Origin of the sequence: Adlercreutzia sp. ZJ154 (genome assembly GCF_011039055.1) — a bacterium.
In the GTDB taxonomy this organism is placed as follows: Bacteria; Actinomycetota; Coriobacteriia; order Coriobacteriales; family Eggerthellaceae; genus Adlercreutzia_A.
This window is the reverse complement of sequence record NZ_JAAKEF010000007.1, coordinates 1-57,671: the sequence shown is the minus strand read 5'-3', so window position 1 is coordinate 57,671 and position 57,671 is coordinate 1. Positions and strand designations below refer to the sequence as shown.

At 44.3% G+C, this 57,671-nt stretch carries 56 protein-coding genes, 1 tRNA gene and 1 pseudogene (1 of these 58 running past the window's edge); 54 read left to right on the top strand and 4 right to left on the bottom strand.

The genetic code is table 11. From position 1 onward, the window contains the following. The 26 genes from G7Y37_RS04540 to G7Y37_RS04415 form a co-directional block, all read left to right on the top strand. On the top strand, positions 1-634 hold the 3' portion of the coding sequence (locus G7Y37_RS04540; protein WP_165062286.1) for an FtsW/RodA/SpoVE family cell cycle protein. 614 nt of this gene lie to the left of the window's left edge; only the last 634 of its 1,248 coding nucleotides appear in the window; the start codon falls outside the window, past its left edge; its stop codon occupies positions 632-634. Beyond that, positions 619-1,719: an undecaprenyldiphospho-muramoylpentapeptide beta-N-acetylglucosaminyltransferase gene (murG, locus tag G7Y37_RS04535; protein WP_241156004.1), complete on the top strand. Its 1,101-nt coding sequence runs from the start codon at positions 619-621 to the stop codon at positions 1,717-1,719. Before G7Y37_RS04540 ends, murG begins: the two co-directional genes overlap by 16 nt. An 81-nt stretch (positions 1,720-1,800) precedes the next feature. Beyond that, positions 1,801-3,198: a UDP-N-acetylmuramate--L-alanine ligase gene (gene murC, locus G7Y37_RS04530; protein ID WP_165062284.1), complete on the top strand. Its 1,398-nt coding sequence runs from the start codon at positions 1,801-1,803 to the stop codon at positions 3,196-3,198. Positions 3,199-3,201: 3 nt separating this feature from the next. Then, the gene (murB, locus tag G7Y37_RS04525; protein ID WP_241156003.1) at positions 3,202-4,125 is read left to right on the top strand and encodes a UDP-N-acetylmuramate dehydrogenase; all 924 of its coding nucleotides are present in this window, start codon (positions 3,202-3,204) and stop codon (positions 4,123-4,125) included. Between the two features lie 58 nt (positions 4,126-4,183). Further along, positions 4,184-5,287 carry a cell division protein FtsQ/DivIB gene (locus G7Y37_RS04520; protein WP_241156002.1) on the top strand — a complete coding sequence of 368 codons (1,104 nt, stop codon included), beginning with the start codon at positions 4,184-4,186 and terminating at the stop codon, positions 5,285-5,287. Between the two features lie 100 nt (positions 5,288-5,387). Then, positions 5,388-5,687 carry a helix-turn-helix domain-containing protein gene (locus tag G7Y37_RS04515; protein ID WP_165062283.1) on the top strand — a complete coding sequence of 100 codons (300 nt, stop codon included), beginning with the start codon at positions 5,388-5,390 and terminating at the stop codon, positions 5,685-5,687. A gap of 3 nt (positions 5,688-5,690) precedes the next feature. Further along, positions 5,691-6,935 (top strand): type II toxin-antitoxin system HipA family toxin, encoded by a 1,245-nt coding sequence (locus G7Y37_RS04510; RefSeq protein WP_165062282.1) that lies wholly within the window; start codon positions 5,691-5,693, stop codon positions 6,933-6,935. A 261-nt stretch (positions 6,936-7,196) separates the two neighbouring features. Continuing rightward, complete coding sequence (gene loaP / locus G7Y37_RS04505) at positions 7,197-7,709, top strand: antiterminator LoaP (protein ID WP_165062281.1); 513 nt, start codon at positions 7,197-7,199, stop codon at positions 7,707-7,709. A gap of 10 nt (positions 7,710-7,719) precedes the next feature. Then, positions 7,720-8,430, top strand: a complete 711-nt coding sequence (locus G7Y37_RS04500) for a sugar transferase (RefSeq protein ID WP_165062280.1) — start codon at positions 7,720-7,722, stop codon at positions 8,428-8,430. A gap of 1 nt (position 8,431) precedes the next feature. Continuing rightward, a complete protein-coding gene (locus G7Y37_RS04495; RefSeq protein WP_165062279.1) occupies positions 8,432-9,787 on the top strand; it encodes a sugar phosphate nucleotidyltransferase in 1,356 nt (451 codons plus the stop codon). 10 nt (positions 9,788-9,797) lie between these two features. After that, positions 9,798-10,886 carry a GDP-mannose 4,6-dehydratase gene (gmd, locus tag G7Y37_RS04490; RefSeq protein ID WP_165062278.1) on the top strand — a complete coding sequence of 363 codons (1,089 nt, stop codon included), beginning with the start codon at positions 9,798-9,800 and terminating at the stop codon, positions 10,884-10,886. Then, the gene (locus tag G7Y37_RS04485; RefSeq protein WP_255463931.1) at positions 10,887-11,834 is read left to right on the top strand and encodes a GDP-L-fucose synthase; all 948 of its coding nucleotides are present in this window, start codon (positions 10,887-10,889) and stop codon (positions 11,832-11,834) included. It abuts the gene before it with no gap. Positions 11,835-11,837: 3 nt separating this feature from the next. After that, positions 11,838-13,085 carry a glycosyltransferase family 4 protein gene (locus tag G7Y37_RS04480; RefSeq protein WP_165062277.1) on the top strand — a complete coding sequence of 416 codons (1,248 nt, stop codon included), beginning with the start codon at positions 11,838-11,840 and terminating at the stop codon, positions 13,083-13,085. Next, a complete protein-coding gene (locus G7Y37_RS04475; RefSeq protein ID WP_165062276.1) occupies positions 13,082-14,203 on the top strand; it encodes a glycosyltransferase in 1,122 nt (373 codons plus the stop codon). Before G7Y37_RS04480 ends, G7Y37_RS04475 begins: the two co-directional genes overlap by 4 nt. Beyond that, positions 14,190-15,203: a glycosyltransferase family A protein gene (locus tag G7Y37_RS04470; RefSeq protein ID WP_165062275.1), complete on the top strand. Its 1,014-nt coding sequence runs from the start codon at positions 14,190-14,192 to the stop codon at positions 15,201-15,203. Before G7Y37_RS04475 ends, G7Y37_RS04470 begins: the two co-directional genes overlap by 14 nt. Before the next feature lie 2 nt (positions 15,204-15,205). Beyond that, on the top strand, positions 15,206-16,264 hold the full coding sequence (locus G7Y37_RS04465) for an EpsG family protein (RefSeq protein ID WP_165062274.1): 1,059 nt from the start codon (positions 15,206-15,208) through the stop codon (positions 16,262-16,264). Positions 16,265-16,280: 16 nt separating this feature from the next. Next, positions 16,281-17,060 (top strand): glycosyltransferase family 2 protein, encoded by a 780-nt coding sequence (locus G7Y37_RS04460; RefSeq protein WP_165062273.1) that lies wholly within the window; start codon positions 16,281-16,283, stop codon positions 17,058-17,060. A 71-nt stretch (positions 17,061-17,131) separates the two neighbouring features. Next, the gene (locus G7Y37_RS04455) at positions 17,132-18,184 is read left to right on the top strand and encodes a hypothetical protein (protein WP_165062272.1); all 1,053 of its coding nucleotides are present in this window, start codon (positions 17,132-17,134) and stop codon (positions 18,182-18,184) included. After that, positions 18,166-19,662 carry a lipopolysaccharide biosynthesis protein gene (locus tag G7Y37_RS04450; protein WP_206214096.1) on the top strand — a complete coding sequence of 499 codons (1,497 nt, stop codon included), beginning with the start codon at positions 18,166-18,168 and terminating at the stop codon, positions 19,660-19,662. Before G7Y37_RS04455 ends, G7Y37_RS04450 begins: the two co-directional genes overlap by 19 nt. Continuing rightward, positions 19,655-21,499: a hypothetical protein gene (locus tag G7Y37_RS04445; RefSeq protein WP_165062270.1), complete on the top strand. Its 1,845-nt coding sequence runs from the start codon at positions 19,655-19,657 to the stop codon at positions 21,497-21,499. Before G7Y37_RS04450 ends, G7Y37_RS04445 begins: the two co-directional genes overlap by 8 nt. Beyond that, a complete protein-coding gene (locus G7Y37_RS04440; RefSeq protein WP_165062269.1) occupies positions 21,492-22,229 on the top strand; it encodes a cytidylyltransferase domain-containing protein in 738 nt (245 codons plus the stop codon). Before G7Y37_RS04445 ends, G7Y37_RS04440 begins: the two co-directional genes overlap by 8 nt. A gap of 165 nt (positions 22,230-22,394) precedes the next feature. Next, positions 22,395-22,691 (top strand): hypothetical protein, encoded by a 297-nt coding sequence (locus G7Y37_RS04435; protein ID WP_165062268.1) that lies wholly within the window; start codon positions 22,395-22,397, stop codon positions 22,689-22,691. Further along, positions 22,684-22,953: a type II toxin-antitoxin system RelE/ParE family toxin gene (locus G7Y37_RS04430; RefSeq protein WP_206214095.1), complete on the top strand. Its 270-nt coding sequence runs from the start codon at positions 22,684-22,686 to the stop codon at positions 22,951-22,953. The genes G7Y37_RS04435 and G7Y37_RS04430 overlap by 8 nt, the downstream gene beginning before the upstream one ends. Before the next feature lie 230 nt (positions 22,954-23,183). Further along, positions 23,184-24,209: a class B sortase gene (locus G7Y37_RS04425; protein ID WP_165062266.1), complete on the top strand. Its 1,026-nt coding sequence runs from the start codon at positions 23,184-23,186 to the stop codon at positions 24,207-24,209. Beyond that, positions 24,206-25,684 carry an amidophosphoribosyltransferase gene (gene purF, locus G7Y37_RS04420; protein WP_165062265.1) on the top strand — a complete coding sequence of 493 codons (1,479 nt, stop codon included), beginning with the start codon at positions 24,206-24,208 and terminating at the stop codon, positions 25,682-25,684. Before G7Y37_RS04425 ends, purF begins: the two co-directional genes overlap by 4 nt. A gap of 43 nt (positions 25,685-25,727) precedes the next feature. After that, positions 25,728-25,937: a hypothetical protein gene (locus tag G7Y37_RS04415; protein ID WP_206214094.1), complete on the top strand. Its 210-nt coding sequence runs from the start codon at positions 25,728-25,730 to the stop codon at positions 25,935-25,937. Between the two features lie 397 nt (positions 25,938-26,334). On the opposite strand, the gene G7Y37_RS04410 is transcribed toward G7Y37_RS04415, so the two are convergent. Beyond that, complete coding sequence (locus G7Y37_RS04410) at positions 26,335-26,955, bottom strand: hypothetical protein (protein WP_165062263.1); 621 nt, start codon at positions 26,953-26,955, stop codon at positions 26,335-26,337. A 204-nt stretch (positions 26,956-27,159) separates the two neighbouring features. On the opposite strand from G7Y37_RS04410, the gene purM reads away from it, so the two are divergent. The 10 genes from purM to G7Y37_RS09265 all read left to right on the top strand — a co-directional run bounded on the left by purM (position 27,160) and on the right by G7Y37_RS09265 (position 35,967). Further along, a complete protein-coding gene (gene purM / locus G7Y37_RS04405) occupies positions 27,160-28,215 on the top strand; it encodes a phosphoribosylformylglycinamidine cyclo-ligase (protein WP_165062262.1) in 1,056 nt (351 codons plus the stop codon). Next, positions 28,202-28,816 (top strand): phosphoribosylglycinamide formyltransferase, encoded by a 615-nt coding sequence (gene purN / locus G7Y37_RS04400; protein WP_165062261.1) that lies wholly within the window; start codon positions 28,202-28,204, stop codon positions 28,814-28,816. The genes purM and purN overlap by 14 nt, the downstream gene beginning before the upstream one ends. Then, positions 28,806-29,795 (top strand): XdhC family protein, encoded by a 990-nt coding sequence (locus tag G7Y37_RS04395; protein ID WP_165062260.1) that lies wholly within the window; start codon positions 28,806-28,808, stop codon positions 29,793-29,795. Before purN ends, G7Y37_RS04395 begins: the two co-directional genes overlap by 11 nt. 6 nt (positions 29,796-29,801) lie before the next feature. After that, a complete protein-coding gene (gene purH / locus G7Y37_RS04390) occupies positions 29,802-31,385 on the top strand; it encodes a bifunctional phosphoribosylaminoimidazolecarboxamide formyltransferase/IMP cyclohydrolase (protein ID WP_165062259.1) in 1,584 nt (527 codons plus the stop codon). Positions 31,386-31,454: 69 nt separating this feature from the next. Beyond that, positions 31,455-31,531: transfer RNA gene (locus G7Y37_RS04385), tRNA-Pro, on the top strand. Between the two features lie 118 nt (positions 31,532-31,649). Further along, on the top strand, positions 31,650-32,999 hold the full coding sequence (locus G7Y37_RS04380) for a DHA2 family efflux MFS transporter permease subunit (protein ID WP_165062258.1): 1,350 nt from the start codon (positions 31,650-31,652) through the stop codon (positions 32,997-32,999). 212 nt (positions 33,000-33,211) lie between these two features. Beyond that, complete coding sequence (locus tag G7Y37_RS04375; RefSeq protein WP_165062257.1) at positions 33,212-34,240, top strand: methionine ABC transporter ATP-binding protein; 1,029 nt, start codon at positions 33,212-33,214, stop codon at positions 34,238-34,240. Continuing rightward, positions 34,240-34,899, top strand: a complete 660-nt coding sequence (locus tag G7Y37_RS04370; protein WP_165062255.1) for a methionine ABC transporter permease — start codon at positions 34,240-34,242, stop codon at positions 34,897-34,899. Before G7Y37_RS04375 ends, G7Y37_RS04370 begins: the two co-directional genes overlap by 1 nt. Positions 34,900-34,917: 18 nt before the next feature. Beyond that, on the top strand, positions 34,918-35,778 hold the full coding sequence (locus tag G7Y37_RS04365; RefSeq protein ID WP_165062253.1) for a MetQ/NlpA family ABC transporter substrate-binding protein: 861 nt from the start codon (positions 34,918-34,920) through the stop codon (positions 35,776-35,778). Between the two features lie 54 nt (positions 35,779-35,832). Continuing rightward, positions 35,833-35,967 carry a hypothetical protein gene (locus G7Y37_RS09265; RefSeq protein WP_255463930.1) on the top strand — a complete coding sequence of 45 codons (135 nt, stop codon included), beginning with the start codon at positions 35,833-35,835 and terminating at the stop codon, positions 35,965-35,967. On the opposite strand, the gene G7Y37_RS04360 is transcribed toward G7Y37_RS09265, so the two are convergent. Beyond that, the gene (locus G7Y37_RS04360; RefSeq protein WP_165062310.1) at positions 35,964-37,328 is read right to left on the bottom strand and encodes a PFL family protein; all 1,365 of its coding nucleotides are present in this window, start codon (positions 37,326-37,328) and stop codon (positions 35,964-35,966) included. The genes G7Y37_RS09265 and G7Y37_RS04360 overlap by 4 nt on opposite strands. A gap of 198 nt (positions 37,329-37,526) precedes the next feature. Further along, positions 37,527-37,763 (bottom strand): helix-turn-helix domain-containing protein, encoded by a 237-nt coding sequence (locus G7Y37_RS04355; protein WP_165062250.1) that lies wholly within the window; start codon positions 37,761-37,763, stop codon positions 37,527-37,529. 238 nt (positions 37,764-38,001) lie between these two features. Here G7Y37_RS04355 and loaP (G7Y37_RS04350) point away from each other — a divergent pair, with 238 nt between their 5' ends. The 6 genes from loaP (G7Y37_RS04350) to G7Y37_RS04320 all read left to right on the top strand — a co-directional run bounded on the left by loaP (G7Y37_RS04350) (position 38,002) and on the right by G7Y37_RS04320 (position 43,563). Next, a complete protein-coding gene (loaP, locus tag G7Y37_RS04350; protein WP_241156000.1) occupies positions 38,002-38,547 on the top strand; it encodes an antiterminator LoaP in 546 nt (181 codons plus the stop codon). Positions 38,548-38,580: 33 nt separating this feature from the next. After that, a complete protein-coding gene (locus G7Y37_RS04345) occupies positions 38,581-39,138 on the top strand; it encodes a hypothetical protein (protein WP_165062248.1) in 558 nt (185 codons plus the stop codon). A gap of 1 nt (position 39,139) precedes the next feature. Further along, complete coding sequence (locus tag G7Y37_RS04340; RefSeq protein WP_165062246.1) at positions 39,140-39,859, top strand: sugar transferase; 720 nt, start codon at positions 39,140-39,142, stop codon at positions 39,857-39,859. A gap of 1 nt (position 39,860) precedes the next feature. Further along, the gene (locus G7Y37_RS04335) at positions 39,861-40,625 is read left to right on the top strand and encodes a WecB/TagA/CpsF family glycosyltransferase (protein WP_165062244.1); all 765 of its coding nucleotides are present in this window, start codon (positions 39,861-39,863) and stop codon (positions 40,623-40,625) included. Continuing rightward, the gene (gene wecB, locus G7Y37_RS04330; protein WP_165062242.1) at positions 40,622-41,728 is read left to right on the top strand and encodes a non-hydrolyzing UDP-N-acetylglucosamine 2-epimerase; all 1,107 of its coding nucleotides are present in this window, start codon (positions 40,622-40,624) and stop codon (positions 41,726-41,728) included. The genes G7Y37_RS04335 and wecB overlap by 4 nt, the downstream gene beginning before the upstream one ends. A gap of 548 nt (positions 41,729-42,276) precedes the next feature. Further along, complete coding sequence (locus G7Y37_RS04320) at positions 42,277-43,563, top strand: DUF6020 family protein (protein WP_370514599.1); 1,287 nt, start codon at positions 42,277-42,279, stop codon at positions 43,561-43,563. 347 nt (positions 43,564-43,910) lie between these two features. On the opposite strand, the pseudogene G7Y37_RS04315 reads toward G7Y37_RS04320, so the two are convergent. Continuing rightward, positions 43,911-44,222 (bottom strand): annotated as a pseudogene (locus tag G7Y37_RS04315) (transposase); the annotation flags it as partial. An 82-nt stretch (positions 44,223-44,304) separates the two neighbouring features. Between G7Y37_RS04315 and G7Y37_RS04310 the strand changes: the two are divergent. The 12 genes from G7Y37_RS04310 to G7Y37_RS04255 all read left to right on the top strand — a co-directional run bounded on the left by G7Y37_RS04310 (position 44,305) and on the right by G7Y37_RS04255 (position 57,121). Next, a complete protein-coding gene (locus tag G7Y37_RS04310) occupies positions 44,305-45,351 on the top strand; it encodes a glycosyltransferase family 4 protein (RefSeq protein ID WP_370514598.1) in 1,047 nt (348 codons plus the stop codon). After that, positions 45,348-46,631: an O-antigen ligase family protein gene (locus G7Y37_RS04305; protein WP_165062234.1), complete on the top strand. Its 1,284-nt coding sequence runs from the start codon at positions 45,348-45,350 to the stop codon at positions 46,629-46,631. Before G7Y37_RS04310 ends, G7Y37_RS04305 begins: the two co-directional genes overlap by 4 nt. 80 nt (positions 46,632-46,711) lie before the next feature. Next, complete coding sequence (locus tag G7Y37_RS04300; RefSeq protein ID WP_165062233.1) at positions 46,712-47,785, top strand: polysaccharide pyruvyl transferase family protein; 1,074 nt, start codon at positions 46,712-46,714, stop codon at positions 47,783-47,785. Positions 47,786-47,815: 30 nt separating this feature from the next. Next, a complete protein-coding gene (locus tag G7Y37_RS04295; RefSeq protein WP_165062231.1) occupies positions 47,816-49,333 on the top strand; it encodes a lipopolysaccharide biosynthesis protein in 1,518 nt (505 codons plus the stop codon). Beyond that, entirely contained in the window at positions 49,333-50,355 is a 1,023-nt protein-coding gene (locus G7Y37_RS04290; RefSeq protein ID WP_165062229.1) for a glycosyltransferase family A protein, read from the top strand. The genes G7Y37_RS04295 and G7Y37_RS04290 overlap by 1 nt, the downstream gene beginning before the upstream one ends. Before the next feature lie 6 nt (positions 50,356-50,361). Beyond that, positions 50,362-51,531 carry a Coenzyme F420 hydrogenase/dehydrogenase, beta subunit C-terminal domain gene (locus tag G7Y37_RS04285; RefSeq protein WP_165062227.1) on the top strand — a complete coding sequence of 390 codons (1,170 nt, stop codon included), beginning with the start codon at positions 50,362-50,364 and terminating at the stop codon, positions 51,529-51,531. 41 nt (positions 51,532-51,572) lie between these two features. Then, positions 51,573-53,192 (top strand): glucosyltransferase domain-containing protein, encoded by a 1,620-nt coding sequence (locus tag G7Y37_RS04280; protein ID WP_165062224.1) that lies wholly within the window; start codon positions 51,573-51,575, stop codon positions 53,190-53,192. A 10-nt stretch (positions 53,193-53,202) separates the two neighbouring features. Continuing rightward, positions 53,203-54,090 carry a decaprenyl-phosphate phosphoribosyltransferase gene (locus G7Y37_RS04275; protein ID WP_165062222.1) on the top strand — a complete coding sequence of 296 codons (888 nt, stop codon included), beginning with the start codon at positions 53,203-53,205 and terminating at the stop codon, positions 54,088-54,090. Beyond that, entirely contained in the window at positions 54,087-55,037 is a 951-nt protein-coding gene (locus G7Y37_RS04270; RefSeq protein ID WP_370514601.1) for an acyltransferase, read from the top strand. The genes G7Y37_RS04275 and G7Y37_RS04270 overlap by 4 nt, the downstream gene beginning before the upstream one ends. An 8-nt stretch (positions 55,038-55,045) precedes the next feature. Beyond that, a complete protein-coding gene (locus G7Y37_RS04265) occupies positions 55,046-55,234 on the top strand; it encodes a hypothetical protein (RefSeq protein ID WP_165062218.1) in 189 nt (62 codons plus the stop codon). Positions 55,235-55,577: 343 nt separating this feature from the next. Beyond that, on the top strand, positions 55,578-56,492 hold the full coding sequence (locus G7Y37_RS04260) for an Abi family protein (protein WP_165062216.1): 915 nt from the start codon (positions 55,578-55,580) through the stop codon (positions 56,490-56,492). A gap of 425 nt (positions 56,493-56,917) precedes the next feature. After that, positions 56,918-57,121, top strand: a complete 204-nt coding sequence (locus G7Y37_RS04255; protein ID WP_165062214.1) for a hypothetical protein — start codon at positions 56,918-56,920, stop codon at positions 57,119-57,121. Positions 57,122-57,671: the final 550 nt, after the last annotated feature.

Below are 57,671 nucleotides of genomic sequence, written 5' to 3'. Positions count from 1 at the left end.
GTTTATAGCGGCAGCTTACGCCATTTTTGGCACGGGCTTTCGCAGCGGGCGTTTGGTGTATCTTGACCCTTGGGGTGACGGGCAGAATGGATACGGTACCGGATACAACATTATCAGGTCGTATTACGCGCTTTCCGAAGGCGGTTTGTTTGGTGTAGGTATTGGCAATTCGCACGAAAAGTTCGACTATTTGTTTGCGTCTGAAAGCGACTTTATTTTTGCGGTTATTGGTGAAGAGACAGGGCTTGTAGGTGCGCTAGTTGTTGTAACGCTGTTTTTACTGGTACTGTATGCGGGTTTGAAAATATCCGAGGGTGCACCTGACGAATTGGGCGCTATGATTGCAGGTGGGTTTGCAATTATGCTGGTATTTCAGGCGTTTTTGAATATCGGCTGCACCATTGGTGTTTTTCCGACTACGGGAAAACCGTTGCCGTTCATATCGTCGGGTGGTACATCTATTGTTGCGTCGCTTCTGATGGTGGGGCTGATTCTATCGGTAGAGCGTGCATCGGAAATGCCAGATTCGCATGAGCGGGTGCGTCAAGAATTTAGGGTGCATCGCGGAGGTGCCGGTGGCGGCGCACAATGGCAAGACAGAGGCGGAAGGAGCGATCAGTGGCGAAGAAGATAGTGCTTTCAGGCGGTGGCACAGCCGGTCACATTAATCCTGCTCTGGCGCTTGCTGAAGTCTTAGAAGAGCGCGGATTAGAAGTGTATTTTGCCGGTACTCCAAATGGATTGGAATCTCGTTTAGCTGTAGCGGCGGGTTTGCCATATAAAGCTTTTGATGCTAGTGGCTTTCGCCGTTCGCATCCGGCATCAATTGTTACAGGGGTGCGCCGCATTGTGAAAAGTACAAAGCAGGCTAAGGCATGGTTTTCGCAATTGAAACCCAATGCTGTGGTAGGTTTTGGGGGCTATGCCTGCATTCCGGTGTCTAGGGCGGCAGAGCAGATGAGCGTTCCTGTTGTTTTGCACGAACAGAATTCTGTTATGGGTATGGCTAATAAGTATCTTTCAAAGCGTGCTGCTGCGGTTTGTTTAACATATGAAGACACCATTGGTAATAATGCCGATCCTTCGCGCACATATATTACGGGGAATCCCGTGCGCGCTAGCGTGCTTAGCGCAACTCGCGAAGAGGGGCGTGCAATGTATGGCATTGCCGACGATGCGCTTGTGCTGCTTGTGTTTGGTGGTAGCTTAGGGGCTAGGCATATTAATCATGCCATTGTGGCTATGAAAGATGAACTTCTTCAACGCAGCAATCTTCATATTGTGCACATTACGGGGCAAAAAGAACTAGAACAGGTGCAAGCCGATCTGTCGCTTAGCGAAGGCGAAGCGAAGCGCTGGCATGTGATGGGCTATCAGGACAAGATGGCGCAAACGCTTGCTGCCGCCGATTGTGTGGTTAGCAGAGCTGGCGCTACGTCGTTAGCGGAAATTTCTGCGCGTTGCATTCCGGCGATTTTGGTGCCTTTTCCCTATGCTGCAGAAGATCATCAGACGAAAAATGCTGCAGGATATGTAGCTGCTGGTGCAGCCGAATTAGTGCCAGACGATAAATTGGATACGCCTGAATTTGCCGATACGGTGCTTGAATTGGTGGACAATGCTGGCAAGCGGCAGCGTATGCAGCAGGCGGCGGCTGCGCTTGAAACAGCCGATGCGTCACATAAACTGGCTGATATTGTGATAGATGTGGCAAACTAAATTGTGTGGCTGCAAACATAAGCGCATCACGGTAAAATAAAGGTTCGCAAATGTAGAGCAAACGCAAAAGGAAGTATTAAAATGCCGCACACTATCTCTGACACCCTGCATTTTATCGGTATAGGCGGAGTTGGCATGAGCGGTATAGCTAGTGTAGCTGTGGCTCAGGGCTTTAAGGTTAGCGGGTCCGATATGAAAGCCAGCCGCTATACTAAGCGTTTGCAAGACGAAGGCGTGCAGGTTTTTATTGGGCACGATGCCAAGAACTTACCCGAGGCGGATGCAACAGTTGTAGTTTCTACGGCTATTTTGCCGAATAACCCAGAATTGCAAGAGGCAAAGCGCCGTAACATGCATATTGTTCACAGAGCGCAGATGCTTGCTGCACTTGGGCGTGGGTTGGAAACGCTTGCGGTGGCTGGTACCCACGGGAAAACAACCACATCTTCTATGTTGGCTAGCGTGCTAGATTCCATGGGGAAAGACCCTACGTTTCTTATTGGTGGTACGGTTCGCCAATATGGCACGAATGCCCATAGTGGGCGCGGGGAATTTTACGTGGTAGAGGCTGATGAGTCTGATAAGTCGTTCACATGGCTTGACCCGATGGCGGCTATAGTTACTAATATAGAGCCCGATCATTTAGACCACTATGCAAATGTGGGCGAAATCTATTATCAGTTCAGCCAGTTTATGAACACTGTGCCCGACGGTGCGCCCATAGTTGTATGTGGTGAAGATGCTAAGTTGGTAGATACGGCGCACAAAAGTGCAGGTAAGGTTATAACTTACGGTTTTGGTGATGCGTGCGATGCGCGAATACTTGAATGTATGCCAGAAGGCGTTGGCATGGAGTTTAAGCTGCAACTGCTAAGTGGTGTGGTTGTGCAAAGCCGCATTAAGCAAAACCCCGGAAAGCATAATGTGCTAAACGGTGCGGCTGTGCTTACATTGCTAGATGCTTTGGGAATGGATGTTGCTGCAGCAGCGCTCGCTTTGGCTGATTTTGCAGGTGTGCGCCGTCGGTTCGATTTGGTTGGCAAGACTGGTGACGTTACCGTGGTAGACGATTACGCGCATCATCCCACTGAAATAGCCGCTACGGTGCGTGCGGCTAAAGAGTTGGGATTTGCACGTGTTCATGTGCTATTTCAGCCACATAGGTATTCGCGTGCTCCGTTGTTTACCGAAGTGCTGAAAGATGAATTTGGCGAAGCGTTCGACGATGCCGATACGGTTACATTTATGGATGTGTTTTCAGCGGGCGAGGCACCGGTGCCCGGAATTACAGGTAAAACATTTTTGAATGTTGTGCTTCAACATGAGGGTCATCCGCAGGCTAATTATATTCATAGGCGTATAGATGCAGCTTCTGCTATGGCTAAACTTGCGAACCCGGGCGATTTGATAATAACGATGGGTGCTGGCGATGTTACGGAAATTGGTCCATTAATTCTGGCGGAATTGGCGAAGGAGTAGCTTTTGGCAGCACATGCGACTCCGCTCGAGGCGCTGCTAATGAACCCCGCTTTCGACGGCGAGGTTATGCTGGCTGAACCTATGAGCGCACATACTACGTATCGTATAGGCGGACCAGCCCGTTGGTTTGTGCGTGCCGATTCGCTTTCGGCGCTGACCGGCTTGCTAGATGCTTGCGCGAACCAGCGCATGTCGTGGGCAATGGTTGGGCGCGGGTCTAACTTGCTTGTGGCTGATAGTGGTTTTGATGGTGTTGTGGTTACTCTTGGACGCGATTTTCGAGCTTTTCGTGTACAGGAAGATGGACTTAGCATATCGGCGGGCGCGGGTGTTTTGTTGTCTGCTGTTGTGCAAGAGGCGTTTAAAAGATCGCTTGCCGGGTTGGAGTTCGCTGTTGGAACGCCCGGGAATTTAGGCGGCGCACTTCGCATGAATGCAGGTTCGGCTGATGAATATATTGGCAGTCGGGTTGTTAGTGTTACGGTATATACGCCGGGTGTAGGTATGCGCAAGCTGCAGGCAAGCGATGTGAAATGGGGCTATCGCGCCACGTCTTTTGCCTTAGATGATGTAATCTTAGAGTGCGAACTTGCGCTAGAAGGTGCTGATCCGTTTTTCATTCGTGGGAAAATGGAGGCGAACTTGAAGCGGCGCAAAGCATCGCAGCCGCTAGATCTTCCCAGTTGTGGAAGTGTATTTCGGAATCCGCCGGGAGAATCGGCGGCAAGGTTGATAGATAAGGCAGGTTTGAAAGGTACAAAGTGCGGCGGCGCACAAGTAAGTAACAAGCATGCTAACTTCATAGTGAATACAGGTGGCGCTAGCGCTGCCGATGTTCGCCAATTGATAGATACTGTAAAGGCACGGGTGTTCGAGTCGTATGGCATACAGCTCACGACAGAAGTCCGGTTCCTCGGGTTCCGCTAGGCAGCGGCGCGCGAGTAATACTCGCAATAATGCAACGCGCCGCGTGGATAGCCGCAGCATGTCGGCTAGCAGGTCGGCGCGCGCAAGCAGAAGAGTTCCCGATATTCGCAGCATGCGCACAAGCGATTTACGCACGGCGGGTGGTGTCCGCGCAGCGAGCGGTGCACGCGCAGCGGGTGGTGCCCGCACGACGGGTGGTGCACGCACGACGGGCGGTGCGCGTGCAACGGGCGGTGCGCGCGCTAACAGAAACGCCGCAGCCGAAAGTAGGCTTGGGAATTATAGCGTGCAAGGTGGGCGCACTGTATCTGAGATTAATAGAATGGCGCGAAATCAGGAAAGGCGCCAGCGCCGAGCAGAATCTATGCAACGCGCAGCACGGGCAACGCGGCGTCCGCTGATAATTATTGGGGTTATTGTTGCGCTAATCATTGCATTTATGCTGGCTGTTTTTATTGCTTCGCGTACCGATTTATTCCTAGTTGAGGAAGTTAAATTCGAAGGCGTAGAGCATCTAACCTCCACCGAGGCTAATGCGCTTGTTAATGTCCCGGAAGGCACAACGCTACTAAATGTGGATATAGACAGCATAAAGGCTAGCCTCATGCGCGATTCGTGGGTGGAAAGCGTAGAGGTTAAACGCGAATTCCCCTCTACGCTGACAATTGTGGTGAACGAGCGCGATATTGCTGCAATAGTGGAAATTCCTATGGGGCAGGCGCAGACCATTCAAAATTGGGCAATTAGCCCTGAAGGCATATGGATAATGGCAATTCCGAATCAAGATTCTGAGATAGGTCAGCAGATAAGTCCGAAAATTTATGAAGATGCAGATTCAGCCATACATATAACCGGTGTGCAGGTTGGCGTTATACCGGAGATGGGTAAAGAATGCACCGACCCTAATGTAAACAATGCGCTTGAAATAATTACTGGGCTTACGACCGATCTTGCTAATCAGGTGAAGTCGGTTAGCGCGTCGGACGTGGAATCTACAACGCTTACTCTGAAAAGCAACGTGGAAATAGCTTTTGGCACCGCCGACAACATTCGCGACAAAGAGCGCGTGTGTCTAGAGATTATGGAAAAGAATCCGAAGGTTGTTTACATAAATGTGCGTGTAGCAGATCGTCCAACTTGGCGCTCTCCCGACGGGAATTAATGACAGCGAGGAAATTTGTATTGCTATTATGTCGAAAATAATTAGCATAAAGCGCTATAATGCTAATAATAATTGACATAAATAACCGTAGGATGCAAATTTGAAGCGTTTACTAAACACACGAACACGCCTTGCGGCACAACACATAGGGGAAAATTTGCGCACATGGCGTAAGCTGCGTGGGCTAACTATTCAGCAGATGGCTGACAAAGTTGGTGTATCTAGGGCTACTATAGCGGCAGTAGAAAAGGGTGATCCGACGGTTTCATTTCAGACGATTATCGGAATATGCAATGTGATAAGCGTAACCGATCGGCTTATTGAGGCCCTAGACCCGTACGAGACGGATTTTGGTCGCGCCCGTGCCGATCAAGAACTTCCAAAACGCATAAGGGGATAACATATGCTTTCCCAGTTAGATGTATATGTCGACATAGATAGCATTCCAGTGTATGCGGGGCGAGCTTATTTCAGCATGCGTGGGAATACGCTGACTACAACTTTTGCTTATGCAAGCGATTATCTTTCTGATTCCCGTGCATATGAGATAGATCCTGCGTTTCCTTTAATTGGTTCAACTTATCACTGCAATGGGCTGCCGGGAGCGTTTAGCGATTCGGCGCCTGATCGCTGGGGTCGGAATCTTATTGATAAAGAACATCGCAGAAAATTGTTAGACGCTGGATATGTTGCACATAAATTGCGCGACGTAGATTATCTGGTTGGTGTTTTTGACGAAACTCGCGAGGGGAATTTGCGGTTTCGCGAACATGGAGGTGATTTTCTTTCGGAATCAAAGGCTATTCCGAAAATCATTCAGCTTCCCGAATTACTTGCTGCAAGTAGAGATTTGGCAAAAAATGCTGAATCTGATGCCGCAATAAAAACATTGTTGAGCGCTGGTTCGGGGTCTTTGGGTGGTGCACGTCCTAAAGCTTCCGTAGTACAAGATGGAAAATTATTGCTTGCAAAATTCCCGCATCCCTCCGATTCGTGGAATGTAATGGCTTGGGAGAAAACTGCTTTAGATATTGCTCAGCGGGCACACGCTGAAGTTCCGGCGAATAAACTTATTACGATAGGGTCAAGTTCGGTGTTGCTGCTTGAGAGATTTGATAGATACAATTCCTTGTTGAATGGAGCGCGCATTGCTTACATAAGCGCTATGACTTTGTTGGGTGCCCATGATGGTGAAATTTGCGATTATGGTGAATTGGCCGAAGCTATATCTTTGTGGGCTGGAGATCCAGCAACTGCTTCCGAAGAATTACTGCGCAGGATATTACTTTCAATTGCTCTTAATAATACGGATGATCACATGAGAAATCATGGCTTTATTAGGGTGGGAAATAAGTGGCAGTTTTCTCCATTGTTTGATGTAAATCCAAATTTAGACGGAAACAGCAGATGTGCTACGTCAATTCTTGGAGAATGCGGCGACCTAAGAGCTAAGGCCGCTATAGAACTCGCAAAATATATGGGTATTAAGAACGAGAAAACTACGGCAATTTTGTCGGAAGTGCTGTCGGCTGCATCTGAATGGAAGTCTATTGCGCGTAAGAATGGATGTTCTGATTCCGAGATTAAAAGCTTCGTTCCGATCATGCAAGAGCATCTGGCTGATTTAAGGGGCATCTCTTTGTTGTAGACTTGTCTGCCTTTAATGGTGCACGTTCGCGCGGGGCAGCGCAACGCTTGCATAAATGGTTTTTCACGAGTGTTTTGTGTGATATAGTGAGACGTGCTAACAGCAGGTGTGTTTTGTGTTGAAACGTATTTGTTAGCAGTTCGCTTTGCGGGTGCAGTTGCGCTACGCGAAGCAAATTACACTCTTTGCGCCTTGAACGATGCTGCGTTCAGCATCCGTTGGCTTAAAGGGACTGAATGCATTGTCGTTTAGGAGTTGCTGATGTGGTACGTCGTTCAAGTGGCGACCGGTCAGGAGCAGTCTGCTGTCGATATGATATGCGAAGCGGCGGCTGGCTCTGCTGCACTTAAAGAATGCTTTTGCCCGCACTATAAAACGGGCGAAAAGTGTGATGGCGTATGGGAAACGGTAGAGAAAGTGTTGTTTCCGGGCTACATTATTGTGGTGACAAATCAGGTAGAGCGCGTGGAGCAAGGGCTTCGCGGTGTTAAGGCGTTCACGCGGCTTCTAGGTAACGACAAAGCATTTATTCCTTTAAGTAAAGGGGAAGTTGCGTGGATAGACGCATTCACGCAAAAAGACAATCGCACTGTGCAGATGAGCGAAGGATATGTTGATGGCGGCAAGTTGGTAATAACGGCTGGTCCGCTGCTTCATCACGAGGGTTTAATTCGTAAGGTGAACCATAGGAAGAAGCGCGCATATCTGCAGGTTAAGATGTTTGGTCGCATGATAAATGCCGAAGTTGGGCTAGCTATTAGGCGGAAGAGTTAGATTCCAAGCATTGGGCGAGAATCTCAAACGCAAACAAACGGAAGTTACGACAACAGCAGAATACACATCCGAATCTAGCAATACGCTTGCAAGAGCGCGCCAACCCCTACCATACCGCTTCATAAAGCGCACATTCGATATTGTGTTTAGTAGTGCAGTAATAGTAGTTGGGTTTGTACCAGCGCTAATACTTTCAATCTTTATAGCAAAAGATACAAAAGCAAGCCCAATATACTCACAAATTCGTATGGGTAAATATAAAAAGCCTTTCAAGATATATAAGTTTAGAAGCATGGTATGCGACTCTGATAACGTAGAGAAATACCTAAATGAAGAACAACTTATAGAGTGGATGCGAGAGAGAAAAGTAGAAGATGACCCTCGCATTACAAAGCTAGGTAGCTTTATTAGGAAAACATCAATAGATGAGATTCCTCAGTTTATAAATGTATTAGTAGGACAGATGAGCGTGGTAGGTCCGCGCCCTATCACAGAAGATGAACTAATACATTTCAAACACGATGCAGACAAACTACTAAGCATGCGCCCAGGTATTACTGGCTGGTGGCAAACACAAAGCAGAAATGATTCAAGCTTTGACACCGGAGAGCGCCAAACACTTGAGCTTTACTACATTGATAACGTCTCTGTCAGGCTAGATATGCGAATAGCTGTGAACACCTTTAGTTCTATGTTTGGAACTGGAAAGAAAGGTAGATAGCTTGATCCATCTAATCTTGCTCTCTGGTGGTTCTGGTACTCGTCTTTGGCCGCTGTCTAACGAGACTCGCTCTAAGCAGTTCTTAAAAGTATTGCGAGATGAAAACGATAACCATATCTCTATGGTTCAACGTGTATTTTCACAAATTAAAAAAGTGAATGCAGACCTAGATATAACAATAGCCACAGCTGTCTCTCAAGCACTTTCAATTGAACAACAAATCAAAGGAGACTATTCACTAGTCCTAGAACCAGAAAGGCGAGATACGGCTCCTGCAATTATGCTTAGCTGTGCTCATCTTCTATACAAACAAAATGTATGTAGAGAAGATACTGTAATAGTAATGCCAATAGATACATTTGCAGATCAGACCTACTACAACAAAATCCCTACACTGGATAGTTTTGTACAAGACAAAACATATCAGCTAGTGCTCCTAGGCGTTAAACCAACTTATCCATCGGCTAAATATGGATACATTATTCCAAAAGATACAAAAGAAGACATATATCCTGTTTCTTGCTTTGTAGAAAAACCAAATGAAGATAAAGCTGAAAGCCTTATATCAAAAGGTGCTCTTTGGAACTGTGGAGTGTTTGCGTCTAGATTAGGCTACATCACAGATATCCTATCTAAATACATAGATGCTCAAAGCTATGAAGATGTATATAACAACTACAACCAACTTCCAAAGATTAGCTTTGACTATGAAGTAGTAGAAAAGGCTAAATCTGTTGCTGTTATTCCTTATAAAGGTACATGGAAAGACCTAGGTACATGGAATACGCTAACTGAAGAGATGCAAGAGAGTATATCAGGGCGTGTAGTTATAGATGATAAAACCTGTACAAATACCCATGTAGTAAATGAAACAGGTATGCCTCTTGTAGTATCTGGCATACAAGACTCTGTTGTAGTAGCCACACACGATGGCATTCTCGTATGCAACAAAGAGCAAAGCAGCAATCTAAAAGACCTTATTTCAAAAGCAGCTGAAACGCGTCCAATGTATGAAAAGAGACGCTGGGGAGAATATAGGGTAATTGACTACAGTGTATACCTAGATGGCAGAAAGTCTTTAACTAAAGAGTTAATCATAGAGCCAGACTGTCAACTCTCTTATCAAAAGCATACCCATAGATCTGAGGTTTGGACAATAGTGTCAGGTGAGGGTCTTTTTGTCCTAGATGGCAAAGTAGAAAAAGTAGAACCCGGATATGTTGCCAACATCTCTAAAGAATCTCTTCATGCACTGAAAGCTACAACCAAGCTTCACCTAATAGAAGTGCAGCTTGGAGACAAGCTAGAAGAGCGTGATATAGAGCGTTTTGGGAATTATTGGGAAAACAATCAATAGGAATCAATATATGAAAAAAGCTTTAATAACAGGTGTAACAGGACAAGATGGCAGTTATCTTGCAGAGTTTCTGCTTGAAAAAGGCTATGACGTATATGGCATGATACGTCGCTCATCCGTAGATTTTCGAGAGCGAATAGCGCACCTAGAAGGCACAGAGGGTTTTCATTTTCGCTATGGAGATCTTAATGACTCGATGAGTTTAATAGGGATAATTGGTGAAGTGCGCCCTGATGAAATATACAACCTAGCTGCTCAGTCACACGTTCAAGTATCTTTTGATGTACCTGAGTATTCTGCAGATGCTGATGCGGTAGGTGTTCTGCGTATTCTAGAAGCTGTACGCCTTACAGGACAAGTTGAGACTTGCAGAATATATCAAGCATCCACATCTGAGCTTTATGGCAAAGTAGAAGAAGTTCCTCAATCGGAGACAACTCCATTTCATCCTTATAGTCCATATGCTGTAGCGAAACAATATGGCTTTTGGATTGTAAAGGAGTACCGTGAAGCATATGGCATGCATGCTTCAAATGGAATTCTCTTCAATCATGAATCTGAGCGGCGCGGTGAGACGTTTGTAACGCGAAAAATAACACTTGCTGCTGCTCGCATAGCGCAAGGAAAACAAAACAAACTCTATCTTGGAAATCTTGATTCCTTGCGTGACTGGGGATATGCACGTGACTATGTTGAGTGCATGTGGCTTATTTTGCAACAAGACACACCTGATGATTATGTAATATCAACAGGTGAGCAGCACTCAGTAAGAGAGTTTGCCACGTTGGCTTTTTCTTGTGTCGGTATAGAACTTAAATGGGAAGGTACAGGAGTTAACGAGTGCGGTATTGATAAGGCAACAGGCAAAGTGCTTGTAGAAGTAAGCCCAGATTTCTATCGTCCTACCGATGTAGTGAATTTGCTTGGGGATCCAACGAAAGCTAAAGAACAACTTGGATGGGATCCAACATCTACTTCCTTTGAGAAGTTGGTGGAATTAATGATTGACCACGATATGGCAAAAGTAGCTGTTGAACGCGAAAGCGAGCGAGTACGCAAAAACCTTGCTGAATACCTTGAAAAAGGTGTGGTGAGATAGATGTCTATGAAAAAAGATTCCAAGATTTACGTAGCAGGACACCGTGGCATGGTGGGAAATGCCATTGTTAGAAACCTTGAAGCTAAAGGGTATACCAATATAATTACACGTTCACATTCTGAACTTGATTTATTGAGACAGAGCCAAGTTGAGCGATTTTTCGAAGAAGAAAAGCCAGATTACGTATTTCTTGCTGCCGCAAAAGTAGGCGGAATTGTCGCTAACTCATCTGCTCTTGCTGATTTTATGTATGAAAACATGATGCTTGAGATGAATGTGATTCATGCATCTTGGGAGAGTGGTTGTAAGAAACTCCTCTTTTTAGGAAGTAGCTGTATTTATCCAAGACTTTCGCCTCAACCAATGCGAGAAGATTGCCTTCTTACGGGCTCGCTAGAGCCAACTAATGAAGCTTATGCCCTAGCTAAGATAAGTGGACTTAAATACTGCGAGTATCTAAATAGGCAATATGGCATCAATTTCATATCGGTAATGCCAACAAATCTTTATGGACCAAATGATAATTACCACTCAGAGCACTCTCATGTTCTTCCTGCTTTGATTAGGCGTTTTCATGAAGCAAAAGAAGCAGGTGCAAAGTCTGTTACTTGTTGGGGGGATGGAAGTCCGCTTCGTGAGTTTTTATATGTGGATGATCTGGCAGATGCGTGTGTATTCCTAATGAATACCTATATTGGCAATGAAACTGTAAATGTTGGAACTGGCAAAGAGCTTACTATAAAAGAACTTGCTGAATTAGTAGCCAGTATTGTGGGCTTTGAGGGAAAGATTGGGTGGGACAAAACGCGCCCTAATGGCACACCTCGAAAACTTCTTGATATATCAAAGCTTGAATCTTTAGGTTGGCATTATTCAACAGAACTTAAAGACGGTATAAGGCTTGCATATAAAGACTTTCTAGAGAACTCAACAAGAAGTGAGCGCTAGAAGATGCGTAAGCGCATTTTAGCGTATTCAATCTATTATTATCCGGAAATTGCTTCTGTCGCTCAAATTTATACTGAGCTTTTTGAAGCCTTATCCGATGATTTTGATATTACTGTGATATGTGCAGTTCCTTGTTATACGGGAGAGGTTTCTCCTAAATATCGCGAGAAGCGCTTCTATGACGAAGAGCATGGTGGTGTAAGAATCATTCGAGTGCCGGTTCGTTCTTTCTCAAAGACAGATAAGAAAAGCCGTATTTTGAATATCTTGGATTTCTGGAGAGGTGCTAGAAAGGTTACTCGACAGCTTGGCGGAGACTTTGATCTTGTTTTTACGTATTCCCAGCCTCCTGTTTTGGGCGGAATGCTTGGGGTGTATGGTGCTAAAAAAGTGCAAGCACCTTTAATCTATGGTATTCAGGATTTTAACCCAGAACAGATAATGGCTGTTGGATATGTAGGTGGCACTCTTTTACATAAGATCATGATGATACTTGATAAACGATCTTGCAGAAAAAGTTCATGCGTTATCGTGCCGGGACGTGATTTAGCAGAGACATTAAAGCAACGTTTTGTTGGCAAAGATGTTCCTCACTGTGAGGTTATTAATAACTGGGCAGATGATAAGACAATAATTCCGCTTTCAAAAGATCATCCACAAGTTTTAGCTTTCGGGAAGCAATATGGTCTTGATGGCAAGTTTGTCATTATGTATTCGGGGAATATTGGTCTGTATTACGACTTAGAAAGTCTCGTGCGGGTTATGGGTGAGTTCAAGGAAGAGGAGGATGTGGTTTTTGTCTTCGTTGGCAATGGCGTGATGAAGGCGCTGCTTGAAGTATATGTGGAAAAGAATAGACTACGCAATGTTTTATTCATTCCCTATCAGTCTAAAGAAGAACTTGTATACAGTCTTAACGCCGCTGATGTGCATCTTGTCACTAATGCTAAGGGTATTAAAGGTGTTTCGTGTCCAAGTAAGGCGTATGGAGTTATGGCTACAGACGTTCCCATGCTAGCTGTTTTGGAAGAAGGATCTGAGGTATGGTGCTTGGTCGAGGAATCAGGTTGTGGTATCTGCGCTCATGCAGGTAATTATGATGAATTCAGATCGGCTCTTCATTGCGTGATTGACGAAAGACAGAAGTTTGTCGAGGCGCATCGGGGAGGACGTTCTTATCTTGACACCTATTTGACACGTGAATTGACCGTGGGAAAGTACAAAATGTTGTTCAATGATATCGTACAGTGAAGTATGTTCAGATAAACACTTTTTCTAATGGTTCTACCGGCACTGTTATGATGCAAAAACATGAGGAGTTGATACAGGCTGGGGAAGACTCGTATGTCGCATGGGCTCGTGGACGCGAACCGCAGGGATCTCAAGAGATGAAGATTGGCAGTATAGCAGACACGTATACACATGGTATTTATGTGCGATTGACGGGGAGAATGGGATTTGCGTCGAAGCGAGCGACGCGCGCATTTCTTGAAAGACTTACCATCATCGACCCTGATGTTGTGCATCTTCATAACATTCATGGTTACTATATCAACATAGAAATGTTATTTGCATGGCTTGCGTCGCATCATTGTCAGGTGAAATGGACACTTCATGATTGCTGGTCATTTACTGGTCATTGTGGTCACTTCACATATGCGAAGTGTTCGCAATGGATAGAACATTGCGGTTACTTAGAGAAGTGCCCGCAGCTCGATGTTTATCCCAAGACGCTGTGTAAAAGCTCATGTGCACAGAACTTTGCTGATAAAAAACGACTGTTTACAAGCATTCCCTCCAATCGCATGACGCTTATTGCGCCGTCAGTTTGGCTTCAGAACATTGTAAAACAAAGTTTTTTGGGGGAGTATCGGATAGAGATACATCGCAATACGGTTGATACAGGAGTGTTTAGGCCTATTTCGAGTGATTTCAGGAAACGTTACGGTATAGGAGATCGATTCATGGTGCTTGGCGTAGCATCACCTTGGACCGAGCGAAAAGGATTAGAGGATTTCATTTGTTTGTCTCGAGATCTTGATGATAGTTTTTCCATTGTCGTAGTGGGGCTAAATAAAAAACAGATAAGAAGTATTCCTCGGCGGATTATCGGTCTGAAGCGAACGGAATCAAAAGAGCGTCTTGCTGAGATATATGCTACTGCCGACTTGTTTTTTAATCCAACGAAAGAAGAGAATTACCCGACTGTAAACCTCGAAGCAGAAGCATGTGGTACGCCGGTTGTAACCTATGACGTAGGAGGATGCAAGGAGACGCTGACGAATCCATCCTCAAAGACGGCGACTGGCTATGATGGGGCGCTGGCTATCATCAAGGAGAGGGGTAGTTCCCATCATGTCGGAATTTAGTTCTGGTTTTTCTAGCTCCCCTCTTGTATCGGTTATTATTCCAGTTTACAACAATGAAAAAAGCATAGCTCGATGCATTGATTCTCTCCTTAAACAGACTTATTGCTCATTCGAACTCATTGTCATTGATAACAATTCAACCGATAAAACAATGAGTATATGCAAACAATATGGAGGTAGTGATTCTCGCATAAAGATAGAATCAGAAACAATGCAGGGTGTGTCCTTTGCGAGGAACCATGGATTGGAAAAGATGCGAGGAGATTATGTTACCTTTGTTGATGGTGACGATTGGTGTAACCCTTGTTACCTTGAAACACTTGTCTCGGATGCGATTACATACAATACGGACATTTCAGGTGTTGCGTTTGATAGAGGGGAGTTGCATGATGAGGACAAGGGAGAGGTTGCCATATTAGACAGCAGTCCCCTTCTTGACTTCACTACGCAATTGCACTTTAATGCAGCAGTTTGTTCCAAGCTTTACTCAAGGAGTGTTATAGAGGGTATACGTTTTCCTGTTCATCTTACTATTGCTGAAGACAAAGTATTCGGATTCCGTGCGTTCGAAAAGGCCTCTAGGGCGAGTTTCCGGAACTGGAAAGGCTATCATTACACTGTAAATCCCTATTCTGCAACGCATGAGGACATCTCCGACGATCACTTTCGCGCAGCCGATGCTTTGAAGGATGAATGTCTCCGATATATCCACGGTAAGGTCGGCATTTTGAGTGAGGATGATACATGTCGTCTTATTTGTCTGTATATAGATGAGTATATCAATTTGATAAGGTACTATGCGACTAGCAGTATCGATGCTCGAGGTTGCAACAAGGAACGCATCGAACCATATTATCGAGAGCTGATGAGTATTGATATGAGTCGGTATAAGGAGTTTTTGGGGACAAAAAGGGTTGGCAATATAAAGGTGATGCGTCTTGGACGGGACACATACAGTTTTCTTCTCCGTTTGCTGAATGTATTGAGAGGGAGATCCTAGGTTTGCTAGTTTATCTCCTTATCCCGATCGCCACGGTGGTGCTTTACGGCGTAGATTGGGTTCTTATGTACAGAATTAAACGCTACTACCTCTTTCTTATTGCTGTGTTTGTATTACTTGCGGGAATTTCGGGTTGTCGTTCACCTTATACAGGTACTGATACTATGCAGTATTACACGGCGTTTCTCTCTTTGAACGATATGGATTTATGGAATTCGCTGTTCGGAACTCGATATGAAATAGGATATGCAGTATTCAACAGATTGGTAGGTCTATTTACATCAAATCCGCAGATGTTTATTTTTACGGAATCTTGCATAACGACTGCGCTTGTACTCTTTTTTATCGCCAGAAACTCCTCGAATGTTCTTGCTTCCGTTCTTGTGTACGAATGTGCTTATCTCTACTTTCAGGCTTTTAACGCTTCTCGGTTTTGGCTAGGGCTAGCCATCGCGCTTTGCGGATTCGAATATGCCCGGAAAAGGTGTATCGTACCTGCTCTTGCTTTTGTGGTTGCTGGAACAAGTATTCATACCAGCATCGCCATGCTTATCATTGTATATGCTTTGTTCTTTATGAAACGACAGGTGAGTGATCTTTTCGTTTTTATAATGTTTTGTGTTGCTATGATACTTTCTCTGTTCGGTGAACAGCTTATGAAGATATACATGGTGCTTTTCGAAAGATATACTGCCTATGAGACATATGATCTCGAAGCAAGCTTCGCAGGCTTTTTCCCTTTGTTTCTTCTTTTGCTTGTAGCAACGGCGATTGTTCTTTCTCAGAAAGATAAGCTAGTAGATGGAGATTATCTGAGAAGGCTGTCAATACCACTTCTTTTTAGCGCTGCTCTTGGTTTTATGTCTATGGATGTTGAGATGGCGACGCGTATGCGACCTCTCTTTACGGTATTCCTTATACTCTTTATTCCCGAACTTGGAAAACTTAAGCACTTCGGTTCGTTTGTCGAAATAGTTTCTTTAGTGGCGCTCGTATTTTATGGATATACGCTTCTTTCGGTAAATGATGGGCAGATAGTTCCTTACGCTACGTGGATATAAAAGGGGTAGCTGTTCTGTGATTAGTGTTGTAATTGTTACCTATAATACCGAATCGATGCTTGTGGCGACGCTGGAGTCAGTTTTACGTCAAACTTCAGACAAGTTTGACGTAATATGCATTGATGGGGGATCGAAAGACGGTACTGTTGCTCTGCTCGAATCTGCGAACAATAAACTGACGGAGCGAGGAATACCATGTTTTCTCTCTTCTGAGCCTGATAAAGGTATCTATGATGCCATGAACAAAGGTATCTGTCAGGCGACGCAGCCGTGGATATATTTCCTTAATGCGGGTGATCGTTTTTGGTCGGATACGACTCTTGAAACTATATGTGTATATCTTTCTCTCTCGGAAGCGGATATTGTATATGGGGACATTGGACTCAAAAGTCTCGGGGTGGTAGAGGGCGAAGTGGGGATTCTTTCTGCGCATCCAGTTTCTTTAATTGAAGAACGTATGCCATTTTGTCATCAGGCTGCCTTCGTCAAAACGTCCGTTATGCGGGAGTATCGCTTTGACTGCACGCATCCCTTCGCCGCTGACTATGAATTATTCCTTCGTGCGTATCAGGATGGGAAGGTGTTCGCGCACGTTGACCTTCCTATTGCCATCTACGATGAAGGCGGCGTGTCGTCAACTCGGTTCGTCGAGGTGGCAAAGGACTATCGAAGAGTGCAGAGACTTCATAGCGTTGAGCGCTCTCAGGGAGTCATTGGTGGTGTCCGCTATGCTAAGGAATTGCTTATGGCTTCTTATCAGGAATTAAAGTCAGGTTTTAAGAGAAAAACATATTAGCAGTGTTCGATGTAAATTTGTTCATATGTTCAACGCCCTATCAAGTCTTTAATGCAATGTGCATACGGGAGATGTATTTTAAAAAAGTTCCGTGCGATATTGTTCTTATGGACTATTTCAAATCAGTTGATTTGATGCGTGACAACGTGGAATCGCTTGGTTTATTCAGGAAAGCTGTTTTGATTCCCGGGAAAAAAGACTACGACTCTTATTTCAGCGCCAAACGTATGACGCGATTGACTTTTAAGTTTTTATATCTGCATCATGCTTCGGAATATCTCGAAATGCATGGTATTAATGTTGTTGATTACAGTCGGGTATTTTGTTCTTATGATGATCCTATTGCCTATGCCCTTGCCAAGGCAGGTAAACCCAATCCTCCGACATTCGTTCATTTCGAAGATGGCTCTGCTAGCTACATCCGCTCCAGATTTACTCATCCCGGGCGTTTCGAGAGGTTGATGGGTGTTCCGGAGAGGTGCTTTACCGATGAGAGCTATCTTCGCGAGCCCAGATTGCGTGCAGCATCTGCGGCATCGCATGAAATATGCGATGCCGATACAATGGCTCGAGTTGGCTGCATGCTGCCCCGTATCTATGGGCTTTACAATACTCGTTCGCTGTCTTGCAGGACACAGGCGATGGTGATAGACGGTCTTGAGTCAGAAGAGTTCCTTCGCCTTGTGCTTAGCGGAGCGGTTCGTGCATTCAAGAACAGCGTTAGTGTGAAAAGGCATCCGAGGCGCTTTGATGGACTTTTGAGCACATTGGGCGTGCAAGAAGCACCAGATGTTTCTATGGAGCTGCTGTGTCTAGGCGGTGGGATAGCGGATGATAATATCTTGATATCAAGACTTTCAACTTCTGCGATGCTGCCCAAGCTACTGCTTGGGAAGGAGCCTAGGCTCGTTTTTCTCTACAAACTTGTTTCGTTTGAAGATCCGAACACTAGAGATCTGAGCGACATGGTGGAGCGTTTTACATCCCTTTACTCCAGTCCTGATCGCATTGCGTGTCCTTCCTCTTACGAGGAATATGAAGAGGTTCTTGAGAGGTTTGTGCGTGAAAGCCCCGCTGTATCACCTGTGTTAACGGATGAAGGTATATGCGCTTCGAGGCGCTAAAGAACTACTTTGCCAACATTGTACTTCTGGTGGTGCGCTCGGTATACGGTCTTATTCTTCCGCATATGATTATTCTCTCCTATGGCTCGGCTGTGAATGGAGCGGCTTCTGTGGCGACGCAGATAGTCGGTTGTATCCAGCTTGTTGAAATGGGTATCTACAGTGCGTCTATCGTTGCTTTGTATGAACCGCTTGCCCGAAAAGATCGTCATGGTACTGAGGCAACCATGGTGAGTATCCGGTCATTTTACGTCAAAATAGGATGGATATTCTCGCTTGCCACGATGCTTGTCGCTTTGGTGTTTCCTATGTGGTCTTCGGGGGAGGTGGGGTATCTCACCATGTTTGGCCTCATTGTGACCATTGCTTGCGCCAATGCCATCAGATACTTTGCTTCGGGAAAGTATCGAGCGCTTTTGCAGGCAGATAACAAACTTTACATCGTATTTTTGACGGAATCTCTAGGTTATGTAATTCAGATTGTGCTTTCCGTCATATGTATTCAGAACATGATGCCGATAGTCGCGGTCAAAGCGAGCATCGTTGTCTCAACGGCATGTGAGGCAATCATTCTGGTGCTATATGCACACAGGAGGTTCGGGCGATTCAACTATAAGGCGCATCCCCGAAAAGACGCTCTAATCCGCCAGCGTGACATCATGATCCATCAGGTGGCGACGCTTATAATTATGAATGTTGACATAATCGTCATATCAGTTGCTTTCGATTTGAGTCTTGCAAGCGTTTATGCCGTCTACAATATGATTGCTCTCCTGCTTGCGGGTTTGGTTGACGCTATGACAGCAAGCGTGACGGCTCATTTTGGTCAAAGAATAGCTCTAGGCGATGGCGCTGGTTTACAGCGGCTCTATGCGAGGTTCGAGTATATATACATTCCTGCTTGCGTTTGGTTATACGTCTGTATGGCGGTCCTGCTTCTTCCTTTCGTCCATCTGTATGTTGCAGGGGCTAATGATGCCGATTATTTCAACTTAGGACTTGCATATTTGTTTGCTATCAGTGGGCTTTTGCGTGCTTTTCAAAAGCCTGCGTTAACTGTCATCGCTGCTAAAGGTGATTATAGGCAAACCCGTGCGATTCTGGTAGTGCAAGCAGCGGTAAAAATTGTATTGTCGGCATTGTTGCTAACTTGGGGATTGTGCGGGCTTTTGGTTGCGACATCTATTGCGTGGGCAATAGGCATCATTACGTTTCGCGTATATGCGAGTACGGATATGGCTATTTCAGGATCGCGTAATACCTTTGCGCGCATGACTGTCTACGGGTTGGTGGGTTTTGGTGTTATGTTGTGCGTTCAAGAATTTCTTGTTCCTTTATTTCAGATGGATTCTTATACAAATTGGGCGCTATGTGCACTTGTTGTAGCTTCGTCTATTGCTTTCGTGCTGGCGATTGTGATGGGGGCTGAACGGTTGGTGCGTGCTCTAAGGAAACGGAGGGATATGAGCAATGGGTAGGCTTGCTATAACTAATTCCGCACGCTGGGCAGCATGCATGGAAGATATCATGAGCGATACGCCGTTTAGTATTTCAGCACGTGAAAAAAAAGGTTTTGCATATCTTCTTTCGCATCATAAGTTAAGAGTGCACAATTGTAACTTTATAAAGGGAGATGACGGCTTCGCTGCTGTGGTGGGGACGTTTATCTATAAGGGGAGCGTTGGGCATACTGCTTTAGAAATGCTTTTTAACGACAGTTTGAAAGTGGATGTCGAAACAATACGGCATAACAGCTACGGTAGCTATTGTGTTGCCATTTGCCACGGAGAAACGATAAAGGTATTCGTAGATCCTCTTGCAACATATTCAATGAACTACTTTCGTTCTAATGAGGAGTTTATCATAACGAACTCCTACTTTCAGATAGCGCGTATAGTGCAAGCCAAACTCGATCGGTTGGTTTTTGCGGAATATTGCTTTACGTGGAGCATTATAGACAATAAGACACCATTCAAAAAGGTGTTTAAACTTGAAGGAAATCAGTGCGTAGAAATAGATACGTCTACGGGTAAGGTTAAAATTAGTCAGCTTTTGGATGCTTCCGTTTCGCATGAAGTGGCTCCTCAGACATTTGAAGATGTTGTCTACGGTATCAGACGAGAGGCGGATGCGTTTGCCCAAGTTAGAAGGGATGCTTTTAAAGATAAAACCGTTTTCATTACTGGGGGACTTGATGCTCGCTTGATGCTTGCATCATATATAGGAAATGGTGATGTCGCTCATTTGGCACAATGGGGCGGCTCTGATGCGGTAAGTAACTACAACGAACCCGACGATAGGATATCGAGGCAAGTATCCGAAGTTGCAAAAACCGACTATCGCTTTTTCGATATCGCGCGAGATTTCGAAGAGATTTATTGTGTGGATAACAATGCTTTTGACTTCAATACCTATGGTGACTATGCCTATATCTATGGTGGAAATAAACGTTTCAAAGAAATATTCCTGCACAAGTTGGAGTCAGACTATGTCGATTTTGGATATTTCGGCGAAACAATAACGCAGTGGGATGATCTTGATGCCGCATATCACGAAGGTTTTTCTATTGAGGATTTCGTCGACGACATTTATATGGAGCGTTACCGACAGTGTGAGTTTGATGAATTTTTCACGATGTTGCGCAATCGCGTTATTGAGGAATTTATTGACTACGCGCAACGCTGTGGAATAGATGCTACAAATCTGACAAAGAGCGATTGTATGAGACTTTACCATCGTTATCGCCAGCGTGCCGATACCATAGTGTGTAATTTTGTCAATCAATTCTGCTATTACACACCTTTGCTGGCACAACCTCAAATTGTAAAGATAATCGATGGTGTGAATTACGATGTTTTCTCTGATGCTCGTATCAATCTCAACTTAGTGGAACAATGGATGCCAAATTTGTTGCAGGTGGAATATTACTCTCACGGTTTGTTCTGTGTGTTTGATAGCGAGAATCTTCTCTTGGAACGAAGACATCCTGATCTGGGAAATCAGAGGCTGCGCTGTATTGTAAAGACTATCATGCGTCGTATTCTGGGAGAGGAGAGAACTCGCGCCATTCTTGACGTGCGTCTATGCAAGAAATTCGGTGATGCGTACCTAGACACTGAGAAAAAGAACAGGCATATCGTTCAATTTTGCAGGGAAGCTATCGAGGATCATTGGTCATATCTGCCGGTGACATGGAAACGCGGCGAAAAAGGTACGCCGTCTTTACTGGCATATCCGGCAATCCAGTGCCTCATGGTTGATTATGCAAGCGGCATTGAGGAAAACGATTTTCAAGAAAGGAAATACGATGATTGAGGGGAGAAGAATCCTTGCTTTAATCCCTGCTAGGGGTGGTAGTAAAGGCATTCCGAGAAAAAACATCAAGCCTTTGAATGGTGTTCCTTTGATTGCCTACACAATAAAAGCAGCTTTGCAAAGCAAGTATGTGGATGGGGTTTGTGTATCCACGGATGATGATGAGATAGCGGAAGTTGCGAGGCGTTATGGTGCCAACGTTCCTTTTATGCGCCCAGCTGAACTTGCGCTTGACACTTCAAAGACTATCGAGTGTGTAATTCATGCCAGAGATACATTGAATGAGACTGGGGACATATTTGACATAATTGTTATTTTACAGCCAACTTGCCCTTTGCGTACATTTATGGATATCGACAATAGTATCGAGCATTTTGTACTTCACAATTACGAAGGTTTGGTGTCGGTTTCTGAAGTGCAGGAAAATCCTGTGCTTATGAGGACGATAGGCAAAGATTTCAGAGTAAAACACTTGCTTGACTGTTCAAGTACGATACGGCGGCAGAATATGCCGAAGTACTATCGAGTTGATGGCTCGATTGCTATTAACCTTGCAAATGAATTGACTCTTGAAACGAGCATTAATGACAATCCGATTGCTTTTGTGTCATCAAAAGATGCAGGGATTGATATTGACACGATTGAAGATTTTAGGAAAGCGGAGAGTCTAGTGATTGAGGCTGCTGCTGAGGCAGCCAGAGTAAGGTTTGCGGAATACCGAGAAGATTGATTATTCCACTAAATAAAGAAAATCTAACCTTAAGTCTACGCTCGGGACAAAATTAGGGCACACTAAATTAAGCCCTCTTCAGAGTAGCTTTAAAAAGTCGCTTTTAGTCAGTCGGAATAACTTATATACTATTCTATAGTATATTTTCTTCCGAAAGGATGCTGTATGACGGTGACAATGGAGCCTATTTTCCCAATCTCTGCTCTTCAAAAGAAACAAGGAGAGATAAAAAAAGCCGCTCAGTCAAATATTGTACGTATAACCGAAAACGGTGTTGGGGCTTACGTGTTTTGTACTGAGGATATGTTTCAAGAGAAGCTTAAAGAGGCTGCAGAAAGTGCGGTATATGAGGCTTGTATGGCATCTGCTATTGAACGGGGACGCGCAGATATTGCTGCTGGGCGATATGTAAAAGGTATCGAGGCGGCATATGAAGAAGTCAAGAGGCGTACAGATGCCTGAAATTCTTTTTACTGAAGGTTTCTTAAATGACATTGCACAAGTACTTCTTGCCAGCAAGCGCAAAGAGATAATGGATGCTATTTCTTTATTGTCCGATATGCCCGAGATCGGTTCTAGTATAGTGCCTCAGTCAATTCGCAGGAAATATGGCAAAACTGTACGCAAGTTGGTCGTTGCGCCTTTTGATGTCGTCTATGAATATCATGCAGAACGCAATGAAGTCCATATTCTTGCGCTTATTCACCAAAGGATGGCGCAATAGAAATGGCATAGTTGCTTAGTGTGCACTTTGCATTAAAATTAGTGTAATGTTTGAATACGACTAGGAGTTTCAATGGATATCTTTGAGTTCTTGGCTCAGCCTTGGGTAGTCGGAATTATTATTGCAATAATAGTTATTCTTGTCGTTGTTTTTGTAGGCAAGGGCTTCTTCGACGAAATGAAGAAGAAATAACTTAAAACCGGCGCAAAGGCAAAAGGCACAAGGAAGGTATGACCTACAGTTTCGGACCCAAACTGAACGGGCAGGCGGGTACGCAAGTCTCGCATGGTTCAGTTCAACCGAATATGTATCAGCATGGTAATTTGCAGGGCAACCGCGTGCAAATGCAGCCTCCGATGCAGCCCAATTCTCAGAAGCCAAGCAAAAAGCAAAAGCGAAAAGGCGGGGCTTGGCGCGTAGTATTTATATTGGCTATAGTGGTTCTGGCGTGTGCGCTAGGCGGCTTGGGCTGGTTACTTTTCACGTATTGGAACGGGCAAAACGAATACACCAAACTCAGCGACGAGAATTTCACCATAAACGACAGCAGCGGAGTTACAACTCTTGGAAGCTTCGATGTAGACTGGGATGCGTTGCGCGCAATTAACCCCGATGTGGTGGGATGGGTTTATGTGCCCGGCACAAATATTAGCTACCCAATTTGCTGGCGCAAAAACGACGACAAATATTATTTGAAGCACAACTTTGGTCAAAATTCTGTTGGCGATTTTGGTGCTGAATACGGTTGCATAATGCTAGCTGGCGTAAATTCGCCCGATTGGACCGACCAAGTAAACGTAATATACGGACACCATATGGCTAACGGCACAATGTTTGCCACTTTGGGCGATTTTGCTTGGAGCGATGAACTGTTCAACCAGCTACGCACATTTTACGTATTAACACCGGAAGGGAACTTCCGAACTACATCGTTTGCCGTCGATAAAGTGCCGGGGTCGTCAACCGATATTGTCATTCCCGACTTTGATTCCATGCAAGACTTTCACGATTATGTGCAAAAGCGCATAGACACCTCTACTGTAAACCCCGATCCGCCAGCGCCGCCGGTAGACGACATTAAGCAAGTATTTGCATTTTCTACATGCAGCTATCCAGATGTAAACTATCGCATAGTAACGTTTTGTTCAGTGGACGAATTTTTGCCAGCCGGAAGTACGGTTTCGCAAGGAAATTCGCTAGTTGATCAAGGCGATATTGAAAGCGTAGAAGGTGCGATAGCTGAAAGGCTTTTATGAGCGACTGGATAGAGTGTGGGGAACACCCCGATCATCCTCAGGAAGAATGCGGAATTTTTGGAGTATATGCGCCCGGAAGCGATGTGGCGCGAATGACGGGTTTTGGTTTGCAGGCGCTGCAGCATCGCGGACAGGAAAGCGCGGGCATTGCTGTGGGTGACGGTTACACCGTCACCGTAGAGAAAGATCTTGGGCTTGTAACTCAGGTATTCAATGAAGCTGCGCTTGCCAGCCTTACGGGCGATGTTGCGATAGGCCATGTGCGTTATTCCACCAGCGGTAGCAAAGCGGTATGGGAAGCTGCGCAGCCGCATATGTCAGCTATAGATGAAGTACTGTTTGCGTTGGCGCACAACGGCACACTTACTAATACAAATAGCATGCGTGCGCAGCTAATAGATCAGGGCGTACAACTGCGATCTTCTACCGATTCTGAGGTAGCCGCAAAGGCAATAGGTTTGGTTACGCGAAAGACGCATCATCTGCGCGACGGTATTACAAGCGCTATGAATTTGATGGCGGGCGCATACGCAATGGTCATATGTACGGCTGATGCTCTTTATGCTTTTCGCGATCCGCACGGCATAAGACCGCTATGCATGGGAAAGTTGGCTAATAACCGCGGATGGGTGGTTTCGTCTGAAACTTGCGGTTTGGATATAGTTGGCGCTCAGTATGTGCGCGATATAAATCCCGGTGAAATAGTCAGGATTGGGCAAGACGGAGTGGCATCTGTACAGGCAGTTCCTTCAAAAAAGCCAGCAGCTTGCATCTTTGAATACGTTTATTTTGCGCGACCCGATAGCGTAATAGATGGGCAAAGTGTTTATAAGGCGCGTCGCAATACGGGGCGCATTTTGGCGCGCGAAGCTCCGGCTGATGCCGATTTGGTGCTAGGGGTGCCAGACAGCGGGGTACCTGCGGCGCTTGGTTTTTCAGCTGAGAGCGGCATAGAATACACCGACGGCATAGTGAAAAATCGTTATGTTGGGCGCACTTTCATACAGCCTACTCAGGAAATGCGACAGTTGGGCATTCGGTTGAAGTTGAATCCGCTTTCAAATGTAATAGCTGGCAAGCGGCTGGTGGTTATTGACGATAGCATAGTGCGCGGCAATACAAGCAAGAAGCTGGTGCAAATGCTCCGAGATGCTGGTGCAACAGAGGTGCATTTGCGTATAACTAGTCCAGAAGTTATGTGGCCATGCTTCTATGGTATAGACACCGATACGCGCGATCAGCTTATAGCGGCAAATATGTCGCTTGAGCAAATGAATGAATGGATTGGGTCTGACTCTTTGGCGTTTTTGTCGCTGGATGGATTGCGCGAGGCTGTAAGCGATGCGCATACTCAGGGGTTCTGCGATGCGTGCTTCACGGGCGATTATCCGGTTGCTATTCCTGAAGATGTGGCACAACTTAGCTTTTTCACTAAACATGATTTCGATAAGGTTTTTTCAAAAGAAGGCGAATAATGATGTATACTTCGAGCGTTGCAAGGCTTTGACTGTTCAGCCTATGAGCACGCATGCTGATGAAAAGGGGGCTTCGGCAATATGCGCGCGAAAGGCTAGGATGCGTCGCGAAGAGCGAAGGCGCGGGACATCTTCGTCTGCAGCGGCTGCACCTCATCAGGGGATGATGCAGCAAAATCGCCCGACCATTCTTATAGAACGGTCGGGCGATTCTCTTTCAGCGGCTATTATTTCATGCCGCTGTATTAGCTAACAAATAATTCAGGCATATAGGCAGAAAAGTGTGTAAGGCTCAGTCCATCACAAAGGGGCAAGGAGTGCTGTTGTGGAACTATGACCAAACTAGACCGTGTGTTGCCTTCGTCACTTTTTAGGCGAAAAATGGTCAAAACTTCCGACTTTCCACAGTCTATAATGCCAAATTACGCCAATTACGAATCAAAATGGAATTGAAGAACCCTGTTTGCCCAGTGTTCTTCACAATTCAAGTTATCTATGTGGCGATATGACCATGGAAAGTTGGAAGTTTTGACCATTTTTCTAGTAAACACTGCTCACCCCTGTTCATAACTGACTTTTTCTTAGAAAAAGCTTGCCTGAACAGGGATGTCAAGTGAGAATCCTACACACTTTTGCCTATATGCCATAATTTATTGGTTGCTTTGTGTGGTTGTATTGGTCTGATCTGCTACTTGTTCGGGTTGTGTTGTTGGCTGTTCGGGGACAGTAGGCTGCATTGGTTGCACCGGCTGTACTGGCTGCACCGGCTGCACCGGCTGTGCGGGTACCTGTATTGGTTGTGCAGGAATACCTGTTGGCGCTGATTGGTTATAAGCGCCGGCTTTCACTAACTGGCGGTCTTTACTAGCGAACACAGCTACGATAATTAACAGTACGCATGTAACTATGCTGCCTCCAAGGAAACTTAGGATGGCACCTGCAATTGCCCAGCCGAAGACATTCCCTAATTTCTGCTGATTGTTATGGAAGCGTAGTCCTGTTATGCCAGCGACCAATACTAAAATGCAGCATATAAGCGTCCACACAAACATGGCTTCGCCAACTGCCATTAAAATTTGTGCAACTATTGCACCATCGGAATGAGAATAATATCCGTTGTCGTATTCAATGCCTGTTGCGGCATATTCTAGCGCCGGACCCATAGCCATCATTGCAATCGCCCCGATTAGACTGCCAATAATTCCTAATGCGGCAAGAACGACAACAGCAATGCTAAGACCCTTAATGGCTTTAGCGTGATTCGTTTGCATCGGTATTTCCTTCCTTACTTAAACGTATTGCCGATATTGAATTCTATTTCAATACTGCCCCAGAATACCATCTTTCGCCAAATAGTTTCCTTGCGGTAATTTATCGCCTGAAAATACCTTGCCTGATATTAGCGAAACGCACTAAAGGTTTTGCTAGTTAGAAGTTAGAATAGAGGCAAGTGAAAACTTCGGAAGGTGGTGTGGATGGGCGAACAAATTACTTACGCACAGGCTGGTGTTAGCACGGCAGAAGGTGCGCGTGCGGTTGATGCTATAAAGGGGCTGGTCGGTGCCACATATAGACATGAAGTGGTGGGCGATATAGGTGGTTTTGGCGGTCTTTTCAGCATAGCTGCAGCAAAGGAAATGGAAGAGCCGCTGCTTGTAAGCGGAACCGATGGCGTGGGTACCAAGCTTAAAGTAGCTCAAATGCTTGGTAAGCACACAAGCGTCGGAATTGATTTAGTTGCGATGTGTGCAAACGATATTCTTGCTACTGGTGCCGAGCCTTTGTTCTTTTTGGACTATGTTGCCGTGGGAAAGCTTTCTGCCGAGCAGATGCACGACATAGTGGCTGGCATAGCCGATGGATGCAAGCAGGCAGGCGCATCGCTTATCGGGGGAGAGATGGCTGAACACCCCGGCGTTATGGACCCTGACGATTACGACCTAAGCGGCTTTTGCGTCGGTCTAGTTGATAAGCCGCGCATGTTGGGGCCTCAAAATGTGCATGTTGGCGACGTTTTGCTTGGGCTTGAATCTAGTGGATTGCATTCGAATGGTTATTCGCTGGCGCGCAAGGTTTTGGTAGAGGGCAAAAGCGCCGATGAACTGAAAGCGCCCGTGGAAAAGCTTGGCGGCAAAAGTGTGCTTGAGGCTCTTCTGATTCCAACGCGCATATATGTAAAGCCGGTGCTTGATGTGCTGCGCAGTTTGCCGGGCGCGGTGCATTCTCTGGCGCATATAACCGGTGGTGGCATAACGGAAAATTTGAATCGCGCACTTCCTTCTAATATGAATGCGCAAGTGCAGCTAGGCTCGTGGGTTGTGCCTCCAATTGTTGAATATACTTGCGAGGCGGCAAATCTTAGCGAAACCGAGCGCTTAAAGACATTCAATATGGGAATAGGTGCTGTGTTGGTGGTGGATGCCAGCACCGAATACGATGTGAAGGCGGCACTAGACGCTGCGGGCGAAAAAGTGCACAACATAGGGCGCGTGGTGTCCGGTTCTGGCGAGGTGGAATATGTGCGCGCTTAAATGCGGCGTATTGCTTTCGGGAAGCGGAACGAATCTGCAGGCAATATTAGACCAGATAGAGTGTGGGCTTCCTGTAGAAATAGTGCACGTGATATCTTCGCGCCCAGATGCATTCGGCATACAGCGTGCGCAAAAAGCGGGCATACCCACAACGGTGTTTGACCGCAGCGTGTATACAGACGCACGTGCAGCCGATTCGCGCATAGTAAATATCATGCGCGAAGCCGGTGCTGAGTACTTGGTGATGGCTGGATACATGCGAATGATAACCTCGGTGGTGTTAGATGCTTTTCCGAATAAGGTATTGAATTTGCACCCAGCTTTGTTGCCATCGTTTAAGGGTGCGCATGCCATACGCGATGCGTGGGATGCGGGCGTAAAAGTAACCGGCGTTACCGTACATTTTGCCAACGAAGAATACGACAAAGGTCCCATAGTTGCCCAGCGTGCGGTGCCTTTAATTGAGGGCGATACCATAGATTCCCTAGAGGCTCGCATACATAATGTAGAACACGAGTTATATCCGCAAGTGCTGCGCGCCATAGCTGAGGGGCGCATGGAAATAGATTCGGAAGGCAAGGTGCATATATATGAAGCGTGAAACTATTCAAGGAATAATTGAAGACTTGCGTGCGGGGCGCACACCGCAGCTTTCTGTGGCAGATTTTCCGGCGTTTTCAAAAGAGGCTACAGAAGGTGACAGCCATATTGGTCCCGATGTGCTAACGCGCATAGCGGCAGCGCTTACTCAGGCTGATATTCCTACGTTTGAACGCGCGTTGCGGGCAATTGACGAGGGCGACTTGGCGTGGCTAGGCTTTAAGGTGGTATACGATTGTGCAAAAGCCGTCCAAAACGTAGATAACGAAGTTACAAAGAAATATGGCGATGTGGGTTCAGCTGACGGGCAAGACTTAGTCTTTTTCTGCAACGATGCAAAAGAGATTGTAGCTAGTCGCGAAGTAAGTGCGCGCGACGTGTTCCAGATGAAAGATGTTACGCGCGGGCCTTCCATGCACAACGATCAGTTTGATGGTCTTACATGGGCTAGCCAGCCGCTGTTTGGCAAAGTGCGCGTTTGGCTTTTGGGTGCAAGCGATGCGGCGGTGGAATTGGCGCGCTTGGCTGACCATGTAGGTTTTCATGTAATTGCGGTTGATTACGACCCTGCGTTCTTGAATGAAGAGCGTTTCCCGTGCGCCGAACGCATTATGTTACACGGTGGGAATTTTGATGAATTGGCAAACATGCCGGCTAAACCGGAAGACTATGTATGCGTGCTAACTCGCGGGCATATGTTTGATCCGGAAAGTTGTGTTTGGGCGCTGCAGAACAACGTGCACTATGTTGGCATGATGGGGTGCGCGGGCAAAAACTCTACGGTTCACGATTTGGTTTTGGGCGCTGGCGTGTCCGAGGCAGATTGGCAGCGCGTTAAGCGACCCATTGGGCTAAATTTTGGTGCGAAAACACCTGCAGAACTTGCTATTGCCATTGTTGCCGAGTTAATAGATGTACGCTACAAGCAGCGTTATAGCGAAGAGGCACGCAAGAAGCACGAAGACAGTTTAGGGAGGTAGGGGAAAATGGCGGATCCCAAGGTAAAACGGGTGTTAATGTCTGTTACAGACAAAGCCGGCATAGTGGAATTTGCGCGGGCTTTGTCGGAAGAATTCGGTGCGCAGATAATATCTACTGGCGGTACTGCGAAAGTTATAGCCGAAGCTGGCATAAAGGTGACACCCATAGATGAAATTACTCAATTTCCCGAAATGATGGATGGGCGCGTAAAAACGCTGCATCCTAATGTCCATGGTGGACTTTTGGCTAAGCGCAACAACGATGCGCACATGGCTCAGGCTGCAGAACATGGCATAGAGATGATAGATATGGTGGTAGTAAATCTGTATGCCTTTGAAAAGACTGTAGCTAGCGGTGCCGATTTCGACACTTGTATAGAAAACATTGATATAGGCGGTCCTAGCATGCTGCGCAGCGCGGCTAAGAATTTTGAAAGCGTGGCAGTTGTAACTAATCCGTCTAGCTACGATGCTATTTTGGATGAAATGCGCAACAATAATGGTGCTACATTGCGCGATACCCGCGCGAAGTTGGCACTGGAAGTTTTCCGCACTACGAATGCGTATGATGGGGCAATTGCCAATTGGATGGGCGCGCAGCTGGAAGCTGACGCTGCGGACGCTTCACCGGAATTTCCCGAACAGATGCGGCTGGGGCTTACAAAGCGTCAGGCATTGCGTTATGGCGAGAACCCGCATCAGGCGGCGGCATTCTATTTGCGCGATGAATTTGCGGGTGCCGAGCATTCGCTTGCGCGCGCGACGCAGCTGCAAGGCAAAGAGCTTTCGTATAATAACTACCTCGATTTGGATGCGGCTTGGGCTGCCGTGCGCGAATATGACAAGCCTGCATGCGTTATAGTCAAGCACTTAACGCCTTGCGGTGTTTGCGAAGATGTAGACGTGACGCATGCTTACAAGCGGGCGCATGAGTGCGACCCGGTAAGCGCATACGGTGGCGTTATGGCGTTTAATCGCGCTGTTACAGGCGAAGTTGTTGCTGCGATATTTGATAACAAGCAATTTGTGGAAGCTATAGTTGCTCCTGAATTTTCGGGGGATGCTTGCGAAATGTATACAAGCAAGCCCAACTGCCGTCTTTTGGCTACGGGGGGCGTGAACCCTGCGGGTCAGGGTGTGGAGTTCCGCTCTGTTGAGGGAGGTCTTTTGGCACAACAGACAGATGGCGTGGCAGAAGATAAGGCTAGCTTTACATGTCCTACCAAAGTGCAGCCTACGCCTGAGATGATGGACGAGCTAATGTTTGCTTGGCGCGCTGTTAAATCGGTTAAGAGTAACGCCATTTTAGTAGCGAAAAACCACGCAAGTGTTGGCGCTGGTGGCGGGCAGCCTAACCGTGTGAATTCTGCTCGCATTGCTGTAGAGCAGGCGGGCGAAAAAGCGCGCGGTGCTGTGGCTGCAAGCGATGCATTCTTCCCATTCCGCGACGGATTTGACGTGCTGGCACAGGCGGGTGTTGTTGCTGTTATTCAGCCCGGCGGCTCTATTCGTGACGAAGAAGTTATTGCGGCGGCAGACGAGCAAGGTATCTGCATGGTGTTCACAGGGCACAGGCATTTCCGCCACTAAAATTGCACGCCGTGCGCAGAATATTTTAGCCGTGCGTGTTCAGGTGTGGTAACATATCTGATGCTTTTACGGGTTGTGGCTCAGCTTGGTAGAGCGCTGCGTTCGGGACGCAGAGGCCGCAGGTTCAAATCCTGTCAACCCGACCAGAAAATCAGGGTCGCCTTCGGGCGACCCTTTTAACATCTGTTTGATGTTTGCTTTGTTTAGGAATCTCGCTTTTGGCAATGCGAGCTAAACTTAACTTTATAGGGAAAAGGAGTGCGAATGCAGGCAGAATCTGGGAAGGGCGTTTATCCCACATTCGCTATAGTTGTACTGGCTTGCGCGTTGGGGTCGCTAACGCAGACTGTTATGAATTCTATGTTGGGCGGCATTCAAGCCGATTTCGGCACCGACGATTATGTGGGACAGTGGCTAACAACTATATTTATGCTGGTAATTGGCATTACCGTGCCACTGGTAACGCATCTTTCGCGCCGATTAAGCATTCGCCAACTTATGCTGCTTTCCATCGGTTTATTCGCTGCGGGCGCAGTAATTGATTGGCTGGCACCAAATTTTGCATTGTTGTTTTTGGGGCGCATTCCGCAAGCTGTAGCTACTGGCATTACGCTTCCCCTTGTAATGACCATTGCCATGACGCGCTTCCCAAAACAACGCACGGGCACAGCTATGGGAATTGCCGGCATAGCAATGGGTTTTGCGCCAAATATTGGTCCGCTAATTGGCGGCGCTTTGGTAGACACTCTGGGTTGGCGTAGTTTCTTTATTATATTGCTGGTTATATTGGTGGTGCTGTTTATAGCCGCTCTTATATTTATTGCATGCGAAGATATACCCGCACACGATGCACATTTGGACATTATCTCATTTGTGGAATCTACCCTCGGCTTCGGCGGGCTGCTTTTGGCTTTCACCAATGCCGCCAGCATGCCTTTACTAGACCCAAATGTTTTGGTGGCAGGTCTGCTGGGTATCGTATTCCTTGTAGCTTTTATTGTTAGGCAGAATCGCATAGAACATCCGCTTATCAACATGCGAATTTTCCGCTCTGCCAGCTATCGCGCAAGTTTTTTCGCGCAAAACTGCCTGTTTGCATCGTTTATGGGCATAACGCTTATAGTGCCGTTGTTTGTAATGAATGTTGGCGGCGGAACGGCGCTTGATGCCGGCATTGTTTTTATTCCTGCCACCATTTTGGCTGTAGTGTTTAACCCGTTGGCAGGCATATTGTCTGACCGCATAGGTGCTAGGCAAGTGGTCATAGGCGGCGCGGTGCTCTTGTGTATTGGTGCTATTAGTATGGCGTTTGTGAACGATACGACCCCGCTGTGGCTGCTTACATGTATGCAGACCGTTCGCGGCATAGGGGTTAGCTTGCTTATAGGACCGCTGAATTCGTGGGGCATGCGCCAATTAGAGCCGCAGAACATGGTTGACGGTAGTGCGTTTTTCACCACTGTGCGTCAAGCGTGCGCATCGCTTGGAACTGCGCTAATGATGCTAGTAATATCGTCTGTTGGCGCAACAGCGCTAGCTTACGATTTTGCGTTTGCGTTTTCCGCTGCGCTATCTTTGTGCGTACTGGTTTGCGCTGTGTGGAAGGTGCGCTAGCTATTCGCACAAGCAATTGCGTCCTACCTTGCGTAGGCGTTGCCCCAACCTTGTGCCCTACCTTGCACCCGACCTTACACAAGCATCGCGTCCTACTTTGAACCCGGTATCGCGAAAACCGATAGCTGTCTATCCGATTCGGGTATTTTGAGAACACCTTGGCATGTCTTAGAATCTTTCACCATGCAAAGAATATTAATAAAGGACACACTTTGATTGAACTAAAAGATCTGAATAAAACTTACAAGACTGCTGCGGGCGAAGTTAATGCCGTGCGCAACATAAACTTGCGTATAGAAGACGGAAGCATCTTTGGAATAATTGGCTTTTCGGGTGCTGGCAAATCTACACTTGTACGCTGCATTAATTTGCTAGAGCGTCCAACAAGCGGTCAAGTTATTATAGATGGAACCGACCTATGTACGCTTGGACGCAAAGAGCTTCGCGAGGCGCGCCGCAAGATTGGCATGATTTTTCAGCAATTCAATCTGCTTTCGCAGCGCACGGTTGAGGCAAACATTCGCTATCCGCTAGAAATTGCGGGTGTCGCGAAAGATAAAGCCGCTAAGCGTGCTGCTGAATTGCTTGAAATGGTAGATTTAGCCGACAAAGCTAAGGCGTATCCGGTGCAGCTTTCCGGCGGGCAAAAGCAACGCGTTGCTATAGCGCGTGCTTTAGCATCGAATCCGCGCATAATACTTTGCGACGAGGCAACCAGCGCTCTTGACCCAATAACCACGCGCTCCATTTTAGAGTTGTTGAAGAAGCTAAACGAACAACTAGGCGTAACCATTGTGGTTATAACTCACGAAATGAAAGTGGTTGAGCAGATTTGCGACCGCGTGTCTGTTATGAGCGACGGATGCATAGTAGAGCAGGGCGCGGTACACGATGTATTCCTTCGCCCTAAATCGGATACGGCAAAGCGCCTAATAGAGCCTTCGCAAAATGCACTTACTATAGACAACACACCCAATTCGCTTCGCCTAGCGTTTACCGGCGAAGAATCGGGCGCGCCGGTTATATCGGATATGACCGTGAAGTGCAATGTCATGGTAAATATTTTGTCTGCCAACACCGAAAATATTGGCGGCAAAGCATTCGGGCAAATGCTTATCCAGCTGCCCGAAGATGCAGATGCACGTGCTCGCATTCGCGACTACCTAGATTCTAGGGGCATTCTGTATGAAGAAAGCGACGATTCACAGGAAAACACTAAGACCGAAGGGGTGGTGCTCTAATGTCACCCGAACTAGTAGCGCTTATCGCTAATGGCGTGTGGGAAACACTTTATATGACAATTGTGTCTACCGTTATTAGCTACATAATTGGAATACCGCTTGGGGTTATTCTCTACATTACGGGCGAAGGCGGAATTCGGCGAAACCGTGCAGTGAATTTAGTGGTAGGCATTATTGTGAACGTGTTGCGCTCTATTCCATTCCTTATTTTGCTTGTGGCTATATTGCCGTTCACGCGTTTTGTTGTGGGTACAACAATTGGCTCTACCGCCACAATTGTTCCTTTGGTTGTGGCTGCTGCGCCATATGTAGCGCGCATGGTGGAATCTTCGCTGAAAGAAATTGATGGTGGGGTGATAGAGGCAGCACGGGCTATGGGCTCGTCTGCATGGCAGATGATTTGGAAAGTGTTTCTGCCAGAAGCAAAGCCTTCGCTTTTGGTAGGAGCCACTATTTCACTTGCAACTATTTTGGGCTATTCGGCAATGGCGGGTTTCGTTGGAGGCGGCGGTCTTGGCGCAATAGCTATTAATTATGGGTATTACCGGTATCAATCTGATGTCATGCTAATTACTGTGGCGTTGCTGGTTGTTATCGTTCAGATATTCCAAGAAGGTGGATTGAAGCTGGTAAACAAAGTAGACAAAAGGCTACGTTAAAAATCAGAAGGAGAGAAAATGAAATTATCTATCGCAAAGAAACTGGGGGTAGTGGCTGTAGCTGGTGCACTTGCTGCGTTCGGTCTTGCAGGATGTTCGTCATCGAATGGCTCTAGTAGCGCATCTAGCAGTAGTGGTGCTACTACTGCAGATACCACTATTACTGTGGGTGCTAGTGCCACGCCGCACGCGCAAATATTAAATGCTGTGGCTGATCAGTTGGCGGAAGAGGGTTATACGCTAAGTGTGGTCGAATATAACGACTACGTTTTGCCCAATACTGCGCTTGAAAGTGGCGAGCTGGACGCAAACTATTTCCAGCATATTACCTACATGAACGACTTTAATGCTGAAAATGGTACGCATTTGGTAAATGCTGCGGGCATTCACTTTGAGCCATTTGGTCTTTATGCTGGTAAAACCGCTAGCATAGATGCTCTGGCTGATGGTGCTACCATTGCCGTTCCGAACGATACTACAAATGAAGCGCGTGCTTTGATGCTGCTTGAGCAAGAGGGTCTTATTAAGTTGAAGGACAACGCTGGTCTTGCTGCTACTGTGGTTGACATTGCCGAGAATCCTAAGAATCTGAAGATTCAAGAGGTTGAAGCCGCACAGCTTCCTCGCGTTCTGGGCGACGTTGATATGGCTGCCATTAACGGCAATTATGCGCTTGAGGCTGGTCTAAATGTAAGCGAAGCCGTTGCTACCGAATCTGATGCAGGCGAGGCTGCAAAGGCTTACGTTAATGTTGTAGCTGTTAAGGAAGGCACCGAAAATTCCGAAAAGATACAAGCACTTGTAAAGGCGCTGCAGAGCGATACCGTGAAGCAATATATTGAAAACACCTACAATGGTGCTGTTGTTGCTCTGTTCTAAATTGCGCTGGTAGCTGGGAACTATTAGAAGACCCGCCTGCTTGGCGGGTCTTTTTTGCGTTTTGAACCTAACGATGCGGGTGCGGTTGAATTTTGCGGCACCTTTGAACTTAACGATGCGGGTATGGTTGAATTTTGCGGCACAGTTAAACTTGATGTTGCAGCGTGGTGCCGCAGCGCCACACTTTAATTCTTCAGCGAATTTAGCGGAGCCGGCATACGACCGCCACGGTGGGCAAATATAGTGCCGGCATGCTGGTTTACTGGCATAACCGGTGCATAGCCCAAAAGACCGCCGAAGTCTAGCCTGTCGCCAACTTTCTTGCCTATTGCGGGTATGATGCGTACCGCTGTCGTTTTGTTGTTAATCATGCCTATGGCTGCCTCGTCGGCAATTATTCCGAAAATCGTTTCGCGGCTAGTGTCGCCGGGTATGGCTATCATATCTAGCCCAACCGAGCATACGCATGTCATAGCTTCTAATTTTTCTAGGCTAAGCGCTCCGCATTCGGCGGCGCGTATCATGCCTGCATCTTCCGACACCGGTATAAAAGCGCCGGACAAGCCGCCCACAGAAGAAGACGCCATAACGCCACCTTTTTTAACAGCATCATTAAGCATGGCAAGTGCCGCTGTGGTGCCGGGGCCCCCGCACGTGCCCACACCTATTGCTTCAAGTATTTCTGCTACCGAATCGCCTTCGGCAGGTGTTGGGGCAAGCGATAAATCTAGTATGCCTTTGGAATATCCCAACCTGCGGGCAGCTTCACGTGCCATCAATTCGCCCGCGCGAGTTATTTTGAAAGCAGTAGCTTTTATAGCTTCGGCTATGTCGGTTATGCCGGCATTTTTTGGCATGTCAGACAATACGGCGCGCACAACGCCCGGGCCGCTTACACCTACGTTTATAACTTCGTCGGCTTCGCCAGACCCGTGGAATGCGCCTGCCATAAATGGATTGTCTTCAACTGCATTGCAGAACACCACCAGTTTGCCTGCACCTATACATTCATTTTGGGCGGTGGCTTTCGCGGTGTCTATAATTACGCCTGCCATGTGCCATATGGCATCCATATTCAGACCCGCGCGCGTGCTTCCTATGTTTACCGACGCGCATACGCGCTGCGTGTCGGCTAGTGCGGAAGGTATAGAGTCCATCAACTTTTCGTCGCCGCGGGAAGCGCCTTTTTGAACTAATGCGCTAAATCCGCCAACAAAGTCTACGCCAACTTCCGATGCTGCGCGGTCCATTGCGCGCGCAACGGGCGACAGGTCGTGCGCTTCTGTGGCGGTACATATTTCTGCAATAGGAGTTACAGAAATGCGCTTGTTAACAATGGGTATGCCAAATTCGCGTTCTAGCTGGTTGGCTGTAGGTACCAAATTTTCAGCGGCGCGCACCATGCGCTCGTATACCTTGTTGGCAAGGCGGTTTATGTCGGTATCTACGCAGCCGCGCAGGTTCAGACTTAGCGTAATGGTACGTATATCAAGGTGCTGTTTGCTAACCATGGCTAGCGTTTCATTTATTTCAGCAGGGGTAAGCCGCATAGTTCTCCATCCGTCGCGTATTGCATCGGTCGATTCTATCATTTCTATTACTCAGCTATATAGCTTAACAGGGCGCTTTTGCCATTTTCCAGTACGCGCGTGTAAGCCGCTAATGGCATTCATGTTGTATATATGCAACAAATTGATATAATTTAACAGTCGCTTGAGGGTAGACTAGAAAAATAGAAGATAGGGTTTCTATACTCTTGCGTTCTTTGAAGATATTTCTTCGAAGAATTCCGCAAGAGTAAGATTAAAACCATCCGCAATCTTTGCAAGGTTACGCAAAGTTACGTTGCGTCTTCCCGCTTCGATCGATGCAAGGTAGGTGCGATCCATGCCTATCTTGTTCGCGAAGCGTTCTTGGCTTATCTCTTCAGCGGCGCGCAGGTTTTTAATGCGTATTCCCACCTGTGTTTGTAAGTAGTTGTGCATGGGAAAAGCGTAACTTGAATGTTGTATAAACAACAACGGACTATATACAACATTTTGGAAAATCTGCGCTACATATCTTGAGATGGGGCAATCGTCGCTAAAGCGCGCTGTACTTGTCTACAAGAGGATGAATAGCTTCTGCTGCGCCTTGGTGCGTGGTTGTGCTTAACCGGCGTGTGCCGGCGTCCTCTTGTACTCTTATTTACCGATTGTTCCGCTTGAATATGAAATGCCTTCAATGGCAGAAGCAGTACAGAAGCACAGAACAGACATGTGGTACGTCGCGCAAGTTCAGGCAGGAGCCGAGATTGCTACGCGCGATAAGTGTTCTCAAATTGTCCCTGCCGATGTAATGCATAGCTGCTTTGTTCCCGAATATGAAACCATGTGGAAAGTTAGGGGCAAATGGCAGAAAGTAAAGCGCCTTCTGTTTAGCGGCTATTTGTTCTTGGTAACAAACGATGCAGACAGGCTTTCTGAGTGGTTAGGGCGCGTGCCTGCCATGACGAAGTTATTGGGCAACGGTGGCGACGCAGTAAGCCCGCTTTCCGACAAAGAGCGCGATTGGTTCTTGTCGTTCATGGATGATTCGCATTGCGTGCGCATGAGCGAGGGCTACATTGAAGGCGACGAGGTGCGCGTAACGCGCGGACCGCTGATGGGCTCTGAGGGGCGCATTCGTAAGATTGATCGCCATAAGCGCAGGGCGTATATAGAAACCACCATGTTTGGTCGCACCATAATGGCTAGCGTGGGGCTAGAGGTGTTCCGGAAAACTACGTAAGTGTGGTGTGCGGGCGTTGTTTAGCCCGTGTTTATGAGCGAAAACCTAGAGCAACAGAAGAGCGGCTGGTATGCAATGGTAACGAAGCCCGGTTTTGCATACGATGTATTGGCGCTTGTAAGAGCCGCTGCTGCTAAGAGTGGGGTAGCGGTGGAGTGCTTTGTTCCCGAGTGTCGGGTTGTGGATGGGCGTGGTGCAAGCAGCGTGGCTGAGCGTCGCGAATTAGCGCCTGTGTGTCTTGTAAAGTTGAATGACAGCCCAGATGGGTTGCTTAACGAAATGAAGAAGACATCTGCCTTGCGCAGATTTGCTGGACGCAAGGCTGAATTTTTGCCGCTGCGCAGTGAAGATGCGGCTTGGATAGACGAAAACGCTGCACCCGAAGGGCACGGGCGCGTGTTTGATATGTCGGAAGGTCACATTGAAAACGGCAGCGTTACTGTTACGTCAGGTCCGCTTGTGGGACGCGAAAACTGGATAGACAAAATTAGCCACAGGAAAAAGCGGGCGCGTTTGCATATAGATATGTTTGGCTCGGCAATGGATGTTGAGATGGGCTTGAAGTTAGTGGGCAAGAAGGCGCATTCATAGGATGCAAGCGGTAGTGGCGCTGGAAACACCAATTACAACCGAAAACAAGACAGTAGCGCCGCAGGTGCGCGTGGGTGCTGGTGCCGACACCAACACCAACGTTCGCACCCAACCCCTACCATACCGCTTCATAAAGCGCACATTCGATATTGTGTTTAGCAGCGCAGTAATAGTGGTTGGGTTTATACCAGCGCTAATACTATCTATTGCAATAGTTATAGATTCTCCGGGTGCAAGCCCAATTTATTCTCAAACTAGACTAGGTAGAGGCGAGAAGCCTTTTAAGATGTATAAGTTTAGAAGCATGATACCTAGTGCAGATGAACTACTACCTGACCTAAAAGATAAAAACGAAGCAACAGGACCTCTGTTTAAGATTAAAGATGATCCACGCGTTACCCGTGTAGGGCACTTCATTAGAAAACACTCAATAGATGAACTACCTCAGTTTCTAAATGTATTTCTAGGACAGCTTTCTTGTGTAGGACCTCGTCCTCCTCTTCCAAGTGAAGTGGCTGAGTATACAGAGCGTGACCGTCTTCGCCTAACAGTAAAACCGGGACTTTCAGGCTATTGGCAAATAAGTGGCAGAAGTGACCTTACATTCAACGACATGGTAAATCTAGATATCGACTACATAAACGATGCGTCCCCTATAACCGATCTAAAAATTATCGGCAAAACTGCTCTAATCATGTTTAAGGGCGATGGGGCTTACTGAGATGGACTTTACTAGACCAAAACGCGTAGAGGTCATGGGAGCACCAATTGATCCTATGACGATGGATGAAACTATAGAATGTGCATGCCGGTTTATAGAATCGGGTAGTTTTGCTCACTTTATAGGCGTGAATGCCGATAAGTATCTTCAGATGAAAGACGATTCATTTATTGATGAGATAGTTCGCAAGTGTGAAGTTATAAACGCCGATGGAGCATCAATAGTAATGGCTGCGCATACACTTGGCATAGATGTTCCAGAACGTGTTACAGGAATAGACTTGATGATAGAGCTTTGCTCTAAACTTGAAAAAGAAAATGTTGGAATATATTTGCTAGGTGCAAAGCAAGACATCGTAGAGAAAACAGCAGCTTGCCTTTTTGAACAGTTTCCAGAGCTATCTATTGTTGGTATCCATAATGGTTATTTTGAAGAAACTGACTATTCAGATATTGTCAAAAATATAAAAGATAGTGGTGCCTCTGTTGTGTTTGTAGGTATAACTTCTCCTAAAAAAGAGCGCCTTATTGAATATTTTCGAAGCCGGGGTTTAGTAGGAGTCTTTGTTGGTGTAGGTGGCTCTTTTGATGTTATATCAGGCGAGATTGCGAGAGCTCCTATGTGGATACAAAAAGCCAAACTAGAGTGGCTTTTCAGGATGGCTAAAGAACCTAAGAGACTATTCAGAAGATACATAGTTGGCAATACTCGCTTTATGGCGCTACTTGCAAAAGAAAAGCTAACGAATAAGAGGTTGGCTGCTTGAAAAAGGTACTAATAGTATTTGGTACTCGTCCAGAGGCAATTAAGATGTGTCCTTTGGTAAAGGAGTTTAAAGCGCATCCTGACAGCTTTGAAACAATAGTGTGTGTAACTGGTCAGCACAGAAGCATGCTAGATCAAGTCTTAAAGGTCTTCGGCGTTGTTCCAGATTACGATTTAGATATAATGCGCACCCAACAAGACCTCTTTGATATAACAAGCAATGTATTGCTTGGGTTTAAGAAAATCATAATTGAAGAAAAGCCAGATATTGTATTGGTTCATGGTGACACCACTACAAGTTTTGCTGCTGCACTTGCTGCTTTTTATCTTCATGTAGAAGTAGGTCATGTAGAAGCTGGTCTTCGCACCTATAACTTGCAGTCTCCTTGGCCAGAAGAATTCAACAGACAAGCAGTTGATATTGTCTCTGATTATCTATTTGCACCAACTGAGGTAGCAAAACAAAACCTTATCTCAGAAGGTAAAAATCCTGACAAAATATTTGTAACTGGCAATACTGGAATTGATGCACTGCGCACTACTGTAAGAGATGATTACAAAAGTGAACTTACAGATTGGGCAGAGGGTAGTCGTCTTATTCTGATTACTGCGCATCGTCGTGAAAACCTTGGTGAGCCAATGCATAACATGTTTAGAGCAATCAGGCGTGTTATGGAAGAGTATGTAGATACTAAGGCAATCTATCCTATACACATGAATCCACAGGTTAGAGAAGCAGCTCACACAGAGCTAGATGGATTTGACAGATTGCGTTTGATTGAGCCTTTGAATGTGGTTGATTTTCATAACTTAATGGCTCGCTCATATCTTATCCTGACCGATTCTGGTGGAATTCAAGAAGAAGCTCCAAGCCTAGGTAAGCCAGTTTTGGTAATGCGGGATACCACCGAGCGCCCTGAAGGTGTAGAAGCTGGAACATTAAAGCTAGTAGGCACTGATGAGAAATCGGTCTATGCGGCATTTAAGGAGCTGCTAGATAGCAGCACAACATATAACTCTATGGCGCATGCATCCAATCCATACGGGGATGGGTTTTCGAGTCGCTATGTAGTGAATTATGTCTCCAAAGCGTATAGATCTTAAAATCGAGGCATTGAGTACGTCCAGGTCATTTTTGGGAACGGCAATTGCCATGATGGGTTTCTATGTAGCGATGATAATGTTGGTATCTAATGATACTGAGTCTCTCTTAATATGTTTTCCTTTTGGAATTATTCTCGTATTAGCTCTAGGATACTTTTTGTTTAAGTGTCTTAATTCAATTGAGTACAACAAGAGACTAGTAATATGTTCGGCAATTTTTTCTGCGGCGTTAGCGATTGCGCTAGTTTTAGGTTGGAATATTGGACAAAATGGTATAGCTTACTTGCAGAGCTACAAAACATGGATCTCTATTGTCGGTTTAATACCAATGTTTACAATAGTCACTAGTAAGGCAATATTGCTTTTAGAAACAAAAGGAAAATCAACAAGAAAAAATGTTTACTCCATTTTTGAAAGAGTTAAGCATCCGTTTCTTGTAATCTGGTTATTCATTTTTATCTGTTGGTTGCCTTGGCTTCTTCTTTTATGGCCAGGAGGGTGGGGATTTGATGCCGGCTATCAAACGCATTGGATTGTAACGGGGGGGGATGATTTCTGCTTGGCATCCTGTTTTGCATACTCTTTGGTTATCTCTTCCAATGTTGATATCGCACAATATATGGGGTACCTATGTTTATGGTTTTGTGTTCTATACGCTTTCGCAGATGTTAGTGACCTCTGCTATATATTCAGCTATCTTACTTACAATAAAGCGGTGGGGTATCCCGCGTTGGGTTTTTGTATTTTCGACTCTGTTTATATGCGTATTTCCTGGATTTGGAATGTGGGCATCATTCCCCATTAAAGATACTATATTTGCGGCGCTATTTGCCTTATGCATAGCGTTATTATTTGATTGTTTTGTATTGCACGAAAAGCCCTGTAAAAAAGAAAAGATGGCATTACTTTGGTGTTTTGTATTATTGATGGCATTATTTAGAAACAATGCGATATACGGAATAGCGATTTTTTTAGTCATTATCACATTGTTTTATAAGCGCTATCGGAAAAGGATTGCTGCGATATTTGGGTCAGTAGTATTAGCGTGCATGGTGATTACGGGACCTTTATATAACATTGTTGGAATTTTGCCTGCTAGTATAGGGGAAATTCTTAATGTGCCCGATGCCCAACTTGCTTTAACGAGAAACAGCGATATTGATTTATCGCAGAAAGACAAAGATTTCATTGATTTCTATGTTCCTCATTGGAGGGATTACTATTCTTGGAATGCCGATCCAGTTAAGCAGGGAGTTCCTGTTGAGTCGATAAAATCAAATTATATGAATTATGCTAGTCAATATTTAAGTATTGGAATTGAACATCCTATCTTATATACAGAGGCATTTTTGAGGCTTAGTGTAGGGTATTGGTCGCCAATGACAGATTATAGACTGTCTGCATTTAGTCATATGGCTCCATATCGCGAGAGCCAGATAAATCCACCTAAGGTTGATCGTTCATCGTATGGGCACATTGTGATTAATCGAAACTCAAAACTTCCTGAGAGCGTAACAGGGATAGTCAAAGATATTGCTTCTTTGAAACCGGAATTGTCTATTCCGATTCTATCGCAGATTTTTCAGGTCGGTACATGGGTCTGGTTGATTATTTTTTACTCAACGGTTTGTATTTATTTTAAGAAGTATAGTTGGCTTATTCCGGTTATTCTATTCTTCTGTTATTGGACAACCGTTATGTTGGGTCCTCTGAGTTGGTATCGATATGCAAATGTTGCTGTTTCGTGTGGTCCGATCTTTCTTGGAGCTTTGTTTGTGATGGGTAAACTATCAATTAGTCAAAGCGGCAATTATCAAATTATGGGCGATGTTTAGATTGTGTAACTATAGGTTACTAGTTGTAAGGCGATTTTATAAACTAGGATTTGGGGTAAGTCTTAAAACGTGTGGGATAATTCACCAAATTTGATATCTGAACTGGCAAAACAAAGAAAGTCTAACCTCGACTCTACGATTGAGGACAAAATGAGGGCACAATAATCTAAGCCCTCCATAGAGTAGCTTTAAAAAAGATGACCAAAAGTCAAAAAGTTGAATATGTTATTAACGGTGTGGGGGAGAGCGGGAACCCATCTCGATGGGTCTATTTGCTAGTTAGCTCTCTCCTTTCTCTTGTCGTTTCTTGCAAACAAGGGGATGGGCTTGTTGGGCTCTCGTTTGTGTCAAAGCACCAAAAGACAGCGATGTCTAAGAGTTGCAAAACTCATAAATCCCCGACATGTACGTATGATGTCTTTGATCTGCCTGTTAAGGCTTTCTGCCACGGCATTTGTACGCCCATATTCCCAAGCGTTCAGAATATAGGGCATACGTTTGTTTATCGTTTTTGCTACCGAGCGTATCTCAGGCACGCTAGTGCGTTTTGCGATAGACATCCATCGCTTCAAGGCAAGTTCCATCTCATCGCGGCTTTTATAGGTCTTGTCAGACCATTCGAAGAAGAGCTGGAGGGTAAGGTAGGCGCATTTAAGTTCATCTGCCCCTTCAGACTTAAAAGCATCTCTTTTACTGGTCGTAAGGCGATTTTATAAACTAGGATTTGGTCAGGAAGTGAATATGCGTATCGTTCAGGTTGGTCCAGGGGAGACGCTTCCGGGCGGTATGTTGTCAGTAGAGCATTTTCTTAGAGACTCGCGTCTAGGAAAACGCTTCGGATTATCTATAGTGGCTACTGCTTCAAAACATCACAAATTACTTTCATTTATATTGGGTTTTTCTCAGATTAAGAAATTGATAAGAATAGGAGAATGCGACTGTGTGCATATTCATATGTCCGAGAATGCCAGTGTGTATAGGGCTTCAATAATAATTCGTTGGATCAAAAACCACTCTCGCTCTCGTGTGATTGTGCATTCGCATGGAGGAAGTGTGCAGTACTTCTTTGATCGTTGCTCTCAAAAAACTCGTAGATTCCTACTCAAAAGTTTGGAACTTATTGATAGCCTTGTTGTTTTGACTCCAGGTTGGGAGAAATGGTGGCGTACTCTCTTACCCAGTTTGAAAATTTCAGTTATTCCGAATGGCGTTAATGTTCCTTTCTTAGATGTGGCAAAAAAGGAAAATGCTAATGTAGTCTTATTTTTGGGTCAGATTTGTGAAGCAAAAGGTGTTTACTGTCTTTTAGATGCTGTGCAAGGGGTAATTGAAAGATTTCCCGAGGTAAATTTTGTTTTTGCTGGAGATGGAGAGATCCAGAAATGCCTAGCATATGCTGAAACTCTTGGTATTAAAGAAAATTGCGTATTTGTTGGATGGGTAGGAAAGCATGAGAAAGAGATTCTTTTAAAGCGCGCTTCCGTTCTAGTACTTCCTTCTAAAGTGGAGTCATTCGGTATAGTTCTTCTTGAGGCTATGGCATATGCTGTCCCTGTTATATGTAGTGACGGGGGCTTTATGCATGAGGTCGTTGACGATAGACAAAATGGCATCGTGTTCTCCTTTGGAGATAGCGTACAGCTGGCTTGTGCGATTTGTGAGATCTTTGAGTTTCCTGGGTGTGCTGTGGAGATGGGGATTAGTGGGCGTAAGAAAGTGGAGGAGGTCTATTCTGCTGATAAGGTGTTAGCTCAATGGGAAAGACTTTATGAGGGTCTACTCCGATGAGTCGTATCTTTTCCCTTGCGTTTGAAAAGAAAAATCTGAGGAGCGTTGCGAACGACAATATAGTTTCATGGAATCACATACTTCTATATGTTATGACGCCGATGCCTATTATAGATTCGTTGAATGGTTATCTGAACGGTGGTGGAAACGAAGGAAATTGGTCTCTCGGTATTACTTATAGGCTGCTAGTAATTTTAGTCTGTATTACTGCTATATGTAGCGATAGAATACGCCGCCGAACCCTTGGTATATATTGTGCCGTTATTTTAGTTATTGTTATGCCGCATATCATTAATCTGGTTTCAAGTACTTTCTTTTTGACTATTACTGTTAAGACCATTCTCCCTATAGTTTGCATTGAGGCTTTCTTGAGGAACGAGAAAGATAGACGTAATGTTCGCAGAACGATTGAAAGGTTACTTAAATATTGGACTGTTCTATTTCCTCTTACTATACTTGTTCCTTTTATCTTGGATGTAGGTTTTCATACTTACAGAGAAGGAGTTGGATATAAAGGGTTTTATTTCGCTCAAAATGACCTCTGTTTTGTATTAGTTATTATGTTCTGTATTTCCTGCTTGAAGGTTTTTCGTAAAATTAGTTTTCCACATGCAACAATCGCTTTGATGAACGGTCTATGTCTTCTTTTGCTTGGCATGAAGAGTGGCTATGTTTTCTTGGTGCTAACTATAATCTATTGCGCTTCAAGGAAAGATATATCTCAAGGTAATCGTTTTTTTGTGTTGCTAGTTATTGGTATCGGAATTATTCTTTTTGGCGTTTTTGCTGCGGACAGTATCAGTCAGATAGTTCAGCGATGGGTATACTTTTTCGATTCTAAAGACACTTTTGTCTCTTTTGCTTCGAGTGGTCGTATTGAAAGAATTGGTATCGTGGCGACAGAATTGGTCTTAGATTACTATCAACCGTTTTGGTTCTTTTTTGGGACAGGGGATGACTATTGTTGGTGTTTTTACTCTTGCGGTCTTATTGAGATGGATTTGTTCGATGTGTTTTTTCAATTTGGCTTTGTAGGGACTGTTTTTCTGTTTGGCTACTACGCGAGTTTTTTTGCAATGAGGTTTAAGTATCGGTGGAGTTGGATTCGTATTTTGCTTATATTCTCTTTCGCCATGTCGTTCTTTGCGGGACATGTTATTAATTCGGCTTTGTCCGGGATGCTTCTATCGGTTTTATGCGCTTTTGCATGGTCAGTTGAACCGTTGGATAAAAGACGAGTTTCTAAATCATGTTTGTTAAATTCAAATAGATTTTACTAGTGTGGCAGGATTGTTTTCTATGAGGAAAGAGAGTTATCGAGTGGTTTGGTTTTAAAATGTTCGCCCAGAAAGGAGCTGGGGTGACTTATTTATTTCGTGGCAATATAGCAATTGTTACTTTGCAAGGAGGAATGAACTACGGTAATAGGCTGCAGAATTATGCAATAGCAAAAATATATGAAAGGCTAGGCTATAGAACTGAATCTCTTCTTAGGGGAGACTCAATAAATCTTACAAGTATAGTTTTTGATCGAATTAGAAGAATTATTAAAGTTAAAAACGCAAGTAATGGTTTCTGTTCAAGTTGGGACCGTAAGGCGTCTTTCGAACGCTTCGCTCGCCATCTTACTTTCCGTAAAACAAACGAAGATGATAAAAAACTCTCAAGTGAGTATGATTATTTTTCTGTAGGCAGTGATCAGGTGTGGAATTTGGGGCGTCTTTCGGATAGAGATTCATGGTTCTATTTGCGATTTGCTCACTTTAATCAACGAATCGCCTTGGCACCAAGTATTGGCGTATCAAATTTGAGTTACTGGCAAATGAAGCGACTTAAAAAAGGGGTTTCTGGTTTCGGTCGCTTATCTGTGCGTGAGCAGCGTGGTGCCGAACTTATCAAACAATGCTCTGGTAGAGATGCGGAAGTAATTTGTGATCCTACATTAATGCTTTCTGCTGGAGAATGGCGCTCTGTATCGGATAATCGTCTTACACCTGATAGACCATATGTGTTTACGTATTTATTAGGTGGTGTAGGGACTGAAGCTGCTGACGTTATAAAGCAGGTTACTGATGACGGAAAAATACCGATTGTTCCGCTTTCGGATCGCGAGAAACCTGAGGAACCGCCTGCGGGACCTGCTGAGTTTATTTCTCTAGTAGATAACGCACAACATGTTGTTACAGATTCATTTCATGCAGCTATCTTTTCTTGTATTTTTCAAACACCACTTACTATTGTTCATCGCGAGAACGAAACTAATATGTTTTCTCGCTTGGAGAGTTTGGCAGATATGTTAGATATCCAGTCTAAAATTTACGGGTCTCTAACATACGATCTTTCTTTGGCGGGAAATTACAGGGGAGTTCCTGAATCCATCGAAAGTGAACGCGAAAAGTTTATGGCATATCTTAAAAGTTGTTTGAATATCTAAATGATATAGTTTTCACTACGTAATGTCATTTTGAATACAGAATCTAGAACCAGCAATGTAAAACGAAATGTGCTATGGGGGCTAGCTGGCACGTTGTCTCTCGCCATTGCTTCTTTTGCTGTGCGAACCGTGTTTGTGTATGCGCTCGGTGTCGAGTATCTTGGCGTAAACGGACTTTTCACGAATGTTTTAGCTGTATTGTCGTTTTCTGAATTGGGAATAGGGGCAGCTATTAATTATGCTCTTTATAAACCTATTTCCGAAGGTGATCAAGAAAAAATTAAGGCTCTTATGGCGTTTTTTAAAAATGCCTATAGAGTTATTGCTGTTGTCGTTGCGGTGTTGGGATTGGCTCTTATTCCGCTTCTTGGGTATTTGGTTAATACCGATATTTCAATGTCAGAAATAAGGATGTATTACCTTGTGTTCCTATTCAATACGGTGTCTTCATATTTTGTTATTTATAAAGCAACTTATGTTAATGCTATTCAGAAAAGTTATCTTGTAAGTAACGTTGACACTTTGGGAACATTAGTAAGCTATATTGCTCAGACTGTAGCAATTGTTGTTTCGAGAAGTTTTTTAATCTATCTTCTAACATCATCTGTTGTATTGCTTACAAAAAATATTTTGATGGCGTTTTATTTCAATAGGCGTTTCCCTGTACTTAAAGAAAAGAGTTCTGAAAAGATAGACCCTAAAACAAGAAAGACGCTATGGAGAAATGTTAAAGCACTGGTTATACACAAGATTGGTGATGTGAGCGTTCATCAAACTGACAACATAATAGTTTCTGTAGCGATTAATACAACTACAGTTGGTCTTTTATCGAATTACACATTAATAACGAGTTTGGTTAGAAAAATGACCAATGCGGTATTTGATGCTTTTGCGGCAAGTTTCGGAAATCTTGTAGCGGAAGATAATTTAGAAAGGAGAGAATCTGTCTTCGATGAATTTGACCTGTTTGGCTATATTCTAAATGGCACAGTGTTTGTTTGCTGCGTCTCGCTTGTCCAGCCATTTGTTGGGCTATGGCTTGGGCAAGATTTGCAATTGGATAAACTAACAGTGTTCTTGCTGTTTCTCTCTGTGTTTCTTGAAGGGCAAACTGCCACTGTATACCAATTAAAAGTGGCGGATGGGCGATTCAAGGAAGATCAATGGGTTGCATTTTTTCAAGCTGTAGTCAATCTCGTTATCAGTATTATAGCTGCTCACTTTATTGGACTTCCAGGAGTGTTTGCGGGAACAATAGTTCAAAGAATGATTGTTGTTTATGTTCGTCCGCATATCGTATACAAGTATGTATTTCAGAAAAGTACAAGGAGATATTACTTTAGATTTTTTCTGAGGACATTACTGATATGTCTAGTTGCTTTTATCGGGTTTAAAATAGCTGCTGCTTTGACTGTTCAGCTGTCTGTTTTTAGTCTTGCGATAGCGGCTTTTACTTCTTTATTACTATCAATGCTTTTCTTTTTTTGTATGTATTTTAGAACGAAAGAATTCAAAGCTTTGGCTAACCGTTTGCGGGGTAGAAAATAATGAATAGCGAAGTAACACCTTTAATGAGCATAATAGTACCTTGTTACAACATGGAACGATATCTTCCTAATATGATGAATTCTGTATTAAATCAAACTTATCCATCTATTGAAGTATTGGCTGTAGATGATGGCTCACAAGATGATACTCTTGCAATATTGCGTCGCTATGAGACTCGCTTTGAAGAATGCGGCTATAAGTTAATAGTTATACACAAGAAAAATGGTGGAGCGGCGTCGGCGATAAACGCAGCGCTACCTCTTTTTTCGGGCGAATATCTTATGTGGGTTGACGGGGATGATATTCTTCTTCCGAATAATGTTAAAAAGAAGGTAGATTTTCTGCAGAATCATCCCGAATACGGGTTCGTTTTATGCAAAGGTGTGGTTGTGTTCGAAGATGATATTTCGACACCATGTTTGCCTATGTGGAGAGTGAAACCTGCAGGTGAAGATACCTTATTTGAAGATTTAGTAATGGAGAGAAATGTTGTCTATGGTCCTGGTGTTGTTGCTGTTAGGGCAGAAGCTATTCGTTCGTCCATTCCCTCTCTTCATATTTTCGAAAGTGTTCAAGGACAAAATTGGCAGTTAATGTTACCTTTAGCATATAGGGAGTGCTGCGGATATATAGATGAAATTTTATTCAAATGTGTAGCTCACACTGATAGTCATTCTCGTAGAGAAAGGACATATAAGGAGTGCATACAGCGACAGTATGATTTTCAAGAATTGATTTGTATCACAATTGAGAGCATTCCTGATATAAATGATATAGAAATTGAAAAATGGCATCGCAAAGTAGCTCTTAAGCATGCGAGAAATAGACTTCGGGAAGCGTATAGGGAAAATAATAGAGTCGATATCGATAAATTTAGAAATGAGATAGCTAGATGTGGTGAGTACAACTTAGAAGACAAATGGCGTCCTCTTTGGTTTATAACTAAGACAAAGAATGCTGTTGTAGAGCGGTTTAAAGCCAAAATTGTTAAACAGAAATTAGAATCAATTCTAAAGAAATAAAAATTCATGATTAATGAATATATTGACGTTGAATCATGTTGCGGTTGTGGAGCTTGCGTGGCTGCATGCTCTCATAATTCAATAATGATGTTTCCTAATGCGGCTGGCTTTTTGTATCCCGTGGTGGATGAGATGACATGCAAGAATTGTGGCTTATGTGTCAGAGTTTGTCCTGTTTTATCATCTTCTGAACGAGATTCAGACACTGCTGTGTTTTGGGCAAAAGCGAAAGATGGGAATCATCTGATATCGTCATCTTCTGGCGGAGTGTTTGGTTTGCTGGCAAAGAGATTTTTGGAGGGCGATAGTGCCGTTTATGGTGCAGCTTTTGCAGACAAGTGCAGGGTAGTACGCCATGTGCGCGTAGATGATGTTTTGAATCTTGATTCAATTATGCGTTCCAAATATGTTCAAAGCGAGATATCTCTTGAAATTTATCGGCAGGTCGAAACGGATATACGTAACGGTAAATATGTGCTGTTTTCTGGAACAGCTTGCCAAGTTTCCGGAATAAGAAAATATCTACTGCAGAAGCGATTGGATATTTCTCGACTTCTTTTGGTCGATGTTATCTGCCACGGTGTTCCTAGTCCGAAGCTTTGGGCGGCATGGCTGGATTTCCTTGTCGAAAACGAGGGATCTAAAATTGACTCTGTCAATTTTAGGAGTAAGTCAACCGGATGGTTGACTTTCTCGCTCTCATACAAGCATGAGAGCGAGAAAGTCAATACGTGTCGCTTTTCTTCTGACTGGTACATGAAAGCATTTCTTTCTAATGCATCTTTGCGTCCGTCGTGTTTTCGTTGTCTGTCTAAACGATCGTGTGGAAGTGATATTACGTTAGGGGACTTCTGGGGGATACAAAGTGTACACTCAGAGATAAACTATGAGAATGGGATTTCTGCCGTAATTGCCAACACCGAAAAGGGATTGACAGCTTTTGAGTTGATATCTGAATTAATTGATTTTGGCGATTCTGGCTTTAGTAAAGTTGTATTTGGTAATCCGGCTTTAATTGCAAGCGTTGAACCGTTTTCTGAGTACGCCAGCTTCATGGATGCAATTAAGAAAGATTGCGATATACGCACAATGCATCATAGATGGAATTTCGAGCCGTCATCTATACAGAAGCTATATAGGAAATTACGTACTTTGAAACAAAAATTGTTTAGCTAATTTAGATCGTTTTCGAGCTACTCCAGCAGGAGATAAACAAAATGAGTCAGTGGGAAACTAAGAAAAAAGCTTTCTTAGAAATATACCGTTCCTCGTTTGCAATAGTGGCAGTTTCAACTGTCATTTTTGCATGTTTGGGGCATTTGTATAGGTGGATGTCTCCGTACTTTTCGCACGATTCTCTGATGATTGATCAGGCGGTAGATATCGCTCATAACATTGCTATTGGAAGATTTCTAATTCCTTTGTACATATATTTACGTGGGGAAATAACTGCTCCCTTTCTTATTGGTGTTATTTCTACTCTGTTTTTAGTGTTTTCGAATTTTCTTATAGTAAAGCTATTAGGTATAAAAGATCGCGTATGTATAGTTTTATTATGTGGTCTTCTAACTGTTAATGCGACCATCATTTTAGTTAATGCTACATATATAAACTTTCTAGATAGCATGATATTGGCACTTTTCTTGGCAGTTGCTGGTGTATATGTTTGCAAAAGATTTCGTTTAGGGTTTCTGGGTGCAACTCTTTTATTTGCTGCTTCGATGGGTTTGTATCAATCGTATATGCAAGTGGCTGCTTGTTTGACGCTTCTGGTTTCTCTCAGAATGGCTATCGAAGGTGATTCCTTGCGTTCTGTATCGGCTTTTATCTTAAAAGCTCTAGTTGCTGCAGTTGTGGGATGTTTGTTTTATTATGCTGGAACTCGGGTAGCTATATCTATAACAGGCATAGCTGAATCTGCAGCTTATAATTCTGTTGGTTCTCTTGCGTCTCTGAGCGACGTCAATATTTTATCGGAGCTACAAAAATGGTATATGCAGCCTATAAATTATCTGCTATTTCCAGAAACTCATGCAGCGAAACTAGTTGGGTTTTGTGATCTGTTATTAATTGTTATGTTTGTCTTGGGTGCTATTTGGCTTGTACGTCCGCATAGGAAAAACAGTCTGGATAGGTTTATAGCTGCTTTATTAATTCTAATATTACTGCCATTGTCAGTGTCAGTTTTTAATTTGACAATGGATGGCGGACAGCATGGATTAATGATTTATGCTTTCTTTCTGATTTATCCAGCTTTTGTGATGGTTTTAGAGTTATTAATTTGTCGAGTAAAAGGGTCGGTATATCCTACGAAAATATCTTTCTTATCAGATAAGAGCTTAACTTGGATTGGGATAGTGAAAGTAGTCTCTATCATTGTTCTTGCTGGTATTTGTGTAAGTAATATTATTTATGCAAATCAAGTTTACTTAAAGAAAGATTTAGAAGGCCAAGCAACACTGTCTGTAATGACGCGTGTGGCATCTGATATGGAATCAGTTGAAGGATATATACATGGGGAGACTCCTGTAATTATTGTAGGTAACCTTACTGAAAACCCAGCTTTTACAGGAGCTAGAAAGGGATTTCCTCCAGAAGGATTACCGTTTAATGAACAACTCTATGCGACTGGATTGGGTAGAAAAGTTTCAACTACTTATATCAAAACTTATGCATATTATTTTGATTTCGTTCTTGGTTGTCCAATCAAGCTAGCTACCGATGACAGTATAGTTTCACCTATTAAACAATCTGATGCAGTAAAAAACATGCCTGCTTTTCCATCCGATAAGTGTTGTCAGATGATTGATGGCGTTCTAGTTGTTAAGCTATCTTAAGGCTTCTGTGATGAGTAACTGGATTAAACTGCTTAGAGTCAAGCATTGGTTGAAAAACCTGCTTGTATTCTTTCCGCTTGTATTTTCTGGTAGATTACTGGATGTTCACGAACTTTGGTTAGCCACAGCTTCTTTTGTGTCGTTTTGTTTTGCGGCATCTGCTGTTTATATACTAAACGATATACGAGATGTTGACTTAGATAGACTTCATCCCAGAAAAAAGAACAGACCATTGGCAAGTGGAGCAATTAGCATCAAACCCGCAATTGGAGTCATGGTCGCTCTTTTTATATTTGCAATATGTATTCCTGTAGTATTTGCTAGCAATATTGCTTTGACATGTGCTTTGTTAGCAGTGTATGTATTAGTTAATATAGCCTATAGCTTAGGTTTGAAAAACGTTCCTTTAGCTGATGTTGTTATATTGGCATCAGGGTTTATATTACGTGTCCTATTCGGTGGTGTTTTTTGTAACATAGCAGTTTCTTCATGGCTTTTCTTAACAGTGCTCTCTCTTTCGCTTTTTCTTGCTCTAGGAAAAAGAAGAGGAGAGCTATTGCGTCATGGCGCTGGATACAGAAAAAGCTTAGAAGCCTACTCTATATCGTTTCTAGACAAGAATATGTATGTTTATATGGGGTTAGGACTTATGTTTTATTCACTGTGGACTTTTGAGCGCATTGGAGAATTTGCTGGGGGAATTGAGTTGTCTTCAGCTTTGCCAATATGCGGGATACTTCTAGCTATGATTGCTTGTCTTCGCTATACGATGGATACTGAAAACCCTCAATGTGATGGAGATCCTATCGAAGTAGCATTGAAAGATAAAGCATTTCTTTTAATAGCTGTTTTGTGGGCAATAGTTATGATATTGAGCATCTATATTCCATTTGTATGACATTACAGCAGCAAAACTTAAAGGCGCCTGTTCGCCAATCTAATATGGAACTTCTACGTATAGTGGCAATGTTTTTCATTGTTGTATTTCATTGTGCATACAAGAGTTCTATACCCTGTGATTCTTTGACGATAAACACATTCTGTGTAAAGGCTATGTGGTATTTAGGCGAGTTGGGTGTGAACCTATTTATGCTTGTTACTGGATATTTCATGGTGACGGGATCTTTTAAGGGAAGAAAGCTGATACTTTTAGTGTGTCAGGTACTTTTCTATTGGTGGTTATGTGTAGCTATAGGTAGTGCTTTAGGGATATATACTTTCCCGGAAGCTAAAAATAATGCGATATTGCAACTGTTTCCTATTCTTACCGGTAAATATTGGTATGTTACAGCCTATGTGGTTATATACATCTTAAGTCCATGGATTAATCGCTTTATTCAATGTGTATCGCAGCGCTCTTTACTTAGCTTTTTGTTAGTTATGTTTCTGCTTTATAGTGTAGTTCCAACACTCTTTGGACTTTTGGGAGTAAAAGTTGAGGGAATGCTTTTTTATACTAGATTAATATGGCTATTTATCATTTATATAGCTGGGGCATATCTAAGGCTTTATCCATTAAAAACTTTTAGTAATTGGCGCATACCAGCCATTGTATCTTCTGTATGCATACTAATCATGCTTATAACCATTGTTGCAATAGCTACGCATCCAACATTCTTTGCAAAACTTGGTGTTACTGAATGGACATATTTTTGGCCTCCAAATACTATCCCAATGGCAATTCTGAGTGTGGGAGTATTTGGGTTGTTTTTAAACTTTAACATTCCCAATAATCGCTTTATAAACCGCATAGCATCGACAACACTTGGGATATATCTTTTACACGATAGCGTATTGCAATCTTATATTTGGCGGGGGGGTTATTCAATGCGGCATCTCTTGTAGGAGAACCATTGTTGATACCCTATATTCTGTTTGCAGGTATTTGTGTTTTTATGTTCGGAGTTCTTATAGATCTTATACGCCAGCTTTTGGAAGTGCTTATCATACGTCCTATCTTGGCGAGTGGAGCATGTGGACGCATTATGACAGCGATTAAGCAAAAATCGCTTTCTGCATTAGATAAATTGACAGAGCTTTAAGGTTCAATTGGGGTAAGTCTTAAAACGTGTGGGGAAAATAACCAAATCCTATGTCTGAACAGGTTAAATAAAGAAAATCTAACCTTAAGTCTACGTTCGGGGATAAAATGAGGGTATAAAAACATAAGCTCTCTTTAAGAGTAGCTTTAAAAAATGACTAATACAGCTAAAACTGAATGTGCGGTCTTTCTGAAATCTGTGTTGGCGATAAGTTCAAAACATTCAGCGCGACTCTATGGACATTTGACCTACAGAGAATTAGACTAAACCTATCAGTGCCCACCCAAGCCTCTCAACGATGCTGAAATGCGGTGGGCCTTCCTATAGCTGCGGGAGGAAATCGATGTTGTCCGATAAGCCATTCCGAACACTAGAAGAACTCTGTGACATACTTGTAAACAAGAGAGGTTTGGCATGTGATGATATCGGATTGCTGAAAGGCTTTCTTGCAAAAACCAACTATTATAGATTTTCGGGTTATGCTCGCGAGTTTCAAGTTGATCCTAGGTATGGAGACAACCGCTTTATCAATGGCTCATCTTTCGAGAGCATCAACGAGGTCGTAAGGTTAGACTCGAAAATGAGATTGCTTTTGATGGAGCAGCTATCCGTGATTGAAATTGCAGTTCGCGCCTTAATTGCTCACGAGTATGGTCGTGCCTATGGAGAAAAGGCATTCTATCTGGACGCCAACTTTTACCACCAGAGTGACAATTCCAAAGAGGATAGACCGTTCGATATTGTAAAGAACATCCTGTCCGATCTTTCTCGAGATAAGGGCAATATGGTTTCTAGGTATGTTGACGAGTCGGGGGCGGGAGAAGACTTTGATAGCAGAATTAGGCGCTATGCCAACGTTCCTATATGGGTTGCTGTGGAAGTTGTTTCTTTCGGAAGAATCTCCAACATGATTTCCTACGCAAAGGATTTGGAGCCAGCAAAAGCTGCTGCCGGCACTCTTGGTGTTCAATGGGCTCCTTTTGCAGACGTGATTCATTCTTTCTCTGTCCTCAGAAACCTCTGTGCACATCATCGACAGCTTTGGAATAGGAGAATGGGTATTCTCTGTCCGGTTCAGAAGAAGCTGAAGCCGAGAAATATCAAGTTCGATTCTACCAGTGCTTACTGTCAGTTGCTCATGGCGAATCATTACAGACAGAAGATTGATGGAGACACCTCCGTCGCGCATAAGATTGAATCTGTCCTTGCCGAGAGTGAGCCCTATTCAAAGGGCTTCAGAATGCCGAATCCGAAGTAGCGAATCTGACATTGTGGAGAAGCTGGTTTTGATTTAAATGCTGACCTTTTCAAAATTTGTGTTGGCGATAAGCTTAAAATATTAACTTGACTAGGTATTTTGTATGAAAACTAAGGTAGCAACACCAGATTCAAAAAGCCTTTTAAGACTTACCCCTTTTTACTGATACAGAATTGATGTCGATGATATACTCCTAAAAATCAAAAAGAATTTAAGTTTTAGGAGTAAGCTATAAAAGATACAAAGCTTATAAAGCGTCAGTAGTATCTTAATAGGGCACTTATGTTTCGAGATTCCGATCGTATTTAGGTGGATATAGAACATCTGACATAGGCAGGCTTTTTGAAAATGCCGTCTATCTTCAACTTCTGTACGAAAACTGGCAAGTCCATGTCGGTAAAATTTACAATAAAGAAGTTGACTTTGTGGCAATAAAAGACGGCAGGGTTGTCTATATCCAAGTTGCTGATGAGATATTTTCGGATAAAACTAGAGAACGCGAAGTGCAACCACTTGAATCAATTCGAGACGCTTATGAGAAAATTATCGTTGTTCGTCAAGGTTCTTATGAAACCGATATCAACGGTATTAAGATAGTTCCCGCCCGCGATTTTTTCATAAAGGATTAATTTGCGCCGTTGAGCTATTTAGCTGCCAATATTTAGGGTTTCATTTTAGGTCTTTTATCCGCGATCTGGATATAGACATCTAGGGTCCATGTATAAGGATTGTTGTCATAGATGTTTCTCTCAATTGCTATTTGTTGAAAGACTTTACAAGGCGCCTCTTTCAAACAGGGTAAGTCTTAAAACGTGTGGGATAATTAGCCAAATCCAATGTCTGACCAGGTAAAACAAAGAGAATCTAACCTCAAGTCAATACTTGAGGGCAAAAAGAGGGCACACAAACCTAAGCCCTCCTTAGAGCAGCTTTAAAAAAGATGACCAAAAGCCAAAAAATCGAATATGCTACGACTTGCGTGGGGGAGGCATCGAGCCCATCTCAATTGACCTGTTGTTCGCTAGTTAGCATCCTCCTTTCTCTTGTCACTTCTTGTAAACAGCGGGATGGGCTTGTTGGGTTCTCGTTTGTGTCCAAGCACCAGCAAGCAGCGACGTCTCAGCGCCTCAAAGCTCATAAAGCCCCGGCAGTTGCGGATGATGTCTTTGATTTGACGGT

What these genes read in the sequence shown, in the direction of transcription:
- murC (WP_165062284.1), top strand. Translation starts at nt 1,801, where the DNA reads ATGCCGCACACTATCTCTGACACCCTGCATTTTATCGGTATAGGCGGA.
- G7Y37_RS04520 (WP_241156002.1), top strand. Translation starts at nt 4,184, where the DNA reads ATGTCGGCTAGCAGGTCGGCGCGCGCAAGCAGAAGAGTTCCCGATATT.
- G7Y37_RS04510 (WP_165062282.1), top strand. Translation starts at nt 5,691, where the DNA reads ATGCTTTCCCAGTTAGATGTATATGTCGACATAGATAGCATTCCAGTG.
- loaP (WP_165062281.1), top strand. Translation starts at nt 7,197, where the DNA reads ATGTGGTACGTCGTTCAAGTGGCGACCGGTCAGGAGCAGTCTGCTGTC.
- gmd (WP_165062278.1), top strand. Translation starts at nt 9,798, where the DNA reads ATGAAAAAAGCTTTAATAACAGGTGTAACAGGACAAGATGGCAGTTAT.
- G7Y37_RS04485 (WP_255463931.1), top strand. Translation starts at nt 10,887, where the DNA reads ATGTCTATGAAAAAAGATTCCAAGATTTACGTAGCAGGACACCGTGGC.
- G7Y37_RS04480 (WP_165062277.1), top strand. Translation starts at nt 11,838, where the DNA reads ATGCGTAAGCGCATTTTAGCGTATTCAATCTATTATTATCCGGAAATT.
- G7Y37_RS04470 (WP_165062275.1), top strand. Translation starts at nt 14,190, where the DNA reads ATGTCGGAATTTAGTTCTGGTTTTTCTAGCTCCCCTCTTGTATCGGTT.
- G7Y37_RS04455 (WP_165062272.1), top strand. Translation starts at nt 17,132, where the DNA reads ATGTATTTTAAAAAAGTTCCGTGCGATATTGTTCTTATGGACTATTTC.
- G7Y37_RS04450 (WP_206214096.1), top strand. Translation starts at nt 18,166, where the DNA reads ATGCGCTTCGAGGCGCTAAAGAACTACTTTGCCAACATTGTACTTCTG.
- G7Y37_RS04445 (WP_165062270.1), top strand. Translation starts at nt 19,655, where the DNA reads ATGGGTAGGCTTGCTATAACTAATTCCGCACGCTGGGCAGCATGCATG.
- G7Y37_RS04440 (WP_165062269.1), top strand. Translation starts at nt 21,492, where the DNA reads ATGATTGAGGGGAGAAGAATCCTTGCTTTAATCCCTGCTAGGGGTGGT.
- G7Y37_RS04435 (WP_165062268.1), top strand. Translation starts at nt 22,395, where the DNA reads ATGACGGTGACAATGGAGCCTATTTTCCCAATCTCTGCTCTTCAAAAG.
- G7Y37_RS04430 (WP_206214095.1), top strand. Translation starts at nt 22,684, where the DNA reads ATGCCTGAAATTCTTTTTACTGAAGGTTTCTTAAATGACATTGCACAA.
- G7Y37_RS04425 (WP_165062266.1), top strand. Translation starts at nt 23,184, where the DNA reads ATGACCTACAGTTTCGGACCCAAACTGAACGGGCAGGCGGGTACGCAA.
- purF (WP_165062265.1), top strand. Translation starts at nt 24,206, where the DNA reads ATGAGCGACTGGATAGAGTGTGGGGAACACCCCGATCATCCTCAGGAA.
- G7Y37_RS04415 (WP_206214094.1), top strand. Translation starts at nt 25,728, where the DNA reads ATGAGCACGCATGCTGATGAAAAGGGGGCTTCGGCAATATGCGCGCGA.
- G7Y37_RS04410 (WP_165062263.1), bottom strand. Translation starts at nt 26,955, where the DNA reads ATGCAAACGAATCACGCTAAAGCCATTAAGGGTCTTAGCATTGCTGTT.
- purM (WP_165062262.1), top strand. Translation starts at nt 27,160, where the DNA reads ATGGGCGAACAAATTACTTACGCACAGGCTGGTGTTAGCACGGCAGAA.
- purN (WP_165062261.1), top strand. Translation starts at nt 28,202, where the DNA reads ATGTGCGCGCTTAAATGCGGCGTATTGCTTTCGGGAAGCGGAACGAAT.
- G7Y37_RS04395 (WP_165062260.1), top strand. Translation starts at nt 28,806, where the DNA reads ATGAAGCGTGAAACTATTCAAGGAATAATTGAAGACTTGCGTGCGGGG.
- purH (WP_165062259.1), top strand. Translation starts at nt 29,802, where the DNA reads ATGGCGGATCCCAAGGTAAAACGGGTGTTAATGTCTGTTACAGACAAA.
- G7Y37_RS04380 (WP_165062258.1), top strand. Translation starts at nt 31,650, where the DNA reads ATGCAGGCAGAATCTGGGAAGGGCGTTTATCCCACATTCGCTATAGTT.
- G7Y37_RS04370 (WP_165062255.1), top strand. Translation starts at nt 34,240, where the DNA reads ATGTCACCCGAACTAGTAGCGCTTATCGCTAATGGCGTGTGGGAAACA.
- G7Y37_RS04365 (WP_165062253.1), top strand. Translation starts at nt 34,918, where the DNA reads ATGAAATTATCTATCGCAAAGAAACTGGGGGTAGTGGCTGTAGCTGGT.
- G7Y37_RS04360 (WP_165062310.1), bottom strand. Translation starts at nt 37,328, where the DNA reads ATGCGGCTTACCCCTGCTGAAATAAATGAAACGCTAGCCATGGTTAGC.
- G7Y37_RS04355 (WP_165062250.1), bottom strand. Translation starts at nt 37,763, where the DNA reads ATGCACAACTACTTACAAACACAGGTGGGAATACGCATTAAAAACCTG.
- loaP (WP_241156000.1), top strand. Translation starts at nt 38,002, where the DNA reads ATGGCAGAAGCAGTACAGAAGCACAGAACAGACATGTGGTACGTCGCG.
- G7Y37_RS04345 (WP_165062248.1), top strand. Translation starts at nt 38,581, where the DNA reads ATGAGCGAAAACCTAGAGCAACAGAAGAGCGGCTGGTATGCAATGGTA.
- G7Y37_RS04340 (WP_165062246.1), top strand. Translation starts at nt 39,140, where the DNA reads ATGCAAGCGGTAGTGGCGCTGGAAACACCAATTACAACCGAAAACAAG.
- G7Y37_RS04335 (WP_165062244.1), top strand. Translation starts at nt 39,861, where the DNA reads ATGGACTTTACTAGACCAAAACGCGTAGAGGTCATGGGAGCACCAATT.
- G7Y37_RS04320 (WP_370514599.1), top strand. Translation starts at nt 42,277, where the DNA reads ATGATTTCTGCTTGGCATCCTGTTTTGCATACTCTTTGGTTATCTCTT.
- G7Y37_RS04310 (WP_370514598.1), top strand. Translation starts at nt 44,305, where the DNA reads ATGCGTATCGTTCAGGTTGGTCCAGGGGAGACGCTTCCGGGCGGTATG.
- G7Y37_RS04305 (WP_165062234.1), top strand. Translation starts at nt 45,348, where the DNA reads ATGAGTCGTATCTTTTCCCTTGCGTTTGAAAAGAAAAATCTGAGGAGC.
- G7Y37_RS04290 (WP_165062229.1), top strand. Translation starts at nt 49,333, where the DNA reads ATGAATAGCGAAGTAACACCTTTAATGAGCATAATAGTACCTTGTTAC.
- G7Y37_RS04285 (WP_165062227.1), top strand. Translation starts at nt 50,362, where the DNA reads ATGATTAATGAATATATTGACGTTGAATCATGTTGCGGTTGTGGAGCT.
- G7Y37_RS04280 (WP_165062224.1), top strand. Translation starts at nt 51,573, where the DNA reads ATGAGTCAGTGGGAAACTAAGAAAAAAGCTTTCTTAGAAATATACCGT.
- G7Y37_RS04275 (WP_165062222.1), top strand. Translation starts at nt 53,203, where the DNA reads ATGAGTAACTGGATTAAACTGCTTAGAGTCAAGCATTGGTTGAAAAAC.
- G7Y37_RS04270 (WP_370514601.1), top strand. Translation starts at nt 54,087, where the DNA reads ATGACATTACAGCAGCAAAACTTAAAGGCGCCTGTTCGCCAATCTAAT.
- G7Y37_RS04260 (WP_165062216.1), top strand. Translation starts at nt 55,578, where the DNA reads ATGTTGTCCGATAAGCCATTCCGAACACTAGAAGAACTCTGTGACATA.